We start from the raw sequence: 42239 nt of genomic DNA, 5'->3' as shown, positions 1-42239 counted from the left end.
GACGACAAGGCCCAGGCCCTCGCCCTCATCCGCGCCGAGATGGTCGAAAAGCTCAACACCTACAAGACCGCCTAACCCCCCACGACAGGGCCGGGGCCCCACCCAGGGCCCCGGGCCGCCCGGGCACCATGGGCGGTCATGCGGGCCCGCCGCAAATCCAGGCCAACACGAGACAGGTGGATCATGAGTCGCGTTCAGGGCGAATACACAGTGGCTTTCCCTCACGGCCGTGCCTTCCGGCAACTGATCCTCGAAGCGCAACGGATCCGTCCCGACGTGGGCTGGGCTGAGCACCGGGGTCTGCTGCGCACAACCTTTCGTGTTAACGCGAGTGAGGCTGTACACCAAGCGATGCAGGAAGAGTTCGCCGACTACCTAGCTGCCTCATGACACGGCTGAACGCGCAGTGTCCCCGGATGCCCATATAGACCTCCTGCGAGCCAGCAGAGGACCCCGGACCAGGGCCGGGCGGCCCTACCCCTCCAGGGGCCGCACGCGCCCGCCACGGCCCGGCCCCGGCGACCCCCTCTCCCAGAGGCCGGGGCCGGGCCACCCGCAAGACGGGCACTCTTCCGTCCGTGTTGCGTATTCACGTTTCACTGTGTATTCTTGTTGTATCAGCCAGTCGCCGCAACTACTTCTGGGAGAGCCCATGCTCGCGCTGTTTCGCCGTTCGCCGAAGGTCGCTACGCCCGTCACCCGGGAGTCGGCGCCCTGCCCTGGGACCGACGAGACGGAGGGCTTCTTCCCCGAGACAGGGCTCCGGCTGCCCTACGGTGAGGAGGGTTCCCTGAATGGCCTGGCTTGGGTGTGGGCCATGGAGGAGGAAGAGGACATCAAAGAGCGCAAAGCGATCTTCGAGGAGCGCGCCGCTCAGCGCCCCGAGTCCGGGCTGATCGTGTCCAACATCAAGAACGCGATGACTCACCCGCACCTGATTCTTCCCGGCGACTTCGAGACCAAGGGGGACCAGCGCGGAGGCACATGCGTCGTATGCGGAGAGCACGGTGAGCTTTCCGTCCTTAGGGACCTCCCCCGCAGTGACTGGCACGGTTGCGCGGACGGTCGGGAGTTCTAGAACGCTTTGACTCCAACGGCGCCGCCCGCCGTGGCGGCGCACCAACCTTCCTCCCTTTATCCCTCGCCCGTGTGCGCACGGCGCGCACTACAACACTTCCGGAAGGCCCCTGATGACCGACAGCAAGATCACGGAGCTGCTTGCCCGCGCAGCGAGCGGCGATGCCCAGGCCGCCGCCGCGTTCACGCGTGGGCGGGCGCTGCGACTCCACGCGGCGGAACTGGTCAGCGCCAGCGGTCGGACCGCCGCGCTGCGGATGCTTCGGGAAGCCTCGTAGCCGCACGCCGCGCCCGCTCCCGCTCCCGGCGCGCCCCTCCACCCGCCTCCCCTGCTCGCGCCCCGCTCAGCGTTTCGCTGGGCGGGGCCGCTTGCGTTCCGCAGCCCTCGGCGACCTGCTCAGCTCCCCGGCCCTCTCGGTCCCGTCTCGGCTCTGCCTCGTGCTCACGGTCCCTGGGTCTTCCCGCTTTCGTTCTCCCTGCCTCTCTGCGTGCTTCTTGGTCTGTCTGTGTCTCGTCTGTTGTCGTCTGGTTCCTCTGTTCCTCTGTCTCTGCGGTTCTCGTGCTCTTCGGTCTCTTCGTCTGGCTTGCTGCTGTCGGTCCGCCTGCCCTCGCGTTCGCTGCTCTTCTCTCCCTCGCTCCTCCCGTCCTGTTCCGCTCCTCGTCCGTCTCGCTCCTTCCTCACTCCCCGCCGGCCTCCTCCTTCCTGTCGTTCGCCTGTGGCTCTTCGCTGATGTCCTCAGTGCCCTTGGGGGTCTCGTAGAGAAGTAGTCGGCGCGCCACAAGCCCCTTGACCGTTCCCCTGAACTGCAGGTTTCCGTGTCGGAGGCGCAGCGTGGGGGCAAGTTGTGGGGCAAGTTGAAAGGCAAGCTGTAGAGCAAGTTGTAGGGCATGTTGTGAGGCAAGTTGTAGGGCAAGTTGGCCTTTGGCGGTGGTCTGCGGGGCCGAGTCCTGGCTTTCGCGTGGGGGTGATTTCTCTCCCCTCCCCGGATGTCGGAGGGAGGAGAAATCTCCCCCACGGCAGTTGGTTTCTCAGGGAGGAGAAATCTCCCCCCTTCCAGCGGGGAGAGATTTCTCAGTGACCAGGGGGGAGATTTCTCAGTGGCCGTGGAGGGGGAGATTTCTCCCCCTCTCGGGTTGGGGGAGAGAAATCACAGTCCGAGGGAGCGGCCCCGGGAGGGCCGGCGCCTGCGCAGGTTGGGCGGGCAGTTCGGCGCCGGCGGTTCTGGCCGGCTGGGACGTAGTGGGGTCATGCTCCCTGCGGCGACACGGTGGTCGCGACCGGCCCGTTGTCGGCGATGCGCCCATCGAGGCAGAGCTCGCGGTAGCCGGACGTGTAGGTGAAGCCGTGGCCGTCGCAAGTGGTGCAGTCCGGGGCGTGGGCGGTGGGGGCGCCGAAGCACTGGATTGGCTCTTGGTGGACGGCGGTGCCGTGGTGCTCCCAGGTGAGCACGGTGAGGACTTCGCCGGTGCCGTCGCAGCGCCCTGCGCAGTCGTGGGGATGCGGGTGGTCGTCTTCGTCCTGGTCGTCGAAGTCGCGGAAAGCGTCCAGGAGGTAAGCGCGGGCGCGTAGGTCGCTCACGGCGGCCCGGCGGTCGAAGGCGCGCAGGGCGTGGCCGGCGGCGGCCGCGGCCGCCGCTGCGGCGTTGTCGGCCGGCGCCGCGGTGGCGGCCCAGTCGAGGAGGAGCCCGCGGGTCATGAGGTGTTGCCGTTGTTCGCTGGCCACGTCGACGGCCGGGAAGAGGGGTGTGAGCCCGAGGTTGGCCCAGGCGTACGTGTCGAGCATCTGGCGGACCAGCCGGGGGCCGGATCGGCGGAACGGGCGCTGGTGCGGCAGAGAGTCGTCAGTGGCGTGTGGTGCTCGGCATGCGGGGCCATGGGCGTGGTGGTGGAGTCGGGCGTATTGGGCCCGCAGGTGGTTGAGGCCGTCGTGGGGGTGGTGGTCGAGGGCCAGGCCGTCGACCTTGCGGAGGAGGGCGCCGTGGTCGCGGGCGGCTTCGTAGAGGTCGGGGTCTTGGGTGCGCAGGGCGAGGACGTCGACGAGCGCGCCGGCGTGCAGGAGATGGAAGCGGCGCAGGGCGGGGACGGCGTTGCTGTCGGGGTCGTGTTCCAGAGTGTCGGTGAGGCGGTAGTGCGCCCAGCGCGCTTCGAGGATGAGCCGGGTGATGGACGGGCGTTCGTTGCGGTACGCCGTTACGGCGTGTTCGGGGTGCTGGCCGACAAGCACGGAGGTTCCCTTCAGGGCGACTGGTGTGCGGGGCCTGGTCGGCCCGCGCTTCATCGGGGCGTTGTAGGCGAGGTCACGATGGCGTCGGCCAGGTGGTGAAGGCGGACGTCCTGCGGAGCTGCGGCCTTGAAGACGCGGTGCGCGGCTCCGGCGGGGGCGTGGGGTAGTGCGAAGACGCGGCCGCGGTCGAGGACGGCGAGGAGGTGTGCGGCGTGGTGTTCGCAACCGTCGGCGCCGGCGTTGTCCTGGTCGAGCACGGTGACGACGATGGGGCCGGCGCAGGAGGTGGGATCCGTCGGGAGTGCGGCGGGGCAGTGAGTCATCGGTCCTATCCGGGTGGGCTGTGTGAAGCGGCTGGACGGGGCGCGTGGCCGCGCGAGGGTGGGGTGTCGGAGCGTGAGCCGCGGTTAGCGTCGTTCCTCGTCAAGGAGATATGCGTGGCCCCAGGGGTTCGGTTCCGGGACGGGGCGTCCGTGTGCAATGTCGCGGAGGCGCTCGCGGCGGCGTTCTTGTACGTAGCCGCGGCAGTGCAGGGGGTCGTGCTGGGAGGTGGGCCAGGCGGAGGCTGTGGCACACCAGGGGCAGTGCGGTCGCCGAGTGAGTCGCCGGCAGAAGGCGAGAGCGACCAGGGTGACGGCGGCTCCGAGGACGGTTCCGAGAACGAAGGGGTGCATCTGCTCTCTCCCACTGGATGATGCGGGGCCACCGGGTGGTGGCCCCGCATCGGAGGTAGTCGGGCGGGTGTGCTGGGGGTGGGTAACTGGTCGCGCGGCAGCGGATCGCCGGGGAAGAGGGCCAGTCGTGACTCACCCGGGCTGCGGGGCATGGGTCTTCGTTCCGTTTCCATCACCACCAGTGCCGGAACAGGTAGTCAGCGCGCGGGAGTTCGCGGCGACGGATGAGATCGGCGAGGATCAGCTCCAGCGACGGGGAGAAAGCGCGATCGGCGAAAAATCGGGACTCGAACACGGCGTTCTCAAGGTCTTGCGTTGCTGGCGGGTTCGCCTCGACAGTGGCTGGTGTGTTCTCGTCTGCGACGCGGATGCTCAGCCAGTAGTCCAGCTCAGTCATGCCGGTCTTGACGATGCTCTCGCCGGTGCGGGAGTCCCGGCCCAGATACATCTCGGCGTCGTCGAGGGCTCCCAGTGCCTCCAGGTAGTTCTCGTCGGAGGTGAGTTCGTACAGCTTCACGCTGTCATTGCCGATGTGCTCGTCGTCCCGCTGACATCCGCGCAGCGAGCTGTACGGCTTGCCGTAGACGCGCTCGGCGATGGCTTCGATCGGGATGTGGCCGTTCTCGGCGGTCACCCAATCAGCGTGCGGCTCCAGGACGTAGATGCTGTAAGACGTGTACTCGGGTGCATCGGGCATGGTCGGGTCTCCGGGGTGGTGGTGGGTCAGACCTGGTCGTGGAGATCGGTGTCGTTGTAGGTGGTCTGGGAGACCGTGATCCAGCCGGTTCGGTCGTCGTCGCGGAGCTGGAGCTCCCACTTGCCCGCTTGCCAGTGCTGACCGGTCTGCTTCCGGCCGACGTACTGGCGCTGACACTGCTTGCTGGGCTGTGTGCTGCCTCCCGTGGTCGCGCCCGAAGAGCCGGGGTTGGTGGTGCCGGAGGTGCCTCCGCTGGTGAGTGACTTGCCGGGAGGAGTGCCGCCCGACGTACCGCCGGAGTTGCCGGTGTTGTTGTTCTTGCCAGTGCTGCCCGACGAGCTGGACTTTCCGCCGCTGGACTTTCCGCCGCTGGAGCCGCTGCTGCGGCCCTCGAAGGAGGCGGTGGTGAATGAGCTGGTGCGGATGGTCGGGCAGTTCTCGCGGTAGACGTCCTGATACTCGGGGATCCAGCGACCGGCGTGGCCTCGCTTGTCGATGACCTCGCCGTGCGTGACGGGCTTGTTGGCGCAGCCGGTGAGGGCGAGGAGCGTGGCGGCCGTTATGGCGGTGCCGAGCATCAGAGTGCGGGGCGTGGTCACGGTGGACTCCCGAAAGGTGTGTGGGTGCGCTCAACTGCTACAGGTGTCGTAGGTGAGCTGCGTGTGACACGGATGCGGAACTTTCTCCGTCAAGAATCACAGTACACACTGAATTACCAACACGCAACGTCTAGTTGAGCGCGCGACCCATGGGGCTTTCGTCAGGCGTTGGGGGGCCGGGACGGGGCAAGAGGCACCGCTACGCGGACCCGGTCACCGAATGTTCTGGATGATCCAAGCAACGAGGCAGACGGCTGCGATGATCGCCCACATGCGCAGGGCGGCCGGATCCTTTGCGATCGGCCGGGCGTTGGATTCGAAGACCTCGACGGTCGGGATCATGCCGGCGTGAACGGTATCCCGGTGCTCATCCCGCTTGGCGGAGGCCTGGTCCTTGGGCAGCCATCCTGTCGTGACCTCGCACGGGCCGCACCCGTACCGCCATGCCACCGCGGGCTCCCCCTCCACTGGTCCTCTGAAGTGTGCTTCGACCGTACCGGGCGGCCGTGCGCAGCGGGACGAGAACAAGTCGGTAGGGCGCGGTAGATGGACGCGATAGACGCATCTACCGCTGGGATAGATGCGCAGGTCAGGCAGTCGTAGATGCGGCTAGTAGGGGGTGGGTTCGCCCTCTGCCCGGTAGGGGAGTGGCGGCCGGCGGAAGGCCTGTTGTGAGCGCCGAGTCGCCCCCTCCGGGCGGTGGCCGGCAGGGGGCGGTGGCGGGTGGTTCAGTCGGCTCCCGCAGGGGGCTGGATGAGGGTGATCTCGGACGGTGGGGCGGGGGGCTCGGACGGGGGTGGGGTGGGGGCGTTCACGGTGAGGTCCGGGACCAGTTGAGGGGGTACGCGTACGGCCCTGCCGAGGGACTGCTCGAGGTCCTCGATGTGGACCCCGAAGTAGTTCCGGCCCCGGATGCCCATCTGCTTGCGCACGGGGATGCCGAGGGCCTTGCACTTCTGCCTCAGCATGGGTTCGGTCCAGTCGGTCAGCATCTCCTTCGCATGGAGGATCTTGAGGAGGGTGTCGGTGTGGACGCCCTTTCGGTCGCCCTTGGGATCCGTTCGGACAGCGAAGGCGACGTTGTGCTCGACGAACAACCCGAACGCCGCGTCCGCTTCGGCCGGGCTGACCGTGAGCGGCTCCGCTTTGAGGTGCTCCTCCCCCGCCATTTCATGATCGTTTTCAATGTCGGTGCCACGCTGCTCCTTCTCGGCGGCGGCGGGAGCGTGGGCGGCTTCCAGGTCCTTCACGGTTCGGCCGGCCGACAGGCCGGTGCGGACGGCGACGGTCGTGACGAGGAAGAAGCCCGCGCCGCCGTAGGCGTACCAGAGCCCGGGATGTTTCTCCGCGAAGTAGAGGGCGACGTAGCCCGCGATGCCGAGAGCGAGCAGGCGGACGCCGAACCCACCGCTCTCCTCATCGCCTCCGCGCAGCCAGGCGCCCACGTAGCGCAGCACGACCATGGTTGCGCTAGCCACGACGGGCACCTCGCGGACGAACGGGATCTCCTCCAGCGTGGGCTGCCGTCGCTCCCGCTTGGTGGTCTTCGTAGTACCTGGTCGGCCGGGCGGAGTCTCGTCGGGCTTCCCAGTCATGCGCCCACCAGGGACAGCGCGGCAGTGGCGACCGCGATGACCGCCCGCCAAACAGAGCCCTGCGCCGCGGCCATGGCGGCCGCGGTGAGCATCCCCCACAGGGCGCCCGTGAACGGTACGAGGGGGGCGAACGCGGACATCACAAGCAGGATGATCACTACGCCGGTCATGCCGATGCTGCCAAGGTCAGGGTTCGCGGCCACTTGTCGCGGGATGTCCTGGACGGCGGTGCCGAGATCGTGTGGCCAGGAGCCGGCGCGCAGGAAGGCGAGCTCGGCGAAGAAGCCGACGGCCTGGGCGGGGCCAAGGGCCAGCTTCTTCCTGCCCTTTCCCTTGATGCCGTAGATGAGTGTGACGATCAAGATGACGCTGATGGTGGTGGCGGACATCGGGCCGAGGGCGCTTGATCCGGCCCCGGCGGCGAGCAGGCTAGTCACGGGTATCCCTTAGAAGGTGGGGGCGGAGAACCACAGAACGGCGATCCCGGCGGAGGCGACCGGGATGTGAGTGAGGAAGCGGACGACGACGCAGAACGAGGGCAACCGGTGCAGCCACTTCTCCACGAAGGCGGTGACGGCGCCGCCGACGACTGCCGCGAGAAGGAGCACGCCGCCCCCGACGAGGAACGGGGTGGACGGCTCGGTGCTGCCGGCGGCAGCGTCGTGCATGACAGCGAGGGTCCACTGGGGCAGGCCGGTGTTCCACTGGGCGGTGAACATGCCCCAGCCCCAGGCGCCGGCGGTTGCGGCTGATCCGTTGTGGAGGATGAACCGCTGCAGCGGCGTGAGCAACGCCCACCAGGCGGTGAGGGAGCCGCGGTTGCGGCTCCGGCCGGCGCCCTCCCCTGCGGGTGCGGAGGAGTCCTGGCCCGTGCCGTAGTAGTGGTTGTGCACCTCGTAGGTGCCCGGGTCTGGTACCTGCGGATCGTCGGTCTTCTGGACGCGGTACCAGTCGGGCTGGTCGCCCTCCGGCTGCGGGAGCTCGTCGTCGCCGACCGCGGCGGCAGGGCCGTCGGCCTGGTCGTCGTCCTCGTGCCGTCGCCAGGGGACGCGGGGCGGCCACACGCTCTTCGCCGTCTCCCCCGCGCTTCGCTTCTTGGGTGGCTGCGCCGGGTCTGCCGCGTCGTCCTGCTCCTCGGGGAGCGCCGGTTCGTCCGTCCGGGCCTGCTGCTCAGGGGGGTCGGTGAGGTCGATGGCCTGTCCGGGCGCGGGCAGTCGGCCGGCGCCGGGCTCCGTCGGGTTTCGCCGGTTGGCGCCGATGGGCTGCTGGTCCGGGGCGGGGTGGGCGGCGGGCTCGGGCTCTTCGTCGACGGGCTGCTCGGCATGACCGAGCGGCCGGACACCGATGCGGGACAGGACGCGGCGCAGCTGCGTCTCGTCAGCTCCCATGGTGTCCTCCGTCTCCGGGGTGGCGTGCGGTTCGCCCTGGGTGGCGTCGGCGTGCGCCCGGCTGCGCCGGCCGCGGGTGGAAGGGGTAGTGCTCACTGCTCGCTCCCCTCGTGGGAGGCGGGGCGCCGCACGAGGGCGAGGCGGGGCCGGCGCTGCTGCGGGGCGCCGGCGGTCCGGGCCGGGCGGCCGGCGTTCACCTGGCGGCGGGCCGGTGCGATGAGGTCGAGGGCTTCGTTGACGTGCTGGTCGAAGGAGGTGGCGGGCATGGGTGGTCCTCACGGTCGTGCTCGCAGGCAGCCTCCGGGCGCCCTGCGGAGCGGGGCGTCAGGTCAGGGCTGGCGGATGCCGGCTGCTGCGGGGAGGAGGAGGCCGCTGTCGTGCTGCTCGAAGTCGCCCACGGTCGGGTCGAGGGCGAAGCGCTCGTCGATGGCCAGCTGCTGGCCGGCCGGTGGCAGGGCGGGATCAAGGGCCCGGGGCGCGGCGGCCGGCTGCGGCGGCTCGTTCGCGAGGGCGAGGGCCTGGTCGAAGTGGTCCGGCTCCTCGCCGTCGGCGCCGTGCGCCGCGGGATGGGATGCCAGCGCCTCGGGCAGCCACTCGGCCTGCGTCTTCAGGAACCGCTTGGCCCGCGGGTTGCCGATGCCGAGGGCTTCGGCGCACTTGTTGATGCCCCAGGCGAACGTGCCGTCATCCTTGCGCGGGACGGTCTCGACGAAGGCGGCCATGACCTCCTCGTCGGTCTTCCGCTCCGCGCCCGGCGCCTCATCCTGCTCGCCGTCGACGTCCGGGTGCGGCAGGGCGGTGTCCTCGTCGTCACTGTCGCCCTCGGGCTCACCGCCATCAGCCATCCTGGCCCTGAACTGCGGTTCTTCGTTGTTGGCGGGGTGGGATGAGGGCGCAGGATGAGGGTCGGCCGCCTGGGATGGGATGGTCGGGATGGTGCCGATCAGGGTGCTGAGGATGCCCTCGAACGCGGCGGGATTCCTCAGGTTCATCCCGGCGATGTCGGACTGGCGTACGCGCATCTGCAAGCGGGCGACGACGCGGTTCAGGATGGCGGGGTCGGAGCATCCTGCTCGTTCGCTGGCATCCTGTGCGCGGGCGTCGGCATGCATCTCGACGAGGCGGTATACCCAGCGCGTCATCCCGCCGGCTCGCTTGACCGCGTCCTGGGCACGGCGCAGCCGGTACCAGCGGTAGGCCGCCCGGGAGATGCGGACCTCGGCGGTGGCTTCCTCCTGAGCCAGGTCCTGGCGGGCGGCGAGCAGCAGCGCGACACGGAAGGCCTCGACGGGGTGGAGCAAGCGCACCAGGGCGATGCGACGGTCCGGGCGTCCGCCCTTGTTGCGGGCGGCACGGCGCTCCTCGAGCGAGCCGATCTCCCAGAGCACGGCCGCCAGGACCGGCCACACCGCGCGAACGGCGCCGCCGAGGAGGGAGGCGGCTTCGGACGCGGAGAAGACCGCGCTGATGCCGGCCAGAATCCAGAAGAGCGCTCCGGACAGGCCCGGCCCATCGCCGTCGCGGGCGCGGCGGCGGGCTCGGCGGCCGCAGACCATCGCCGCGACGTCCAGTGCGACGAAGGGCAGGAGGTCGAACGGAGCGTCCAGGCCCATCTGGTGGTGGCCGACCCGGCGCAGACCGGTGGCCGAGAGGGCGGCCGCGGCCGCGGCGATGACGACGGTGAGGACGTCCTCGATCCGGCGGCCACGGCGGTCGGCGGCCGCGGCGCGCTCGGTGTCGGTGAGCGCGGCCAGGGCAACGCGGCGCCGGCGCACGGCGATCGCCGGTCCGAGGGTGAGGACGAGCGCCCCGAGGACGAACTGCCAGCTGCCGAAGAGTTCGGCCAGGGCCGCGCCGTGGGGGGCGAGGTCGGGTGTCACGGGGAGTCCCTCCTGGCGAGGTTGCTGGCCGCATCGGCGGCCCGGGCGCGCAGCGGGTCGTCGCTGGGCGGGGTCGGGTCCTGGGTGATCCAGTCCCTGTAGGCGTCACGCTCGGCGGTGGCCTGGCCGAGCAGGACCAGGAGCAGCACGGTGAGCGGGTTGACGGGCGGTACGTCGGCGCCGGCCGGCACGAGGACGGGGAGTAAGCGGACGTCGTCACGGCGGGCGAGGGCGCTGACCAGAGCGCGGTTGAGGGCGCGTTCGTCGCCGGCGGGGGTCATGCGGCGACCGTCCAGCCGGCGGCACGGCGGTAAGCGGCGACGAGCTCGTCGCGCCGGCGGGCGGCCTCGCGGATGTTCTCGATGTTCTCCAGGCGCTTCTCCGGCTTGCCGGAGGTCCCGAGGTACTGGCCGGAGAGCCTCTGCAGTTCCGCGCCGGCGGCGATGCGGGCGCGCCGGGCCTCCGCGGCGCGCCCGTCCATGGCGCGGGCGCGCTCCAGCCTGGTGGCCTCGGCGACCAGGCGGCGGGTCAGCTTCTCCGGAGCGAGGCCGCCGCGGACGCCGACGGTGTCGTCGTCGCGGAGCGCGAGCTCGGCGCACGCGGCCCGTACCGGGCAGACGGTGCAGTGGTCGCGGACCGTGCGGGCACGGCGCTGCTGCCAGTCGGCCTCCGGTTCGCCGTCCTCCTGGTAGAAGTTGTCGACGTCCGGCTGGACCGTGTGGCACACCGAGTGGGTGATGGCCCGGCGCAGCTGCGGGGCTCGCAGCTGCTGAGCGATGAGCCGGCCGTCATGGCCGGCCAGGTAGCCGCCGGCGACGAGGTCGTCGATCGACTCGGTGTCGGCGAGGTACCGGGCGATGCCGTCCTCGGTGAATCCGCGGGCGTCTGCCGGCGTCGGCGGGTGGGCTGCCATCATGGTGTTCACGCGTTCTCATCTCCTGCGCTCTGGTGGGTGAGGGCGCGTTCACGGCCTCCGGGGGGACCAGCCCCGGGGGCCGCTTGCTTTTTCACGCGCCATCTGCCTTAACTGCCTTAATGCAGTTGCGTCAGATGATGCACGCCATTGGCGATCACGTCAAGGAGAGGTCGAGCGGATGAGCCGAGAGTTCTGGCGGGTGCGGCAAGATGTGCGCATGACGTCCCATCACCCGCACGAGCAGGTCGCGGCCGCGCTGCGCGCCGACATCCTGAGCGGCAGGCTGGCCCCGGGCGATCAGCTCCCCGGCCAGCGCGAGTTGGGTGAAAAGCTCGGCGTCGCCCCGAACACCGTGGCCCAGGCGTTGCGGCTCCTCGAAGAGGAGGGACTGGTCGAGACGGCCCCGCGCCGCCGCAGTCGAGTACTGCAGCCGGCCCTCGCCATGACGGTCCGCCTGCACGAGGACGGGCTGATCAGGCCGGCGGAGTCCGGCGACGGCGGCCACGATGACACGAGGCGCGGGGTTCCCGGTACCGACGCCGCCGCGGTCGAGGCTCTGGGCCTCAAGCCGGACGCCGCCCTGTCCGTCCGGCAGTCGGTGCTGCTGCAGGCCGGCATCCCGTGGGCGCTGCAGACCCTCTTCACCCCGGACTCGCTCGCGGTGACCGGGGCCGAGGCCGCCACCGTCGCGCCGTTCACGGCGGGCACGCTGCGGCGCGAGGACAGCCACACCAGCACCTGGGGCGCGAGGTCCGCCACCACCGAGGAGTGCTCACTCCTCAAGGCCAAGGCCGGCACCGCAGTGTTCGAGATTCGAAGAGTCGGATATACGGATGAGCGCCCAACCTCATACCTTTTGACGGTAGTACGTGCGGATCGCGTGACTATCCGCACGGGAAGCGCCAGTTAGTAACTCTCTGCGCCAACTGCCCCCTCTTGGCCGCACTTTTCGACGTCGCGTGAACAACGCGCCGAGTGCGTGTGCACGGCGGCCGTCAGGGGATAGGGTGACTTCCGCTTGATCCAAAACGCCTCACCTCGGGCCCCCGGCGCACAGCGTCGAGGACGGGCCCGGCGAACCGAGAAGGCGGTTCTCCCATGACCAGCACCGCGCAGACCCGGGGCGGTTTCGCCGCGCCGGGCGCGGCGCTGCCGTGGGGGCGGCCCGGCACTGCCGGGCCCAGAAACACGAAATCCCCCGTGAAGGGGGAGTTGAGGATGTCGTAGGTCTTCCGGGCGGGCGCCTCTAGCAAAGGCTGCTCCTCGCCCCTCTCCACCGACTTCGGAGTTAGCAGCTCCTCTGCCGGCCGTCACCGCTCCGACCCGGGTTAGCAGCCCAGTCCGAGCGAGGACCGGACCGAATGGTCCGGCAATCACTGCCCTCCAGCAGCAATCCCCCCGAAGGGGTTTGTCGTTTCCCGGGGCGACCCGGGAGAACGGGGTCCATCTTGCAGTACACCTATGCCCTTTGTCAGCTCGGACGCCATCGAAGCACGCCGATCGCGGTGGTAATTCGCCCGTCCGTGACGCTAGCGCCACGCTGCGTTCCCGCTCTCCGGGTCGGTGCGGCCTGGATCCACCGTGGCCCACAGCGGTCCAGCGGTCTGCCCTTGACCAGCTCCAGCCGACACCCCTTGACCAGCAATGCCGAAGCCTCGCTCCCCACACCAGACCCACGAGCCTTCACGGGCCCGGTCAAGGGGGCCTGCCGCCAACCCAGAGAGCCCCTTGACCCGCAGGTCACAGGTTCGCTGGGGATTTCTTCGGGCGGACTGTCACACCGTCGGCTTTTTCGACACCCGTAGCAGCTGAAGGACCCGTTCCTTCAGCCCTCGCCCGAGTGCCTCTGGCCAGACCCCAGACCGCGCGTCCTTGCCGGACGCCGTCGAGACCCAGCGCACCCGAGTCGCCGCCCCGCGGCACCGGTGCGCCAGGAGAAGCGTGCCCCGCACAGCAGCACCACCGAGTAGCCCGCCGCCGGCGGGCGATCAGGCGCGCCCGCAGCGCCGCCAGCGGGTCAAGGTGCCCCTGCGCCTCGTCACCAATCCGCACTACGCCGACGTCGCGCTGACCGCGTACGTGAAGATCGCCGCGCTGGCGTCGCGTCCCGAGGGATGCACGGCGGCGACCGTGACCATCGCGGAGTACGTCGGCCTGTCGAAGGCCTCCGTCGAGCGCGGCATGACGCAGCTGATGCGCCCCGGGCACGACGGCGTCGTCGAGCTGTCCTCGACCCGCCGTTCCCTGCCCGGCGGATGCGGCACCTCGGCGGTGCGCCGTACCCGGCCCCTGTCTGCGACCGAGCGGTTCGTATGGATCCCGGTGGCCGCCTCCGAGGACCTCACCCCGCGCCAGCTGCGCGCGTACGCACTCATCGCGTACGCCCAGGCCCAGCGGATCCCGCTCACCGAGTCGGAGATCGCAGGGGCGCTCCACCACCACAGCGGCCGACGGGCCGGCCAGCCGCTCACCACCGCGGCCGCCGGGGAGATCGTCGACGAACTGGAAGCCACCCGGTGGATCACCGTGGAGCGCAGGGCCGGCGTGCGCGGCCGCCACCACTTCATCGCCCACGACATCCCCGCCGCCCTTCCTCAGGACCCCTGTGGACAACCGTCCACCGCGGACGTCGCACCCTCCTCCACCTCTGGTCCTGGTGAGGGATCGGGTTCCTCGGCTGATGCGGGATCACTCGCGACTAAGGAAGAACCTAGGACTGACCGACCTGATGACGAGCGCGCCCCCTTCTCACCCGCCGTAGGCGAAGTACAGGTAGGTGAAGCTGTGGAAAACCGCGGTGCGCAACCGCCGCTCGGCGACGGCGACGGTGGGCTCGCGCTGCGCGCGGATGACCACCAAACCCCCTTGACCACCCCCTTGACCAAGCCCGCGGGCACCCCCTTGACCAACCACACCGGCGCCTACGACGGACCCGGGCTCACCATCAGCGCCCGGGTGCACGCCGTTCTCGAGCCGGTGCACAGGCTCTACCGGCAGACCAGCGTCTACATGCAACGGCGCATCGCCCGGGAGGTCGGCCAGCAGCTGCGCTCCGGCATCGACGACGCCCGGCTGCGGCAGCGCCTGGAGGAACGGGCCGCCCGGTTCTTCACCGACGAGATCCGCGACCCCGGCCGGTGGATCCTCGGCGTCGGCCTGCCGCACTGGGGCTGCGGAATCTTCGACTGCGAGGCCGGTGTCCTGTGGAGCAGCGGCCGCAGGTGCTCGGTGTGCGAAGAGATCGTCCGCGACCGGCGCCGCGCCACCGCGCAGCCCGAGGCGCCCACTCCCACCCTCGTCGTCCACTCCACCCCCACCGGCACTCTCACCCAGCGCTCCACTCCCGCCATTCCCCGGGGCCGGTGCCCCGAGTGTGGCTGCGCCGTCCTGGTGCTGGACCGGGCAGAGCCGGGCCGCAGGTGCAGGCCGTGCCGAGAGGAGCACGATGGGGTGCGCGCCGGCCGCCCGTCCTCAGCGGTGGAGCCCGAGGTATGCGCGGGGTGGGACGGCAGCGGATGCACCCGTCCTGCCCTCGGTTCCACTGGCCTCTGTGTCCGGTGCCGAACCCGGCAGTTGGAGCGGGCCGCATCGTGAGCCGTCCACTCCACCGCCCCAGAGCTCTCCACACTCCGGTTGGCGATGCGCTGGCCACGCCGGAGCCACGTTGCACACAGCGGGCGCCCGCGGCCTGGACGAGCTCGACGATCCACGACAGGACATGGTGGTCCTGACGTCTCAGAGGCGCCCCTTGACCAGCTTTCGCGGCGGCCGGTTTCCCCTTGACCCGCGCCCTGGTCAAGGGGAAACACGGGCCCGCGACAAGCCGCCGTGGAGTCCCGGTCGAGGGTGGGGCGGCGCGAGCGCACGCTGCTGTCTCCGCCACCGCGAACCGCGTGATGCACCCACCACTCCCCACCCCGCCACTTGCGTAGCCCACTCCCCACCGCCCGGTCCCGCGCACCGGGTGGGCTCCATCCGGTGGCACCGCGTCCGCAGTGGAGCCCACCCGGTGGCGAGTCGCCTTCGTCCATCGGGTGGGCTCCATCGGCTCGGACCACCCGATGGGCGACACCCAGTGGGCGACACCCGGTGGACGGGGTGTGGTTCATCCACTCGGTGGGCTCCATCCGATCCGGTGCACCGGTGGCGCCCACCGATGGCGGCCGGTGGACGAGGCGATCGGATGGGCCCCGGTGGCCACCCGAGCCGCAGGCAGGATCGGAGTGAAGCCGCGCGTGCCACCCACCCGAGGGGATCGCCGGCAGCCAACGTCCGGCGATCCCCTCGCCGCCCTCTCCTCTCCCCCTTGACCAGCTTCACCGCATCATCTGGCCCCTCAGCCACCCCCTTGACCGGCCGTGCTTCCACCCCTTGACCACGGGACGGGGCGCCTGCTGTTTCCCCTTGACCTGGGCCCGGGTCAAGGGGAAACGCAGCAGGCGCCAGAGGGCCAGGATCCGATGAGGCCGGCGCACGGCACCGACACGGACAGCCCCTCTGCCCGACGACGGGCGGCCGCCCAGCAGGGGAGCCGCGGGGCCCGGCTGGCGCTTCCTCCCCGGCGACACGCACCGGAGCCCGGCGCCGTGCAGAACGGCGCGTGAAGGCGATGGCGACCCGGGGTGTCTCGGACCCAGTTCGCGATGGCGTCCATCGCGATGGGCCGATGGGCGGGAGGTCCGGGCCCACCGTGGGTGGCCAGTGGGTGGAGGTTCGTGAGCGCCGCGACGGGGCGTGGTCCATCCACTCGGTGTGCTCCATCCGGTCAAGTGGATGGCGCCGGCTCCGCGGTGCCTTAGGTCCGTCCACTGGAAGTGGTCTCCACCGCGTCCTCGGTGGAGTGGGTCGCACCCATCCACCTCGCCGAGTGGATGCCATCCCCCTTGACCACTCCGCCCACCCCCTTGACCGCGGCCCCCCTTGCCCAGTTGGGCGGCGGGTGCCGACGTCCGGTTTCCCCTTGACCTCGTCGCGCCGGAATCGCCGTCAGACCGCGGTCAAGGGGGGCCTCGGGAGTGTGAGCGCCATCGAGACCAGATGGCGCGAAAGGACGGACACGGACGTGGCCACCACCCAGCACACCCCGGCACTTGACTCCTCCGAGTCCACAACCCGCTACGACACGCTCGCCCTGATGAACCGCGACTGGGACGTGCTCTGCCGCGACCTGAGGGCGGCGGACCGCGTCGCCACGTGGGCCGAGGAGCACCCCGACCTCGCTGGGGCAACCAGTCCCCAGGACGTGGTCGACAAGATCTCCGTCTACTACCGCCGCGGTGACTTGGACGGACACGACCGCGTGATGCACCTGCTGGTCGAGCGCGCCGGCGGGACCGGCTTCGACGCCCACCTCGCGTGGCGGGTGGCCGTGCGCGTCCTGCTGCCCAAGACGGTCTTGATGGCGAAGACGCAGCGGCGCTCGTACGGCCTTCCGTGGGACGACGTCTGCGCGACCGTGCTGGGCGCTGCCTTCGAGGTCGTCCGCACCTACCCGCTCGACCGACGGCCGCGACGGATCTTCAACAACCTCGCGCTCGACACCCTGCAGCTGACCCGCCGCACCCTGGCCGCCTGCCTCGACGAGGTGGAGGACGTCCAGGAGTTCGCCGCCGGCGTCGCGCCTCTTGCCTCAGCTGAGTGCCACACCCGCTACGCCCACGTCGTCTCCAGCGAGGACCCCGACACCCCGCACGGCACGGTCGAGCTCGCGGACCTGCTGATGCGCGCTGCCCAGATGGAGCTCGTCGGCGTCGATGAGCCGGCCCTGTCGCGTCACGAGGCGCGGACGGAGGTCCTCGACCTCCTGCTGTGGGCGGTGGAGATCGGAGCGCTGAAGGAGCTCGAGGCGCAGCGCATCGCCCGGTACTACCTGTCCACCTCGCAGCGGCCCGAGCAGCGGCACATGACCACCCGCTCCATGGGCCACGAAGGGGACCTGCTGCGGCAGCACGCCAGCCGTGCCGTTCGCACGCTGCGCACGAAGGCGCCCCTCGCCCAGTACCGCGCCGCGGCCTGAGAGCGGCCGGCCCGCGCCGTGGATTGACCGCCGCAGAGGTCCCTCGAAAAAAACTTCGGCCCGACTGTCACACCGCGGACTTCCTCGACACCTGTAGCAGGCGAGAGGCCCGCCAGAGCTCCTCCAGCCCTAACGCCCCGCCCCGACCCTTCAACCTCCGGGAGAACCGACGTGACCACGAAGTCCCCGGCCGGCACCGGCCGACAGCTGCTCGACGCCGACGAGGCCCGTGTGGCCCGTGCTTCGCGCGAGCTGACCAAGATTGCCGCCGCTCTGGTGAGCCGGCCGATGGACCGTGACCTGCACCAGCAGATGCGGGCCTTCCTCGACAGCGAGTCGGAGCCCGCCCTGGCGTCGTGGGATGTGCTGCTGGCCCGAACGCCGGCTCAGCTCAAGGAGCGCATCTCGACCGTCCTGACGGTCCAGGCCCTGCGGACGGCGTCGTGAAGCGCCAGCGCCGGCAGCGGAAGGCCGACAAGAAGAAGCAGTTCGTCGAGGCGGAAGTCTGGGACGAGGAGGTCGAGGAGAACCAGGAGTCGCCGACGGACCAGCCGGATGAAACCGGGTGGAAGGCGAGCACCGCCCACATGTCCGGGATCTCCCGGCTGGCCCGCGTCGGTGTCTGGGCTCTCGTGGCGTCAGGCCCGGCTCTGGGAATGCTGGCGTTCCTCAGCGCGTCCGGCCCGGCCCAGGGCGCGACCAAGCCGGTCGTTGCCGCAGCGCCCGCGTCCTCGGTCGGACCGGCCGGCTTCGCCGAACTGTTCGTCGCCGCCTACCTCCAGGCCGGCCAGGGCACCGAGCGGGACCTGACGCCGTACTACTCCGGCTCGTTCGCACTGGCCGTCAAGCCCGGGACCCGCGAGGCCACGCAGTCCACCGTCCTGGCCTCCCGTGAGGTTCAGCCTGGCTACTGGTCGATCACCGTGGCCGCCGACGTCACGGCGCACGACGACAAGGGCAAGGCGAAGCGCCTGGGGGTGCAGTACTTCCGCGTCGGCATTCAGGCCACCGGCCCGGCCAGTGCCGGCGGTACCGACAAGGCGGCATTCGATGCCGGCTACGCCGCGACGTCCCTGCCGGCGCAGGTGGCCGCACCGACCTCCGTCAAGCCCGGCGGCCTGGCGTACGAGACCGACCGCGGGTCGAGCAGCGCCGACCCGTCGGTGGAGACCGCGCGCGGGTTCCTGGCCGCCTACCTCACCGGCTCCACCGAGCTCGACCGCTACACCTCGCCCGGCACGCGCATGCAGGCCATCAGCCCTGCGCCGTACGCCGCGGTGAAGGTGACCGGCGTCCAGGACGACGCGCTCACCGCCGGACAGCAAAAGGTTCCGGCCGACGGCACGGTGCTGCACCAGCTGGTCCAGGTCGATGCCACGGACCAGGCCGGCAGCCCGGTCTCGCTGAGCTACGCGCTCACCCTCAAGTCCCGCGCCGGCCGCTGGGAGGTCGCGTCCGTCGACGACGCCCCGGCCATCCGCGCGAGCAGCCCGCCCTCGGCGGCGCCGCACACCACCACCCCAAGCCCCGACACAGCCACGGCATCTCCCTCGCCGTCGCCGTCGAACTCCTGAAGAAGAGGAATCGTTCATGCACACCCTGGCAGCAACCAACCCCGACCACGTCGTCCTCGCCGGCGACGTCCTCGACTGGGCCAACACCAAGACGGGCCAGGTCAAGACGCTGGTCCTCACCGTGGCCGCCCTCATGGCGATCATCGCCGTGCTGATGGCCTGGTGGAAGACCCGCTCCTTCGTCGGCACCCTCGTCGCCTTCGTCCTGGCCGCCCTCGTGCTGTGGGGCATCAGCAACCTCTCGGTCCTGCAGACCAAGGTCGGCTCCGAGATCAACGACACGGGCACCAACGCCATGTCCGTCCACCCGGACGCCAAGACCGGCCCCGCGGGAACCGGTAAGGACTGGCAGCTGTCATGAGTGCCTCGGAGGAAGAGCTGATCGGGCACTCGTACACGCGAGCCCGTAAGCACCCGCTCGTCATCGGCAAGCTCCCCGGAGCCGGCCGGCTCCCGGGAGGGCCCTACACGATCACCCAGGTCATGACCATGGTGATCAGCTTCGGGCTCCTCGTCATGACGAAGGACCTGTGGGCCCACTTCGGCGCCATGAACTTCATCCTCATGGCACTGATCCCCTGGGGTCTGGCCTGGGTGCTGCGGTACGCACGGCTCGACGGCCGGGACCCGGCACGCGCCGTGCGCAGCCTGCTCATCTACTCCTCCACCCCGGCCCAGGGGCGCCTGGCCGGCAAGCCGCAGCGGGTCGCTCGACCGCGACTGGCGACCGCCACCTGCACGGTGCGCGTCCGGTCCGCCGAGCGGCCCGCCCCGGCGGCGGCCGTAGCGAAGCCCGCACCCGTACCCGCGCGCAAGCCCCGTGCGGCTGCGCCCGCGGCGCCGGTGGCCGCGGTGCCGACGACCGCCGCGGCCGCGCGGCCGGAGCCGAAGACCGGGCTGCAGGCCCTCCTCGCCTCCCTCGACGAGCAGTAACCAGCTGCCTCGACATCACCACCAGCACAGAAAGAAGAACGCCATGCGTCTCCCCGTCCGGCACATCAGCGGCCACCTGATCTGGACCACTGCCGCCACCGTGTGGGCGGTGTGGCGCGTCGACACCGAGAACTACACCCACGCCTCGAAGTCCACGAAGCGCGAGCGACTGGACTCCCTGGAGTCCCTCTTCAAGTCCCTGCGAGGCGAGGCCCTCCTGCTCAGCCTGTGCCCGAGCGTCGACGCCGCGTCGGTCGTCACCCGCATGACCGCCGGCGTCGACCTCGACGCCTCCCCCGAGTACGTCGACCTCGCGCTGAAGGTCCTCGACCAGCTCCAGGACCTCGAACTCACCGGCCGCGTCGACTTCCTCGCGGTCCCCCTGTCCCACGTCGACTTCAAGCAGAGCACCCGGGCCGTCTTCTCCTCCGTCCAGTCAGAAGTCATGAGCGCCCTCGGCCTGCCGGTCGCCCCGATATCCCTCTCCGACGAACGCCAGCGCCTGGAGCAGGCCACCCGCCTGGCGGCGGGCTGGCCCTCCGGCATCAAGATGCGACCCGCCACCGAGGCGGAAATCCTGTGGATCTACGGGCACAGCGCCCGCCGCGGCCTGAACGAGCCGCTCCTGCCCGAGGACGGCGCACCGCGGGGTCTGCGCGGCCGCGGCCACACGGTGACCGCCCACACCCAGGTCATCCTCGACGAGGGCGGCCGCGGCACCCGGGCTTCCAAGGGCCCCACCAACCCTTTCAAGCGCCGCTACCTGCGCGCCACCAGCGAACACGGCGACTCCTACCAGGCGTTCTGCGTGCTCTCCGAGATGCCGGAAGCCTTCCGGTTCCCCGGCAGCGAGTACCTGGCGGCGTTGGACGAGTTCAACTTCCCCGTGGACTGGGCCGTCCGGCTGCACGTCGAGTCCGGCTCGAAGGCCGAGCCGAAGAGCCGGCGGCAGCAGCGCGAGCTCGCGCACCAGCGCGGCGAGTACGACGGCGAGACCTCCGGTGTGCCGGCATCACTCGACAAGGCGTCCTTCGCCCTGGACGAGTACCGCGACCGGCTCACCGCCTCCAGCACCGAGGTCGAGATCCGCGCCACCGTCGCCACCTGCGTGTGGGGCACGACCCCCGAAGAGGCCGACGAGAAGGCGACGTCGCTGGCCAACCACTTCGGCGGCAACGACTACACGCTCGTGCGGCCCACCGGCGACCAAGTCGCGCTCTTCCACGGCATGCTGCCCGGAACCAAGACCCCGGGCCCGATGCTCGACTACACCCAATACCTGCTCGCCCGCGACTTCGCCATGTCGATGCCGTTCTGCGGCGCCGGCCTGGGCGACGACTCCGGCAGCCTCTTCGGCCTCCAGCTCAACGGCGGCGGCGTCCGCCCCGTGCTGGTCGACTTCTCCCACGGCCCCCGCGTCAACGCCTCCGCGTCCGCCGCCTTCGTCGGCGAGCTCGGCTCCGGAAAGTCCGTCGCGATGAAGTGCGCGATGTACTCGATCCTCACCACCGGCCACCGCACCGGGCAGAGGAACTCCCGCGGCCGCGCCCTGGTCATCGACCGCACACCCCAGCAGGAATGGTCGCGGTTCGCGCTCGCGTGCCCCGGCACGACCCAGATCATCAACGTCGACGAGAACGCCGGCGTCAGCCTGGACCCCCTGCGCGTCTTCCGCGGCCCGCGCGCCGCCCGCTACACCGAGTCCTTCCTCACCCCGCTCCTGGACATCGGCTCGATGAGCATCGAGGGCATCACCCTCGCCGAGGCGATCGAGGCCACCCGGCTCGGCCCGAAGCCGAGCATGACCGCCCTGATGAACACCCTCGCCGACCGGGCCCGCACACCCGACCCGGACGAGCCGAACGACAACGCGGTCCGCGGCGCCGCCTCCGAACTCGTCCGCAAGCTGCGCTCGCTGGCGAAGAAGGACCTCGGCCGCACCATCTTCGACCCCACGCTGCCAGTCGTACGGATCACGGACTCCGACAGCATCGTCTTCGCCGTCGACCGCCTGGGCCTGCCCACCAAGGAGGAACTCTCCGAGCACCGCCTCCCGAGCCTGGAGGTCGAAAAGCGCTTCGGCTGGCGGCTGATGTACCTGATGACGGCGCTCTGCCGCGAGATCGCGTTCGCCGACCCGAACGAGTTCGCCGGCGTCTTCCTCGACGAGTGCTGGTGGCTCACCTCGTCCGCCGAGGGCTCCAACCTGATGCTCGAGCTCATCGCCGACGGCCGCAAGCACAACGCCGGAGCTTTCGCCGGCAGTCACGACCCGTACGACATCGGACCGAAGAACGAGATCGGCGACAAGATCAGGGCGCTGCTCAGCCACATTTTCGTCTTCCGCCACCGCGGCAAGGCGTTGGCCGCGCGGTGCCTGGAGTTCCTCGACCTCGACCCGACCGACGACGAGATGCTCAAGGTCATCACCGAGAACCTCAGCCCGCTCAACGTCAGCGAGACCGAGCGCGCCCTGCGGGCCGGCGAAGGCCTGTACCGAGACCTCCGCAAGCGCATCGCGGGCATCAAGGTGCTGATCCCCGCGGACGAGAATGCGGCCGCCGCGATCACCACGACGCCCGGCCAGCTCGACGACGAAGCCGACGAGACCGTGCAGCTCGCCGAGGCGGCGGACGGGGTCCTGGCATGAGTCGCCTCCGGCAGCGTGGCCTCAAGCGGCGCCTGGGTCTGATCGGCATTCTGCTGGCCCTGTTCACCGTGGTGCTGGCCCCTGCGGCCACGGCAGACCCGTCGCCGTCGCCGTCGCCCAGCACGTCCGCGCCGGCGAAACCGGCTGCCGGCCCCGGCGGCAAGAACCTGAACCAGAAGCCCAAGGACGGCAGCGACGGCCTCCTTCAGCCGTTCAACGTCACCGACAAGGACGGCGTCCCGATCAGCTCCTACACCGTCAAGACGGACACGGGCGGCTGGAAGGACATCGACCTCAAGATCTGGAACATCGTTGCCCAGCTGCTCTTCGGCGTCTCGAAGTGGGTCATCGGCTTCACCTGCTGGCTGATCAAGTGGGCGCTGAACTTCGGGCTGGCCAAGGTCATGGTCGGTCCCGTCGAGGACATCTCCAGCACTATCAAGAACCAGGTCATCGACCGGCTCGGCCTCCCCGGCCTGTTCCTGACGTTCGCGGGTTTCTACTGCGGCTGGCTGATCCTCTTCAAGGAGCGCTCGCGCGGCTTCGCCGAGATCGGGGTCTCCCTGGTCGTCGCCGCACTGACCACCACCGTGCTTGTCTCGCCGGCCCAGGTCCTGCTCGGCCAGCACGACCAGGCGCTGCCGCAGGGCTCCACCATGCTGCTCTCGGAAGGAGGCCTGCTGGGCAAGGCGAAGGACTTCACCCTAGAGGTCGCCAGCATCGTCCTGGCCGACGACCCCGCGAGCGCCAAGGGCAGCGCCGACCCGGACAACGTAGCGAAGCCGATCACCAACGCTCTGGTGGAGGCGTTCATCGTCAAGCCCAACGAGCTCATGGTGTACGGGCAGACGTTCGACGGGCCGTGCGACAAGGCCTTCCGCGAATACAAGCTCGCCGAGTTCAACCTCGATCAGCTCGGGATGAACTACTGGGACGCCGCGATGATGGATTCGATCTACGACACGAACTTCATCGGGCAACTCAACGACAACGCGAAGAAGTTCGAGGCGGCCTGCGGGGACGTGAAGCCCAAGGCCAAGCGGGCATCCGCCGACCTTGCCTTCTCCGCTCTGTTCGTCGCGATCGCCGCGGTCATCGTGGCCATCCTCATGATCCTGGTCACCGGGACGTTCCTCACAGCGCAGGGCTGGCTGGCCTTCGAGGCGATCCGCGGTCACTGGGCCCTCACCGCCGGCATCCTGCCCGGCGGCGGCCGCGCCACCTTGTGGCGCTGGTTCTCCGCGATCACCAAGGCCGTTCTCGGCATCATCATCGCCATCCTCTTCCTGGCGATCTTCATCCTGATCGTTCTGGCCCTGATCGACGCGGACACCGGTGACGTCCTGGCCGTGAAGTTCATCGTCATCGACGTCACGGCCGTCGCCGGTCTGGCCGGCCACAAGAAGATCAAGCAGACCGCGCAGAGCATCGCGGTCAACCTCAACCGCAAGCTGGCCAATGCCCGCGTCGGCGGCGCCGGCCGCCGCTCCGTGTTCAGCAGTCCCGGCCGCTACGCCGAGACCGCCCCCGGCCTGAAGCAGATGTGGGGCGAGGCCCGCAGCGAGGCGCGGCGCGTGAGCAAGCCCGTCGGCCAGGGCCTGAAGTCCGCCAAGAACGCCTGGGTCGGCTCACCCCAGGCCAACCGCAAGGCTGGCAGCCGGCTGCGAACTGCTGCCCGGCTCGCCACCAACGCGGCCGCGGCAGTCGGCACCGGCGGTGCGAGCACGGCCGCGAAGGTCGCGGCGCAGCAGGCGGCCAAGCAGACCCTGAAGAAGCGGCTGGCCACGGCGGCCGCGAACAAGATGTCCCAGACCAGGGGCGGCAGGGCCACCATGGCCACCGGGAAGGCGGCCGCCACCACTGCCAAGTACGGCGCCAAGGCCGGGAAGTTCGCCTTCATGGCCACGGTGGGCGCGCCGGTGGGGATCCCCCGCGGTGTTGCCGCGACCAAGCGTGGTGGCGCTGCGGCGATGGCGCGCGGGAAGAAGGTCGGCGACGACCTCAAGGCTGTGAAGGCGCGCACCGTCGACAAGAAGGTCCAGGAGGCCAAGGACTTCGGAGCCGAGTACAAGCGCAACGTCGCCACGGCTGGCAAGTTCGTGGCGAAGCAGGGGACGAAGGCGCAGGTCAACCTCGGTCTGGCTCCGATCCAGTCGAACCCGAGGGCCGCGAGTCCTCCCGGGCCCCGGGCCGGTGCCATCGCGCCGAGGACTCCCGGGGGCGCATCGGCTGCGGCCGGTGCCAAGACGCCCGGGCCCAAGGCGGCCGGCACCAAGACGCCGAGCTCGGTGAAGCCGCCGGCCGCCGGGCCGGCCGGGGTGCCGAAGATGCCGACCCCGCCCACCCCTGCACCGCCGACCCCGCCGGCCGCGAAGAAGTCGACGCCGGCCAAGCCGCCGGCTCCGCCCCGGGCCATCCGGCGCGCCACCCGGCCGCCCGGCCCGCCCAGGCCCCGGCCGTAGCCGGGCCGCGGCCGGGGCCCGACGGGCCCCGGCCGCCCAGATCACCGCACCAGAACCACCTCACGGGGGACCCTCATGCCGAAAACCGATGTCGCGCGTGCCCGCGCCCAGCGCGGGACGATCGCGCTGTTCGCCGCTGCGGCAGTCCTGGCAGCTGTCGGCGTCGCCCTCTTCCTCGGGCTCGGTGGGAGCGATCGTCCCGCCGCCCCTGAACCCTCTGCCCGTACGGCCGCACCCTCGGCAGCTGCCACCGGGAGCAGCTCCGGCAGCGCACGCCCGACGACGGCCTCGCCCGTAGCCGAGCCGTCCGAGCCGTCCGAGTCTCCCGTCGCCTCGGAACCGAGTTCGCTGCCCTCACCCCTGCAGGAGGCGGCCCGGGCGTTCACGACCGCGTGGGCCAGCCACGACGCCCGGCCGGGCCGGGACACCTCGTTCGACGACGCCTCCCGGCGCGCCGCCGCCTACGCAGACGGCGATCTGGCCGAGGACCTGCGCACTCACACCGGCGGCAGCGCCGGCCGGCGCCAGTGGCTGAACTGGAAGGACCGTCAGGTCCAGGTGACGGTCACCGTTCTGCGGGTGTCACTGCCGGACGGAGCTCCCGCGCCGACCGAGGACTCCGCCTTCGCGCGCGTGATCTACAGGCTGTCCGAGACGCCGGCCACGGGTACCGCCGTCGCGTCGGAAGAACAGGTGGCGCTCAAGCTCCGCCGTGGCGCCGACGGCAGCTGGCGCGTCGTGGGGCTTCCCAATGTCTGAGCAAGGCGAGTCCAAGGCCCTGCGCAGAGTAGTGATCTCGATCCTTTTGTCATGCCTGCTCGGCTTCGGCTTGATGCTGGCTGCCGTGCTGGCGCTGACCTCGGCGATCGGTGAGGACAACACCAGCGACGCGTTGGAGAACGCGGGATTCGGCGGCGGCCTGTCGGACACCAAAGACATCCCCGACTGGCTGCGCCCGATCATCCTCAACGCGGTGCGGGACTACGGCTGCGCGGAGACCACGCCTTCGCTGATCGCCGCCCAGCTCTACCAGGAATCCAACTTCCGCAAGAACCCGCCCGACGGTGGAGCGGGCGCGCTCGGGATCGCCCAGTTCATCCCGTCCACCTGGGCCACGCAGGGCATCGACGCCAACAAGAAGGGCGGCGCAGACCCGCTGGATCCCGAGGACGCCGTCCCGTCGATGGTGTCCTACGACTGCAAGCTCGCCGACGAGATCCGCAGCGTGCCCGGCGACGTCGTCGACAACATGCTTGCGGCGTACAACGCCGGCGGCGGCGCGGTGAAGCGGTACGGCGGCATCCCGCCGTACAAGGAGACCCGGGACTACGTCCGCGAGATCCGGGAGCGGGCGGAGAAGTGGGCCGCTCCGATGGACGGCAAGGTCTCCGGTGGTCTGGCCAAGGTCGTCGCCGGCGCCAAGGAGGCGTACAACACCCCCTACGTCCTGGGCGGCAGCTGCAAGCCTCCGTTCGTGGGCTCTACCGGCTGCGACTGTTCCAGCCTGGTCAAATACGCCTGGAGCAAGGTCGGTGTGAACCTCCCCAGGGTCACGTACGACCAGGTCGGCATCGGCAGCAAGGTCAACTCGGCCAAAGACCTGCGGCCCGGCGACCTCATCTTCTCCGGTGGCAGCGCCTCTAGCCCGGAGCACGTCGCCATGTTCATCGGCGGCGGAGAGGTGATCGACGCACCGCACACCGGTGCGCGCGTCCGGATCGAGCCCCTCTCGTTCTGGACGGACCGAATCCTGATCATGAAGCGTCCGGACTACACCGAGCCCGATTCAGGCGGCACGTCGGGCTCTTGGGTCGCCCCGGTCGCCGACGAGCACATCGGCACCGGATACGGGGTCTCGGGGTCAATGTGGTCGAGCGGCCACCACACTGGCGTGGACTTCCCGGTAGGCAAGGGAACCGCAGTTCGCGCGGTGGGCCCGGGCACCGTGGTCACGGCCGGCTGGAACTCCGCGTACGGCTACCAGGTGGTGATCAAGCACGGGGACGGCAAGTACTCGCAGTACGCGCACCAGTCCTCGCTGAACGTCTCCGTCGGCCAGAAGGTGAAGGGCGGCGACCGGATCGGATGGTCCGGCGACACGGGCAACGTCAGCGGCCCGCACCTCCACTTCGAGATACGTACCGGACCCGAGTACGGATCGGACATTGACCCGCTGGCCTACCTCCGCGGTCACGGCGTGAAGATCTGACCCACGGCCGGCGTCACGCGCCCCCTGCAAGGGGGACGTGGCGCTGGCCGACGCAACTCGGCGAAGAATTTCGGAGCGGAGTGTCACACCGAGCCGGATCCCGACACCTGTAGCAGACGAAAGGCCCGTTTGCTCTCTGGAGGTGCCGCCGTGCTCCCGACTTCCCCCGTGCCCGCTCCGGCTGACGCCGCGGCGCCGCCCACCTTGCCCGCGGACGGTGCGCGATGACCACGACCGACCTCATCGACGGCGTCATCGGCTTCACCGGGGACCTTCCCGGTCACGCCGAACAGCTGGCGGACTCGGTGATGGCCAACGCCTGGTGGGTCGCACTGGTCGCCCTGGTCGCCGGCGGTGTCGCTGCCGCGGTCCGCTGGGCCCTTTCCCGCGGCCCGATGTCCAAGCGAACGGCCCTGGAAGTGCTGCCGACCACCGGCTTCGACCCGAAGCCGGAAGAGGTCATCCGCTTCGGGCACCAGATGGCCCGCGCGCACAAGAGCGTGTCGCGCTGGCTCGTCTCCTCGACCCGCACCAGCGCCCTCCGCGTCCGCTTCACCTGCTCCGACGGAGCGCTGTCCATGAGGGTCGAGGGCCCGGACCGAGCGATGTCGGTGCTGCGCCACCAGGGCTACGCCCAGGTCGAGATGAGGCCCGTGGAGGCCGACGGCCGTGCCGCACGCGAACAGCCGCAGATCCGGCTCGGCTCCTGACGCCCCGACGCACACCACAGACAGGTAGACCATGACCATCGCACCAGACCCGACCGTTGCACCGCCGGTCGATCTCGCCAAGCCGCAAGCGGACGTCCGCGACAAACCGGCCCCCCGGGAGATGCACTACGCCCGCGCGGAGCTGGCCCTGGCACTCCCTGACCACCTCGCCCTGCGCGAAGTGCCGCTCACCCCGGACCCGCTCGAGGCCCTGGCCAACGCGGTCGCCGACGTCCGCGAGGATCTCGGCGAGAGCGCCGACGTCATGCTGGACCTCGTTCCCGTCGCCCCGAACCGGGTCGGCAGCCGCCGCCGGCGCCTGCTCGCCCAGGCCCGCCGCAACCCGTCGGACGGTCCGGCCATACCCGGCATGCCGCAGCAGCGCACCAACCGGTTCGGCTTCGACCTCGGCGCCGTCATGTCCGAGATCGCCACCGAGATGAAGGGCAACCAGGGCGGCGGCGCCCGGCAGCGGCAGCACCACCAGCAGCAGCAGCGCACCCACCGCGTCGCCGACATGAAGGCCGCGATGGGCAAGCTCGCCCCCGGCGCCGAGCCGGTCTTCTCCATGCAGCTGCTCGTCCGCACCTGCGCACGCGATGAGTACCGGGCCCGGATGCTCCTGGACCAGGTCCTCGCCGCCCTGGAGCCGTGGTCCGGCGACAACCATCTCCGGCCCGTCGGTCTCCACCTCGGAGTCACCCGCGTCCGTTCGGACCACTGGTTCTACCGGAGCAAGTTCGACCGCCGCTTCGAGACCGGGCTGTTCGTGCCGCGCCGGCACTCCTGGGTGACCGCCCAGGAGATCGCCGGCCTGCTCAAGCCGCCCACCAAGCACAACAACGCCCCCAACATCACCCGCTCGGGTGGGGTCGTGCCGCCCCCGCCGGCGGCCCTCCCGACGTGGACGGGACAGAAGGGCCTGCTCCCCCTCGGCTGGGTGTCCAAGTCCGGCGGCGGCGAGCGCCTGGCCGGCGTCCCGCTGAAGTACCTGCTGTTCGCGTTGTTCCTCGGCAAGTCCGGCTTCGGCAAGACCGAGATGTCGCTGGTGCAGGCGATCGCCCTCGCCCACAACGGGTTCGGCGTGCTCTTCCTCGACCCCCACGGCGACGGCTGGACCCGCGCGCGGCCGTACCTGGCGCACAAGGAACTGGCCGACCGGATCTGGGAGATCGACCTCACGTCCCCGGAGCTCGACAAGATGGTCGGCTCCTGGAATCCGCTGTCCATGGAGCGCCGGCGCGAGTCGGAGATCCCCGACATCGTCCAGTACATCGTCACCGGCTTCGCCGCGGCCCTGAACTGGAGCGACAGCGCCGGCCGAGCGAAGACCATCCTCACCAGGGCGGTCGAGTCCCTGGTCTACCTGTCGTGGCACGTCTGCCGCGCCGGGCGGCCCGAGCTGGCGCCCACCGTCTTCCAGATCCGTACGATCCTCACCGACGCCGTGTGGCGCACCAACGTGCTGCCTTACCTGCCCAAGGACATCCGGGACTTCTGGGAGAACGTCTTCCCGAGCTACAGCAAGGAAGCCGTACCGGTCGTCACCAACATCATCGAGCGCCTGTCGTCCAGCAACGCGATCAAGGCGTTCCTCGGGTCGAGCCGGTCGACGTACGACATCCGGCACGCCATGGACACCGGCAAGATCGTCTTCGTCTGCCCCGCCGGCACCGGCGACGTCGACCGCATCATCAGCTCCCTGCTGATCTACGACCTCTTCCGCGCCGGGCTCTCACGACGTGACACCCCGCCCGACCAGCGCCGCGACTTCTACACCTTCATCGACGAGCTGACCAGCGTGGACGGCGCGTCCAAGGGCACCCTCGCCCAGATCACCGAGCAGCTGCGCAAGTACAACGTGAAGTTGCTCGCCATGACGCAGATGGCGCAGCGGCTGAGCGCCACCACCCGGCAGGGCCTGCTGCAGAATCTGTCGATCCTGTCGACGACCGCGTCCGACGTCGACGAGGCGACGCTGGTCACCCGACGGTGGGGAAAGAAGGTCTCCCCTGACACGATCGTCCAGCTCAACCGGTACAACTACGTGATGTCGGTGACGCTCGACGGCGGTACGAGCGACCCGTTCCGTGTCCGCGGTGCCTCGGTGGAGGACCTGTACGGCGACTACTTCCGGCCGCAGAACGAGGAGCGGCTGGCCCGGGCCATCGACGAGAACCTGCAGCGCCGCTCGGTGCGCGACATCCTCACCGACCTGCGCCGGCTGGACCTGAGGCTGCGCCGGTTCATCGTCACCCTCGATGTCCCGCCGGACGACGACGATCCCACCGGCGCCGACGTGCCGCCTGAGGAGCCCGACTTCGACGAAGCCGCACCCGCGGACGACGAAGGCCCCGGTGGACCGACCGACGGCCCGGCGTCCGCCGGTGAGCCCGCCAAGCCTCGGGTCCACGACAGCGAAGGCACCCTCATCAGCGGCGCCCAGCCCGATCCGGCTGACGAGACCCCGAACAACGTGCACCCGATCAATCCCCACCAGAACCAGTCGAGGCTCGGATGAACATGCCCCTCGCCGAATCGCCCGCGACGTCGGCGCCCACGCGCAGCTTCCACACGATCGGCCGCGAAATCCTGGAACTGCTGTACCAGCACCGGGTGCTGTCCACCCCCCAGCTGCATGTGCTGCTGACCCTGCCCGAGAAGCGGCCCGGCCGCCCCGTGTACCTGCGCTGGCAGCTCGGCGAGCTGCACCAGGCCGGGCTGGTCGACCGGATCCGGGCACAGGGACCCGGCGGCCGCGGGCGCGTCCAGAGCCAGCCGTTCCTGTGGTTCCTCACCGAAGCCGGCGCCGCGTCGGTGGAGGAGGCCGGGGAGCTACCGTCCCGGCCCTACCGGGTGTCGCCCGAGTCGGTCGCCGGGGCCCGTCAGGCGCACACGCTCGGCGTGAACGAGGTCGGGGTGGCCTTCGTCGAGTGGGCGCGCCGCCTCGGCCACGAGTGCGGTCCGCTGGACTGGACCCCGGAGGTCGCCAACCGGATCCGTGACGGGCAGCGCCGCTTCGAGGACGACCACGTCATCAGCGACGCCCTCCTCAACTACGTGCACATGGAGCGCGGTGGCCGGCGCACGATGCTCAGCTACTTCGTGGAGTTCGACCGCGCCACGATGACCTCCGCGCGGCTCGCCGCGAAGCTCCAGGCCTACGGGCGGCTGTACGAGTACGTCCCGCAAAGTACGGACCGTGCGCGACGGACCCCGAACGCGACGCGGCCGGCGTGGATGTACAACTACCCGGTCTTCCCCCGGGTCCTGGTGATTCTCGACGCGGCTCCGCCGAAGGCCGGGGAGCCGGACCGGCGCCCGCAGCGGCTGGCCGCGCGTACGGAGGACCTCTACACCCGCGCCGCGGCGGATGTCCGTCTCAGCCGGCTCAAGGGCGACATCCACATCGGCGTCACCACCCTGCAGCAGCTCCAGGAGCACGGGCCGTTCGCCCCGATCTTCACCCCGCTGCTGAGCGGCACGCAGTCCGCCCGCCCCGCCCCTACCGACCTCTACCTCGCCACGAAGTGACCGGCCGCGCCCCGGCCCCGAAGGAAGCAGCACCATGACCAGTACCTCGCTCGAGGCTCCGCCCGACGGCGGGAGCATGATCCGGCTCACCGAGATCCTGCACCGCAGCGTCAAGCTGCGGCAGCGGCGGTTCGAGATGCTGCCGCTGCGCGGCCAGGGCGCACCCTTCACCGAGCCCCACGCCCGTAACCCCTCCGACTCCCTGCCTCCGTCCGAGCTCGCCGATCTCATCTCCTCCATGTCCGTCATCGGCCTCCTCGAGCCGGTCCTGGCCGAGGAGATCGTCGTCGACGGAAAGGCGCCGACGATCCGTCTGGTCACGGGGGAGCGCCGACTGCGTGCGATGCGCTGGGGTGCCGTCAACCGGCCGGACAACCCGCACTTCGCGGCCCTGCCCGCCGTGGTCTGCCCGGGTCCCTTGTCCGAAGAGGAGCGTCACATGTGGCGCTTCGTCGAAAATTTCGCGCGTGAGCCTCTCCGGCCCGGCGAGCAGGCCGCCGCCCTGCTGTACCAGCGGTGCGCCATCCTTGTCGGCAAGCTCCTCAAGGCCGGCAAGCCCGTGCCCCAGGAGGTCTACGCGATTCCTGACCCGGCAGAGCGGTTCTACGCCCTGGAGAAGATCCGCGGCACCGACAGCGCATGTGCCGCTCCCTGGAGCGAGGTGCTGGACCGGCTCGGGCTGCAGCTCAACGAGCGCAAGGCCGGCGAGCTCGTGCGTGCGTTCCGCGCGCTGCCGCGTGACCTCACCGAGGAGATGGACGAGGCGGCGGTCCGCCTGAACACGCGGATCAAGTTCGCCGAGCTCCGCAATGGCCGGGCGCAGGCTGCTGAGGGCATTTGGGCCGCGTTGAAGTCCTCCAAGCGGCTCCACCTGCTGCCGACCGCCGTGAACGTCGGTTTGGAGGAGCCCGAGCTTGACCCGGAAGAGATCATCACCGAAGCCGAGGAGCGTCAGGACGCGGCGAACGCTGGCCGCCGGGCGAAGCTCACCCGGGTCCTGAGCAGCCCCGAAGCTCAGGAGGAATCCGAGGACGGCGAGGACGACGCCGCCCCGTCGGCATTCGGCCAGGAAGGGCCGGCCGAGGTCTCGGTGGCGGAGGGTGCGTCGCAGCTGGCACCGGCGTCGGCGGCCGAGGCCGGCACGGCGGCGCTGTCGGCCGACGGCGCCCCCAGTCGCCCGGCCGTGGAGGCCGACACGATCCGCACCGCCCTGGACGGAATCCGCGGCCTGCTGGTCGAGGTCCGAGCCGGCAAGGAGATCGCGCGTTACGACCGCGGTTCCCTGCGTCTCGCCCTGCGCGAGCTCAGTACCCACCTCGACGACGCCCCCGCCGGCGAGACAGACCACGACGCGATGAACGAAGGAAGCGAAGCCGCATGACCAGTGTTTCCCTGCCCATCCCGACCGTCGGCGTTCCCCTGCCCGGCCGGGGCTGCGACTGCAACAGCTGCGCCTTCTACGCCGGCCCGGACGGTCGGGGAGGTCCGGCCACCGTCGAGCCGCTGTGCACCGGCCAGAACTCGGACTGCCGGTTCTGTGGGTGCGCGGCGGCCGAAGCTGACGCTCCGGCGAACGCGTGCGTGACCCGGAAGTGCCCGATCCGGTGCGGGAGCCGGACCGACATAGCCGGGTGGATGGCCGACGTCGGCGGCACCCTGACCTTCGACGACATCACCGTCGACAGCACCCTGCCCGCCGGCTTGCCGTCCTTCATCCCCATGACTGACGGCAGCGCCGTCACCAAGCTCGACACCAGCCTGAACTGGCCGGCCTACGGGGTCGGTCTGCGGCGCGTTTTCTCCCCGGACACCCACACGCTCTACAAGCGCTTCACCGAGCAGACCGCACGCCAGGCCCTCGCCCTCGGGGAACACCAGAAGGCCGTCCTTGTCGGCTACGGCGAGGACCCCCTCGTCGAGGCCTTCTGGACCCGCCGCGAACGCGACAGGCTCGTCGAGCGAATCGCAGAGCAGGAGTGGGACCTGGTGCTGTCGTGCAACTACAGCATCTACGGCGACTGGCCCCGCACCGAGCACCTGCTGAACATGCGCCGCAGCTTGATGCTCGCCCAGGAGTTCGCAGAGGCCGGCGTGAACGTCGTACCGAACGTGTACTGGTTCCGGCTGGAGGACCTCCAGCGCTACCTCGCCTGGATCGAGGACACCCAGCCGGCGGGCATCGCCATCAACGTGCAGACCGTCCGCGACAACGCTGACTGGGACAGCTGGGAGCGGCCCGGCCTGCACTGGCTTGCCGAGCATCTGCCCGAGGACATGCCGGTCTTCCTCACCGGCCTGTCCCGAGCCAACCGCATCGCCGAGATGGCCGAGATCTTCGGTCCCCGGTTGACCTTGATCTCCCAGAATCCCCATCAGTACGCCCTGCACGGCGCGATCATGACCCCCAACGGCCGCGAGGACGTCCACGCCCGCAGCGAGGACGCGTTCGCCGCCACGGTCCAGTACATGGCCTCGCTCCTGCCGAACCGCTGAAACTTCTTCGCCCGCACTGTCACACCGGCGGCTCCTCCCACACCTGTAGCAGGTGAAAGCACCTACGGGAGGAGCCTCCATGACGACCGACACCAACCACCCTGATGCCGAGACGACGCAGACGCCGACGGCCGCTCCCGCCTGGCGGCTGTGGATCCTGCTCGTCTGGCACCCCGTGCTCGGCCTTCCGGTCGACCCCGTGGCCGTTCTCGGCCTCGACGAGGGCCAGCAGCAGGCGGCACCGGTCGTGCGCTGGGTCCCACTTGTCTACGAGGCGGCCGACCCCTGGCGAGAGCGCCTGAGCGCACCCACCACCAGCCAGGACATCGAACGCTGGATCGCGCAGTCCGGCGGCGTGTGCGCGATCGAGCCCGCCGACGTTCCCGACGGCGCGCTCGACCTCACCCACGCCGCCGACCTCGTCCTGGACGAGCTGCTCGCCGAGGTCATCCCTGCGCTGCCGTCGCGTGGTGACGGCTGATGGGCACGGGCAGCAAGTCCTCGCACGCCTCCTACGCCGTAGGGCCCACCACCGCGTCCGAGACGGACGACGTGGTGGCCGAAGCGCCGGCGCAGCCCATGTCCGACGAGGAAGTCCAGGCCAAGGCCGACCTCCTGATGGCGATGAACCTCATGGAGGAGATCACCGACCCGCCGTTCGCCCTCGACCCCGAGGACGAAGTCCCGACGGACCCCGTCGAGCGGTACAACGCCTTCGTCGGCCAGGTCGAGCAGGCTCAGGAGGCCATCGAGAAACTGAAGGAGGCGGGCGCTTCCGACGAGGAGATCGAGGCCCACACCAAGGCGCTGAAGGCGCAGACCCTCGCCTACCTGAACTCGCTCGACGAGGACGACCTTCGCGAGATTGCCGAGGCCAAAGGCTTCGAACACCCGGCGCTGGTGGGTCTGTCCGGCAAGGGCCAGCACCCCCTGGTCCACTGGCTCGACCCCGCGTACCCGGGCGACATCCCGTCCAAGGCGAAGATCCAGGCCGCCGCTCTCAACCGGTACAACGAGCTCCTCGCCGGCAAGACGGTCGGCGGAATGACGCTGGCTGACCTGCACGAGCTCGAGGGAACCGAGCCGCCCCTCAGCGACGGCGCCTGGAAGGCCACGCCGGACGAGGTCGCGGCCTCCGCCCAGGCGGTGACCGCGTCGATCGAAGCCTGGAACGAGGCGAAGAAGACCTACGGGCCGCAGTCTCAGGAGCAGAGGGCCGAAGCCCTGCAGGCCATGCTGGCAGCCGAGCAGAAGATGGAGTCGGCCGACTGTCCTGAGCTCGGCGAGGACCTGGCCAAGGCCAAGGCCGAGGCAAAGTCGGTGGTCGACGAAGCTCTCAATCACGGGTACGTGGATCCGAAGGACGTCAAGCCCCTGGTCCAGGAGGCTCTCGCCTCGGGGAAGCTGAGCGAGACCGAGGCACAGCACCTCAGTGGTCAACAGCTCGTGGCACTCATGCGGCCCAACACTCCGGAAAGCCAAGTGGAGTCGCTGAAGGCCCTGGCGGCCAAGCGGCAGGAGCAGCTGGCGAACCTCGACGCCGGCTACGCCGCCCACGTTGCGATGGCTCCCGGTGGGGACCAGCCGCTCAACCTGCCGCCGGCGGGCGACCCGGGCGCGCCGCAGGCGATCGCCGCGTGGGCGAAGAACGCCGGCGACGTCCGGGACATGCAGACGAGCGTGAACGGCTGGTACGCCTACACCCAGCAAGGCGGTGCCAGCGACACCCCGTACGCCGAGCACCCGGCCCTCGGACCGGGGAAATACCTTCAGCCCAACGAGATCACCAGCGACTTCAAGACGTGGGCCGCGAAGCAGAAGCTCGCCGACCTGCGCACCGTCGCGGCCGAACTGGGGATGGACAACAACGGCAAGGCCACGCGGGCCCAGGTCCAGAACTACATCGCCGCGAGCTTCAACAAGAAGTACGACCAGCAGGCCATCAAGGACAAGGTCAACGCGGACGTCGCGAAGAAGGAAGCGGCCAAGGCCGCCAAGTCGGCAGCCGCCATGGCACCTTCGGCGAAGCCCGATGGGGGTCTGGCCTCCGACGAGGCGGTCCAGGCCCTGGCGAGCAAGCTGCCGAAGAACGGCGCGACCGCCACGCCCAAGCCGTCCGCGAACGCAGCGAAGCCGGCGAAGGCGCCGAAGCCGGGGTCGTTCAACGCGAACATCCAGGCGCTGATGGCCGAGGTCCAGCAGGCGAAGGCGACCAGCCAGGACGTCCCGGCCTACGTCGATCCCAAGGAGGTCGCCGGCTGGTCCTTCGGCGCGGGTACCAAGGTGTCGAACCTCGGAGGGACGTACGCCAAGACCGTCCATACCGGCCCGGACGGCTCGCAGTGGATGTTCAAGGCCGACCACAACCACGGTGGGGCCCTGGGCCACACGGAGGCCGCCGCGTCCCAAGTCCTGTCGTTGGGCGGCGTGCCGGCAGTGCCTGTGTACCACCACAAGAAGGCCGACGGCACGGCCGGTTCCATCCAGCCGCTGCTCAAGGACGCCAAGCCGTTCACGTCCAGCCCGAGCCAGTGGACGCAGTCCCAGGTCGACGCGATCGTCCGGTCGCACGTGGGCTCCTGGTTCGTCGGCGAGCACGACGGTCACCAGGACAACTGGCTGGCCACGCCCTCGGGCGGCCTCGTGCAGATCGATCGTGGGCAGGCCTTCAAGCACTACGGCCTGGACAAGCTGTCGGTCGACTACGCCCCCAGCGGCGGCGGCGGCTTCACCCCGATCCACCAGAAGCTCTACCAAGCAGCCCTGGGAGGCGGCTTGGCCAAGGGCGTCAAGATCAGTCCTGCCGCCGCGCACCCGGTGATCAAGAAGTTCGAGTCCATGCCGGATGCACAGCTGCGCTCGATCCTGCACTCCACCGCGCACGAGGGCGTCAAGGCCGGCGTGGCGTGGGTGCCGCAGATGCGCAGCAAGGCGGCCAAGGCGCTGAAAGTCCCGCAGTCCCAGGTCACGCACGCCCAGATCGCCGCGGCGTTCCTGGACCACGCAGTCGAGAGGAAGAACAACTTGCGTCAGAACTTCGCCGACTTCTTCGTCAAGCAGATGGGTCTGCCCTCCGGCGCCTCCCTCAAGCACGGCGGTGGTAGCTGATGGGAACCGGATCCAAGTCGAGCCACCAGAGCTACGCGGTCAGCCCCACCGCGCTCGCCGAGGCACCCACCGCGCCGCCGGACATCACCGGAGCGCCGAATGCGCCCGAGGGGACGGACCTCACGGGCGCGGCCGCGGGAGGCACAGGCGTCCCCGAGCTCGAGGAGCTGGAGCTCTCTCAGCTGCTTGCCGAACCTGCTCCCCCTGCGGAAGCTCCCGTTCCCGAGGAAGCTCCGGCGGAGCTCGACGCGCTGCTGGGCGCCGAACCCGCACCTGAGCCTAACGTGTCCGCTACCGGACCCGAGGAGGAACTCCAGGAGGCTTCGGCCGAGCCCGAGGGCCTCGCGGCTGAGGGGGAGCTGCAGGACAGCGCTGAGGAGGCGCCGGCGGAGGAGGCCGGACTGCTCCACGCCGACGACATCGAGGAGGTCGAGGAGGAAGATGAGGAGACGGACCCGCCGCTGACGCCGGTGCCGGCCGCGCCCCCCGTCGGCGAGCCGACCGGCACGCCGCTCCTCGTGGGCGGGGACGACTTCATCAACTCCGAAGCCACCCTGGTCGCCTACGACTCGCCGGACGGCCCGCGGGAGGTGCTGCTCACGCACATATCCGAGGAGGCCGAGGAGAAGCTCCTCGACGCGCTGAGCATCCCGGGCACCCACATGGAGGAGATCCAGGTCGAGGAGGAGGTCAAGGAGCGCCTCGACCTCGACAAGGAGAAGAAGCTGGCCGAGCTGACCAAGACCGCGATCAGCTCGGTGCAGCACAAGCTGAAGACCGGCTCCGAGATGTCGGACGCGTCGATCGCCAAGCACCAGGCGGCTGTCGACGCGGTGTCCGCCGTCCTGAGCGACCCGTCGATCAGCGACGACGAGAAGGCCATGGCCCAGCACTACATGGACCAGCTGAACGTCGTGAAGGACAAGATCGACAACGGCGGGTCGGTCATGCCGTGGATGGACGCCTACGAGGTGACCGAGACCAAGATGGTCACCAAGCAGATACCGGTGCCCAACGGGGAGCCGGAGCCCGGCACGCTCGCCGCGAAGGTCCGCAAGGCCAGCCGGATCAAGGCGTCCCTCGACCCGGAGACGGGCCAGTCGTCCTGGGACGGCGTCACCCGCAGCTCCGCCAACGGCACCGAGTACGAGATCGACATGGGTGACGGCTGGACCGCCGTCTACCGCCCGTACAAGGACAACGACCCGAAGCACACGGAGTTCTCGCTGCGCGGGCAGCTCGAAGTCCACGCCCCGGCTGGCGCCGGCCACGGCAAGGACCTCGTGGAGCGCCTGGAGCAGCTCCACCTGATGAACAAGCCGATGACCGCGGCCGAGGGCGAGTGGACGTACCTGTCGAACAACATCCAGGCGCAGGGGCTCGGTGGAGCCGCTGGCATGCAGGCGGCCATGGACACGGCCCAGGGACTTCAGGACCTTCAGGTCCAGGAGATCGTGCACCAGCGGATGGAAACCCTCATGGGCCTCGACAGCGGGGACCTGCAGACGGCGATGAAGCGGATCCAGTTGGAAGCCGCCCACAAGGTGCTGCCGATGAAGGTCGAGGTCGTCCGGGACGCCGTGGCCAAGGCCTCCGGATTCTCGGACGGGGCCGCACTGGCGGCCAGTCCGGGCTACGAGCCGACACCGTCGACGTCCGGCAAGTGGCTGACGTGGTCTCGCTTCGACGTGACCGGGAAGCAGGCCGAGATCCAGGGGGCGTTCAAGGGGAGGTCCCTGACCCACGGTCTCCACGGCGGTGCGCTCGCCAGTCTCCTGGGAACCGGCGTACTGGCCTCCACGGAGAAGCGGGCCGTCATGGGCATCGGCGGCGGACTCGGCATGAGCGAGCAGGCCGACAAGATGACCGGCGGCGCCAACAGCGTGTTCCTGCGGGTCAAGAAGACTCCCAGCCAGCCGAGCGGCGGCATGCTGATCTGGGACGACCCGAGCGTGCTGATGCGACGAAGTGACTATTACGCCTACAACGGCGACCACTACGGCGCCATCAACCCCGCGCACCACAACTACAACGAGAGCGCGATCACCCGGGACCCGATGAAGATCGCGAAATTCTCCGCCGCCGGCAACGAGGTCATGTTCAGGAACGGGCTCGACCTGTTCGGAGCGGAGGCGCCCAGCCGGATCGTGTGCCACACCGCCGCGGAGCGCACCACCATCCTCGCTTCCCTCGCCTCACGTGGCATCACCCACATGGGCGGGAAGGCCGTCGAGGATGTCCTGTGCACGACCGACGACTACAGCTGACAAGGAGCGATCGAATGACACAGCAGTGGCGACAGCGATTCTCGGACCTGGTCGCGGGCAACCACAGCCCCACGGGCGACCCGGTGGACGCCGGCGCGCGCCTGATCGTGTGGGACCCGGACGGGACGGAGGTCTTCCGCGCCGCCCTCGCCCGGCACCACCGGGTCGAGGACGAGGATGAGCCAGAGCAGGTTCTGTGGATCCGGCCGCTGGTCGGCGGCGAGGACAACGGCGCTGGCTACCTGTTCAATCTCAACGCCACCCGTCGGCGCTCCCTGACCTGCGCTCGCGGCACCCTTGTCGACGACGGGGTGGAGATAGACCTGACCAGCGGGCAGCGAGCACGCATCGAGCCGGCCGACGGCCCCGAGCTGGAGCAGCTGATCCACTGGGACGACTTCACCAACCGGCTCACCCCCGACGAGGACGCCGCGCTCAAGCGCCTGGACGCCGACTCATGGCACGGACGGTACGCATGAGCGGCCCGACGCCGGCACCGAAGAGGCGAGCAAGGGGCGTGTTGGCATGATGGCCTCGAGGCCACGGCGGCCGCGCGGAGGAACCGGGAGGTCTCGCTGCGCCGGCCGCATGCCGACCAGCATCGACGCAAGATCCAGACCGCGCCCGAGAGGAGGAAGAACATGGCAGATCGAGCCCACCCGGTCACGGAGCAGAGGCACGCCGAACTGCGGAGCCCGCTGCCGGAGGACGAGCGGAACCTGCCTGTCGACGTGCATTGGCTGCGCCGGCGAGCGAAGCAGTTCGCCTCCGTCTCGCAGCGAGACTTCCACCTCGTCTTGGACCTCGCGGCGTACGCGTCGATCAGCGGCATGCCGTTCCTCTCGCACTACGCAGCCCAGGTGTATCTGGGCCCGAAGAGCGCGCGGCTGAAGGTGCCGTTGATGGCCGTCAACCTCCAGCTGGTGACGACGCGCGAGGAGGCCGACCGCGCGCTGGCTCACGAGACCATGCACCTGGTCGTTCCGTCGTACGGTCACAAGGCAGCCGCGTTCGCCCGGGCCCAGCTCCTGCTCGACCAGGTCGGACAGCTCACCGCCGCGCCGGCGTAGTCCGGCGTCCACCGGCCGGCCGCGCTGCTGCTCCCCCAGGGGCATCAGCTGGCCGGCCGTCACTTAAACCGGTGCGTTGCGTATTCGCGTTTCAATATGTATCGTGGTGCGTGTCGGACGGGGAAGACCCCACCGGCCGGAGCCGCTGTTCGCGGCCCTCAACTCCAGCCCTGTGACCCTGACGCGCGCCAGCGTGCCGATCACGGGCCTGACCCTTCTCGGAGACCCCATGCCGAGCACCATGAAGAAGCCCTTCAACTACGTCGAGAACGCAGCCGTCACGGCCGCGGTGAAGCGCGCCCGGACCGGTCAGCCCGCTCAGATCGGCCCGGACCCGGCCCTCCACAGTCAGGACGCCGAACTGCACTGGGTGGAGGCGGTGCTGCGCCACCGTCTCTCACTGCGCTCCCTCAACCGCCCGGTCAGCATCCGCACCAAGGACGACGACACCCATCCGCTCGTCGCGGACGGCAAGCACTTCCCCGCGGTGGCGCTGTCCATCCCCTTCGCGGACAAGACGCTGACCTTCCTCGCGAGCTACGACGACCGACGCCGCCTCGTCTTCGACCTCCTCGCCCCGTGCGAGCGGTGCGGCGCGCCGGTTCCCACCGAGGAAATCAACTCCCTTGAGGACCTGGGCGACTACCTCCTCCAGGCCCGCGACACGCTCGGGGGATCCCCCCGCCTCCGTACCTCCCCCGCGCACGCCGCGGACTGCCTCGCACACGGCGACTGATCGCTCTTCCCCCTTGCCCACTGGCGCCCCCGGCTGATGCAGCCGGGGGCGCCCTGCATGAAGCGACACCTCACCATGACGACAGCAATTCCCGGCCCCTCCGCCAGCAAAGAACCTGTGCAGCACGAGCCGGACCCCCAGCCCACCCCTGACGTGCACGGCCCCTTCGGCCGGGTCGTCGACGTCCGCAAGGACGCCCCGACGTCGGCGTCATCGGCGTGGGTGACGTGGCTGCTGTTCATGGTCCCGCTGTACATCGCCGAGTTCCGGGACCTCCCGCAGTTCGAGATTGCGCGCGTCTCGGCGCGGGCCGCCGACCTGATCGCCAGCCACGGCGACGACGCGCAGTACGGCGGCCACCACCAGCGCAGTGCGCGCACCGCCATCGCCAAGGGACTCGGCGTGCTCGCGAGAGCCGGCGGCGGCGTGACCGCGCTGGGAATCCACGCGTGCGTCCGCCCCCACGCCGGCTGCCCCGGCATTTCACCCACCCACTCCTCCCCTTCGAAGCACGAGGAACGAGATGTCTGAGAACAACACGGCCGGCAGCACCAAGCCCAAGCGGCTCCTCACCCAGAACTCGGACCTGAGGAGAATCGGCGTATACAACTGGACGCTTCCGGCTTTTGTGATCGAAATGCCTGACGGCAGCCATTTCAACGTCTGCCCCCAGGCGGGCGTGTGCGCCCAGTTGTGCTACGCCCGGGTCGGCACGTACCGGTTCAAGAACGTCCGCGCAGCCCACATTCGAAATCTTCTCCTCTGCCGGGACACCCCCGAAGAGTTCGAGAGGCGAATGACGGAAGAACTCAGCCACAAGCGATACGCCGGAAAGTGGATTCGCTTGCATGATTCAGGCGAGTTCTTTTCCGATGAATACGTCCTCACCTGGATGCGCATCATGAGGAATTCGCCGGGAGTCCGTTTTTACTGCTACACCAAGGAAATCAGCCGGTTTCGTCGGCTGGTCGTGGACGATGCGCCCGAAAATTTCCTCTGGTGCTGGAGCCTGGGCGGGAAGGAGGACCACCTCATCGACCTGAAGACCGAACGGCACGCAGATGTTTTCCCGACCGTGGAAGCGCTGATCGCCGCCGACTACACCGACCAGACCGAATCCGACCTCCTTTCCGTTCTCAGCGAGTCCCCGCTTGTAGGAATCCCGGCCAATCGGATTCCGCACCTTCTCAAGAAGCAAGGGCTGGAGACATTCGGCAGCCTCCAGCGGGCGCGCGACAAGAAGCTCCGCGCGAAGAACTCGGGCGCGGACCAGGACTTTGCCCTCGCGCACTGACCGCTCACGTGGGGGTGCCTTCGGGGAGGGGCGGATCACCGCAGATGCCGACGTAGTGGGCCACGAAGGCGGCCAGGGTCAGTGAGTGGAAGACCTCGTGGAACCCGAAGAAGCGGGGGGAGGGGTTCGGGCG

38 protein-coding genes are annotated in these 42239 nt (G+C 69.9%); 26 read left to right on the top strand and 12 right to left on the bottom strand.

The window, feature by feature from the left end; genetic code table 11:
* The first annotated feature begins 652 nt into the window (after window positions 1-652).
* Together AB0M92_RS36085 and AB0M92_RS36080 are read left to right on the top strand one after the other, a co-directional pair.
* On the top strand, window positions 653-1078 hold the full coding sequence (locus tag AB0M92_RS36085; protein WP_366106590.1) for a hypothetical protein: 426 nt from the start codon (window positions 653-655) through the stop codon (window positions 1076-1078).
* A gap of 112 nt (window positions 1079-1190) precedes the next feature.
* Entirely contained in the window at window positions 1191-1355 is a 165-nt protein-coding gene (locus AB0M92_RS36080; protein WP_366106589.1) for a hypothetical protein, read from the top strand.
* A 968-nt stretch (window positions 1356-2323) separates the two neighbouring features.
* On the opposite strand, the gene AB0M92_RS36075 is transcribed toward AB0M92_RS36080, so the two are convergent.
* From AB0M92_RS36075 to AB0M92_RS36020, 12 genes are all read right to left on the bottom strand, one after another.
* Window positions 2324-3301: a hypothetical protein gene (locus tag AB0M92_RS36075; protein ID WP_366106588.1), complete on the bottom strand. Its 978-nt coding sequence runs from the start codon at window positions 3299-3301 to the stop codon at window positions 2324-2326.
* A 50-nt stretch (window positions 3302-3351) separates the two neighbouring features.
* The gene (locus AB0M92_RS36070; protein WP_366106587.1) at window positions 3352-3624 is read right to left on the bottom strand and encodes a hypothetical protein; all 273 of its coding nucleotides are present in this window, start codon (window positions 3622-3624) and stop codon (window positions 3352-3354) included.
* 523 nt (window positions 3625-4147) lie between these two features.
* Entirely contained in the window at window positions 4148-4609 is a 462-nt protein-coding gene (locus AB0M92_RS36065) for a hypothetical protein (RefSeq protein ID WP_366106586.1), read from the bottom strand.
* 89 nt (window positions 4610-4698) lie between these two features.
* Entirely contained in the window at window positions 4699-5271 is a 573-nt protein-coding gene (locus AB0M92_RS36060) for a hypothetical protein (RefSeq protein ID WP_366106585.1), read from the bottom strand.
* Between the two features lie 213 nt (window positions 5272-5484).
* Window positions 5485-5613, bottom strand: coding sequence for a hypothetical protein (locus tag AB0M92_RS36055; RefSeq protein WP_366106583.1), 129 nt, complete (start codon window positions 5611-5613; stop codon window positions 5485-5487).
* A 386-nt stretch (window positions 5614-5999) separates the two neighbouring features.
* The gene (locus tag AB0M92_RS36050; RefSeq protein ID WP_366106582.1) at window positions 6000-6749 is read right to left on the bottom strand and encodes a hypothetical protein; all 750 of its coding nucleotides are present in this window, start codon (window positions 6747-6749) and stop codon (window positions 6000-6002) included.
* Window positions 6750-6862: 113 nt separating this feature from the next.
* Window positions 6863-7303: a hypothetical protein gene (locus AB0M92_RS36045; protein ID WP_366106581.1), complete on the bottom strand. Its 441-nt coding sequence runs from the start codon at window positions 7301-7303 to the stop codon at window positions 6863-6865.
* 9 nt (window positions 7304-7312) lie between these two features.
* Window positions 7313-8350 (bottom strand): hypothetical protein, encoded by a 1038-nt coding sequence (locus AB0M92_RS36040; RefSeq protein ID WP_366106580.1) that lies wholly within the window; start codon window positions 8348-8350, stop codon window positions 7313-7315.
* Window positions 8347-8520, bottom strand: a complete 174-nt coding sequence (locus AB0M92_RS36035) for a hypothetical protein (protein ID WP_366106579.1) — start codon at window positions 8518-8520, stop codon at window positions 8347-8349. Before AB0M92_RS36035 ends, AB0M92_RS36040 begins: the two co-directional genes overlap by 4 nt.
* A gap of 63 nt (window positions 8521-8583) precedes the next feature.
* On the bottom strand, window positions 8584-10134 hold the full coding sequence (locus tag AB0M92_RS36030) for a DUF2637 domain-containing protein (protein WP_366106578.1): 1551 nt from the start codon (window positions 10132-10134) through the stop codon (window positions 8584-8586).
* Window positions 10131-10415, bottom strand: a complete 285-nt coding sequence (locus AB0M92_RS36025) for a hypothetical protein (RefSeq protein WP_366106577.1) — start codon at window positions 10413-10415, stop codon at window positions 10131-10133. Before AB0M92_RS36025 ends, AB0M92_RS36030 begins: the two co-directional genes overlap by 4 nt.
* The gene (locus AB0M92_RS36020) at window positions 10412-11050 is read right to left on the bottom strand and encodes a WhiB family transcriptional regulator (protein ID WP_366106591.1); all 639 of its coding nucleotides are present in this window, start codon (window positions 11048-11050) and stop codon (window positions 10412-10414) included. The genes AB0M92_RS36025 and AB0M92_RS36020 overlap by 4 nt, the downstream gene beginning before the upstream one ends.
* A gap of 178 nt (window positions 11051-11228) precedes the next feature.
* Between AB0M92_RS36020 and AB0M92_RS36015 the strand changes: the two genes are divergently transcribed.
* The 24 genes from AB0M92_RS36015 to AB0M92_RS35900 all read left to right on the top strand — a co-directional run bounded on the left by AB0M92_RS36015 (window position 11229) and on the right by AB0M92_RS35900 (window position 42106).
* Window positions 11229-11960: a GntR family transcriptional regulator gene (locus AB0M92_RS36015; protein ID WP_366106576.1), complete on the top strand. Its 732-nt coding sequence runs from the start codon at window positions 11229-11231 to the stop codon at window positions 11958-11960.
* Between the two features lie 1031 nt (window positions 11961-12991).
* Complete coding sequence (locus tag AB0M92_RS36010; RefSeq protein WP_366106575.1) at window positions 12992-14644, top strand: hypothetical protein; 1653 nt, start codon at window positions 12992-12994, stop codon at window positions 14642-14644.
* 1468 nt (window positions 14645-16112) lie between these two features.
* Entirely contained in the window at window positions 16113-17066 is a 954-nt protein-coding gene (locus AB0M92_RS36005) for a hypothetical protein (RefSeq protein WP_366106574.1), read from the top strand.
* A 171-nt stretch (window positions 17067-17237) separates the two neighbouring features.
* Complete coding sequence (locus AB0M92_RS36000; RefSeq protein WP_024126962.1) at window positions 17238-17513, top strand: hypothetical protein; 276 nt, start codon at window positions 17238-17240, stop codon at window positions 17511-17513.
* Window positions 17510-18640, top strand: coding sequence for a conjugal transfer protein (locus AB0M92_RS35995; protein ID WP_366106573.1), 1131 nt, complete (start codon window positions 17510-17512; stop codon window positions 18638-18640). The genes AB0M92_RS36000 and AB0M92_RS35995 overlap by 4 nt, the downstream gene beginning before the upstream one ends.
* A 16-nt stretch (window positions 18641-18656) precedes the next feature.
* Window positions 18657-19001 carry a hypothetical protein gene (locus AB0M92_RS35990; RefSeq protein WP_366106572.1) on the top strand — a complete coding sequence of 115 codons (345 nt, stop codon included), beginning with the start codon at window positions 18657-18659 and terminating at the stop codon, window positions 18999-19001.
* Window positions 18998-19573: a hypothetical protein gene (locus tag AB0M92_RS35985; RefSeq protein ID WP_366106571.1), complete on the top strand. Its 576-nt coding sequence runs from the start codon at window positions 18998-19000 to the stop codon at window positions 19571-19573. Before AB0M92_RS35990 ends, AB0M92_RS35985 begins: the two co-directional genes overlap by 4 nt.
* Window positions 19574-19616: 43 nt before the next feature.
* Window positions 19617-22223, top strand: coding sequence for an ATP-binding protein (locus AB0M92_RS35980; protein ID WP_366106570.1), 2607 nt, complete (start codon window positions 19617-19619; stop codon window positions 22221-22223).
* Window positions 22220-24685, top strand: a complete 2466-nt coding sequence (locus AB0M92_RS35975) for a hypothetical protein (RefSeq protein WP_366106569.1) — start codon at window positions 22220-22222, stop codon at window positions 24683-24685. The genes AB0M92_RS35980 and AB0M92_RS35975 overlap by 4 nt, the downstream gene beginning before the upstream one ends.
* 75 nt (window positions 24686-24760) lie before the next feature.
* Window positions 24761-25444: a hypothetical protein gene (locus AB0M92_RS35970; protein ID WP_366106568.1), complete on the top strand. Its 684-nt coding sequence runs from the start codon at window positions 24761-24763 to the stop codon at window positions 25442-25444.
* Window positions 25437-26894, top strand: a complete 1458-nt coding sequence (locus AB0M92_RS35965) for a peptidoglycan DD-metalloendopeptidase family protein (RefSeq protein WP_366106567.1) — start codon at window positions 25437-25439, stop codon at window positions 26892-26894. The genes AB0M92_RS35970 and AB0M92_RS35965 overlap by 8 nt, the downstream gene beginning before the upstream one ends.
* Before the next feature lie 224 nt (window positions 26895-27118).
* Window positions 27119-27604: a hypothetical protein gene (locus AB0M92_RS35960; RefSeq protein ID WP_366106566.1), complete on the top strand. Its 486-nt coding sequence runs from the start codon at window positions 27119-27121 to the stop codon at window positions 27602-27604.
* Between the two features lie 31 nt (window positions 27605-27635).
* Window positions 27636-30125, top strand: a complete 2490-nt coding sequence (locus AB0M92_RS35955) for an ATP/GTP-binding protein (protein WP_366106565.1) — start codon at window positions 27636-27638, stop codon at window positions 30123-30125.
* A complete protein-coding gene (locus AB0M92_RS35950) occupies window positions 30122-31138 on the top strand; it encodes a replication-relaxation family protein (protein WP_366106564.1) in 1017 nt (338 codons plus the stop codon). The genes AB0M92_RS35955 and AB0M92_RS35950 overlap by 4 nt, the downstream gene beginning before the upstream one ends.
* A gap of 34 nt (window positions 31139-31172) precedes the next feature.
* Complete coding sequence (locus tag AB0M92_RS35945; RefSeq protein ID WP_366106563.1) at window positions 31173-32519, top strand: ParB N-terminal domain-containing protein; 1347 nt, start codon at window positions 31173-31175, stop codon at window positions 32517-32519.
* Window positions 32516-33631, top strand: coding sequence for a DUF4417 domain-containing protein (locus AB0M92_RS35940; RefSeq protein WP_366106562.1), 1116 nt, complete (start codon window positions 32516-32518; stop codon window positions 33629-33631). Before AB0M92_RS35945 ends, AB0M92_RS35940 begins: the two co-directional genes overlap by 4 nt.
* Before the next feature lie 79 nt (window positions 33632-33710).
* The gene (locus tag AB0M92_RS35935) at window positions 33711-34112 is read left to right on the top strand and encodes a hypothetical protein (protein ID WP_366106561.1); all 402 of its coding nucleotides are present in this window, start codon (window positions 33711-33713) and stop codon (window positions 34110-34112) included.
* The gene (locus AB0M92_RS35930; RefSeq protein WP_366106560.1) at window positions 34112-36739 is read left to right on the top strand and encodes a hypothetical protein; all 2628 of its coding nucleotides are present in this window, start codon (window positions 34112-34114) and stop codon (window positions 36737-36739) included. The genes AB0M92_RS35935 and AB0M92_RS35930 overlap by 1 nt, the downstream gene beginning before the upstream one ends.
* Window positions 36739-39006: a hypothetical protein gene (locus AB0M92_RS35925; RefSeq protein WP_366106559.1), complete on the top strand. Its 2268-nt coding sequence runs from the start codon at window positions 36739-36741 to the stop codon at window positions 39004-39006. The genes AB0M92_RS35930 and AB0M92_RS35925 overlap by 1 nt, the downstream gene beginning before the upstream one ends.
* A gap of 14 nt (window positions 39007-39020) precedes the next feature.
* Entirely contained in the window at window positions 39021-39485 is a 465-nt protein-coding gene (locus AB0M92_RS35920) for a hypothetical protein (RefSeq protein ID WP_366106558.1), read from the top strand.
* Between the two features lie 162 nt (window positions 39486-39647).
* Window positions 39648-40076 (top strand): hypothetical protein, encoded by a 429-nt coding sequence (locus AB0M92_RS35915; protein ID WP_366106557.1) that lies wholly within the window; start codon window positions 39648-39650, stop codon window positions 40074-40076.
* Between the two features lie 229 nt (window positions 40077-40305).
* The gene (locus AB0M92_RS35910; protein ID WP_366106556.1) at window positions 40306-40812 is read left to right on the top strand and encodes a hypothetical protein; all 507 of its coding nucleotides are present in this window, start codon (window positions 40306-40308) and stop codon (window positions 40810-40812) included.
* Window positions 40813-40929: 117 nt separating this feature from the next.
* The gene (locus AB0M92_RS35905; protein ID WP_366106555.1) at window positions 40930-41343 is read left to right on the top strand and encodes a hypothetical protein; all 414 of its coding nucleotides are present in this window, start codon (window positions 40930-40932) and stop codon (window positions 41341-41343) included.
* On the top strand, window positions 41336-42106 hold the full coding sequence (locus AB0M92_RS35900; protein ID WP_366106554.1) for a hypothetical protein: 771 nt from the start codon (window positions 41336-41338) through the stop codon (window positions 42104-42106). Before AB0M92_RS35905 ends, AB0M92_RS35900 begins: the two co-directional genes overlap by 8 nt.
* The last annotated feature ends 133 nt before the right edge of the window (window positions 42107-42239 follow it).

Origin of the sequence: Streptomyces sp. NPDC051582 (genome assembly GCF_040681715.1) — a bacterium.
In the GTDB taxonomy this organism is placed as follows: Bacteria; Actinomycetota; Actinomycetes; order Streptomycetales; family Streptomycetaceae; genus Streptomyces.
This window is presented reverse-complemented; position numbering and strand designations above follow the sequence as displayed.

What these genes read in the sequence shown, in the direction of transcription:
- AB0M92_RS35925 (WP_366106559.1), top strand. Translation starts at nt 36,739, where the DNA reads ATGGGAACCGGATCCAAGTCGAGCCACCAGAGCTACGCGGTCAGCCCC.
- AB0M92_RS35970 (WP_366106568.1), top strand. Translation starts at nt 24,761, where the DNA reads ATGCCGAAAACCGATGTCGCGCGTGCCCGCGCCCAGCGCGGGACGATC.
- AB0M92_RS36085 (WP_366106590.1), top strand. Translation starts at nt 653, where the DNA reads ATGCTCGCGCTGTTTCGCCGTTCGCCGAAGGTCGCTACGCCCGTCACC.
- AB0M92_RS36035 (WP_366106579.1), bottom strand. Translation starts at nt 8,520, where the DNA reads ATGCCCGCCACCTCCTTCGACCAGCACGTCAACGAAGCCCTCGACCTC.
- AB0M92_RS35910 (WP_366106556.1), top strand. Translation starts at nt 40,306, where the DNA reads ATGCCGAGCACCATGAAGAAGCCCTTCAACTACGTCGAGAACGCAGCC.
- AB0M92_RS36020 (WP_366106591.1), bottom strand. Translation starts at nt 11,050, where the DNA reads ATGATGGCAGCCCACCCGCCGACGCCGGCAGACGCCCGCGGATTCACC.
- AB0M92_RS35960 (WP_366106566.1), top strand. Translation starts at nt 27,119, where the DNA reads ATGACCACGACCGACCTCATCGACGGCGTCATCGGCTTCACCGGGGAC.
- AB0M92_RS36055 (WP_366106583.1), bottom strand. Translation starts at nt 5,613, where the DNA reads ATGATCCCGACCGTCGAGGTCTTCGAATCCAACGCCCGGCCGATCGCA.
- AB0M92_RS35945 (WP_366106563.1), top strand. Translation starts at nt 31,173, where the DNA reads ATGACCAGTACCTCGCTCGAGGCTCCGCCCGACGGCGGGAGCATGATC.
- AB0M92_RS36080 (WP_366106589.1), top strand. Translation starts at nt 1,191, where the DNA reads ATGACCGACAGCAAGATCACGGAGCTGCTTGCCCGCGCAGCGAGCGGC.
- AB0M92_RS35920 (WP_366106558.1), top strand. Translation starts at nt 39,021, where the DNA reads ATGACACAGCAGTGGCGACAGCGATTCTCGGACCTGGTCGCGGGCAAC.
- AB0M92_RS35985 (WP_366106571.1), top strand. Translation starts at nt 18,998, where the DNA reads ATGAGTGCCTCGGAGGAAGAGCTGATCGGGCACTCGTACACGCGAGCC.
- AB0M92_RS35900 (WP_366106554.1), top strand. Translation starts at nt 41,336, where the DNA reads ATGTCTGAGAACAACACGGCCGGCAGCACCAAGCCCAAGCGGCTCCTC.
- AB0M92_RS35980 (WP_366106570.1), top strand. Translation starts at nt 19,617, where the DNA reads ATGCGTCTCCCCGTCCGGCACATCAGCGGCCACCTGATCTGGACCACT.
- AB0M92_RS35950 (WP_366106564.1), top strand. Translation starts at nt 30,122, where the DNA reads ATGAACATGCCCCTCGCCGAATCGCCCGCGACGTCGGCGCCCACGCGC.
- AB0M92_RS35965 (WP_366106567.1), top strand. Translation starts at nt 25,437, where the DNA reads ATGTCTGAGCAAGGCGAGTCCAAGGCCCTGCGCAGAGTAGTGATCTCG.
- AB0M92_RS35940 (WP_366106562.1), top strand. Translation starts at nt 32,516, where the DNA reads ATGACCAGTGTTTCCCTGCCCATCCCGACCGTCGGCGTTCCCCTGCCC.
- AB0M92_RS36070 (WP_366106587.1), bottom strand. Translation starts at nt 3,624, where the DNA reads ATGACTCACTGCCCCGCCGCACTCCCGACGGATCCCACCTCCTGCGCC.
- AB0M92_RS35955 (WP_366106565.1), top strand. Translation starts at nt 27,636, where the DNA reads ATGACCATCGCACCAGACCCGACCGTTGCACCGCCGGTCGATCTCGCC.
- AB0M92_RS36015 (WP_366106576.1), top strand. Translation starts at nt 11,229, where the DNA reads ATGAGCCGAGAGTTCTGGCGGGTGCGGCAAGATGTGCGCATGACGTCC.
- AB0M92_RS36025 (WP_366106577.1), bottom strand. Translation starts at nt 10,415, where the DNA reads ATGACCCCCGCCGGCGACGAACGCGCCCTCAACCGCGCTCTGGTCAGC.
- AB0M92_RS35935 (WP_366106561.1), top strand. Translation starts at nt 33,711, where the DNA reads ATGACGACCGACACCAACCACCCTGATGCCGAGACGACGCAGACGCCG.
- AB0M92_RS35975 (WP_366106569.1), top strand. Translation starts at nt 22,220, where the DNA reads ATGAGTCGCCTCCGGCAGCGTGGCCTCAAGCGGCGCCTGGGTCTGATC.
- AB0M92_RS35990 (WP_366106572.1), top strand. Translation starts at nt 18,657, where the DNA reads ATGCACACCCTGGCAGCAACCAACCCCGACCACGTCGTCCTCGCCGGC.
- AB0M92_RS35915 (WP_366106557.1), top strand. Translation starts at nt 39,648, where the DNA reads ATGGCAGATCGAGCCCACCCGGTCACGGAGCAGAGGCACGCCGAACTG.
- AB0M92_RS35930 (WP_366106560.1), top strand. Translation starts at nt 34,112, where the DNA reads ATGGGCACGGGCAGCAAGTCCTCGCACGCCTCCTACGCCGTAGGGCCC.